The sequence below is a fragment of the Hymenobacter persicinus genome (assembly GCF_004167665.1).
Taxonomy (GTDB): domain Bacteria; phylum Bacteroidota; class Bacteroidia; order Cytophagales; family Hymenobacteraceae; genus Hymenobacter; species Hymenobacter persicinus.
Map to the genome: position 1 here is coordinate 1 of NZ_SEWE01000020.1, position 57204 is coordinate 57204.

Annotated in this window: 48 protein-coding genes, 1 other RNA gene and 1 pseudogene (1 of these 50 only partly in view); 29 read left to right on the forward strand and 21 right to left on the reverse strand. The window is 60.8% G+C overall.

Annotation, left to right across the window (positions count from 1 at the left end; genetic code table 11):
- Positions 1 to 350 (reverse strand): annotated as a pseudogene (locus tag EWM57_RS10950) (hypothetical protein); the annotation flags it as partial.
- Positions 351 to 509: 159 nt separating this feature from the next.
- On the opposite strand from EWM57_RS10950, the gene EWM57_RS10955 reads away from it, so the two are divergent.
- Entirely contained in the window at positions 510 to 1442 is a 933-nt protein-coding gene (locus tag EWM57_RS10955; RefSeq protein ID WP_129921189.1) for an alpha/beta fold hydrolase, read from the forward strand.
- Between the two features lie 80 nt (positions 1443 to 1522).
- On the opposite strand, the gene EWM57_RS10960 is transcribed toward EWM57_RS10955, so the two are convergent.
- On the reverse strand, positions 1523 to 2539 hold the full coding sequence (locus tag EWM57_RS10960) for an LLM class flavin-dependent oxidoreductase (protein ID WP_129921190.1): 1017 nt from the start codon (positions 2537 to 2539) through the stop codon (positions 1523 to 1525).
- Positions 2540 to 2781: 242 nt separating this feature from the next.
- Between EWM57_RS10960 and treF the strand changes: the two genes are divergently transcribed.
- On the forward strand, positions 2782 to 4353 hold the full coding sequence (gene treF / locus EWM57_RS10965; protein ID WP_129921191.1) for an alpha,alpha-trehalase TreF: 1572 nt from the start codon (positions 2782 to 2784) through the stop codon (positions 4351 to 4353).
- 23 nt (positions 4354 to 4376) lie between these two features.
- On the opposite strand, the gene EWM57_RS10970 is transcribed toward treF, so the two are convergent.
- On the reverse strand, positions 4377 to 5090 hold the full coding sequence (locus EWM57_RS10970; protein WP_129921192.1) for a DUF92 domain-containing protein: 714 nt from the start codon (positions 5088 to 5090) through the stop codon (positions 4377 to 4379).
- A 329-nt stretch (positions 5091 to 5419) separates the two neighbouring features.
- On the opposite strand from EWM57_RS10970, the gene EWM57_RS10975 reads away from it, so the two are divergent.
- The 3 genes from EWM57_RS10975 (at position 5420) to EWM57_RS10985 (ending at position 8877) form a co-directional block, all read left to right on the forward strand.
- A complete protein-coding gene (locus EWM57_RS10975; protein WP_129921193.1) occupies positions 5420 to 6634 on the forward strand; it encodes a site-specific integrase in 1215 nt (404 codons plus the stop codon).
- A gap of 189 nt (positions 6635 to 6823) precedes the next feature.
- Positions 6824 to 7189: a helix-turn-helix domain-containing protein gene (locus EWM57_RS10980; protein ID WP_165370485.1), complete on the forward strand. Its 366-nt coding sequence runs from the start codon at positions 6824 to 6826 to the stop codon at positions 7187 to 7189.
- Between the two features lie 125 nt (positions 7190 to 7314).
- On the forward strand, positions 7315 to 8877 hold the full coding sequence (locus tag EWM57_RS10985; protein WP_129921195.1) for a hypothetical protein: 1563 nt from the start codon (positions 7315 to 7317) through the stop codon (positions 8875 to 8877).
- Between the two features lie 525 nt (positions 8878 to 9402).
- Here the strand turns inward: EWM57_RS10985 and EWM57_RS10990 are convergent.
- The 6 genes from EWM57_RS10990 to EWM57_RS11015 all read right to left on the reverse strand — a co-directional run bounded on the left by EWM57_RS10990 (position 9403) and on the right by EWM57_RS11015 (position 17747).
- Entirely contained in the window at positions 9403 to 10677 is a 1275-nt protein-coding gene (locus EWM57_RS10990; RefSeq protein WP_129921196.1) for a sensor histidine kinase, read from the reverse strand.
- A 27-nt stretch (positions 10678 to 10704) separates the two neighbouring features.
- On the reverse strand, positions 10705 to 11382 hold the full coding sequence (locus EWM57_RS10995; protein WP_129921197.1) for a response regulator transcription factor: 678 nt from the start codon (positions 11380 to 11382) through the stop codon (positions 10705 to 10707).
- Between the two features lie 115 nt (positions 11383 to 11497).
- Positions 11498 to 11914, reverse strand: a complete 417-nt coding sequence (locus tag EWM57_RS11000) for an EamA family transporter (protein WP_129921198.1) — start codon at positions 11912 to 11914, stop codon at positions 11498 to 11500.
- 117 nt (positions 11915 to 12031) lie between these two features.
- Positions 12032 to 15130, reverse strand: a complete 3099-nt coding sequence (locus EWM57_RS11005; protein WP_129921199.1) for an efflux RND transporter permease subunit — start codon at positions 15128 to 15130, stop codon at positions 12032 to 12034.
- Between the two features lie 99 nt (positions 15131 to 15229).
- Positions 15230 to 16441: an efflux RND transporter periplasmic adaptor subunit gene (locus EWM57_RS11010; protein WP_129921200.1), complete on the reverse strand. Its 1212-nt coding sequence runs from the start codon at positions 16439 to 16441 to the stop codon at positions 15230 to 15232.
- 22 nt (positions 16442 to 16463) lie between these two features.
- Positions 16464 to 17747 (reverse strand): TolC family protein, encoded by a 1284-nt coding sequence (locus EWM57_RS11015; RefSeq protein ID WP_129921201.1) that lies wholly within the window; start codon positions 17745 to 17747, stop codon positions 16464 to 16466.
- A 538-nt stretch (positions 17748 to 18285) separates the two neighbouring features.
- Between EWM57_RS11015 and EWM57_RS11020 the strand changes: the two genes are divergently transcribed.
- The 6 genes from EWM57_RS11020 (at position 18286) to EWM57_RS11045 (ending at position 24994) form a co-directional block, all read left to right on the forward strand.
- Positions 18286 to 19107: an SdiA-regulated domain-containing protein gene (locus tag EWM57_RS11020; protein WP_129921202.1), complete on the forward strand. Its 822-nt coding sequence runs from the start codon at positions 18286 to 18288 to the stop codon at positions 19105 to 19107.
- A gap of 410 nt (positions 19108 to 19517) precedes the next feature.
- On the forward strand, positions 19518 to 19955 hold the full coding sequence (locus tag EWM57_RS11025) for a PepSY-like domain-containing protein (protein ID WP_129921203.1): 438 nt from the start codon (positions 19518 to 19520) through the stop codon (positions 19953 to 19955).
- An 83-nt stretch (positions 19956 to 20038) separates the two neighbouring features.
- On the forward strand, positions 20039 to 22468 hold the full coding sequence (locus EWM57_RS11030) for a TonB-dependent receptor domain-containing protein (RefSeq protein ID WP_129921204.1): 2430 nt from the start codon (positions 20039 to 20041) through the stop codon (positions 22466 to 22468).
- 134 nt (positions 22469 to 22602) lie between these two features.
- Positions 22603 to 23424 (forward strand): phosphatase PAP2 family protein, encoded by an 822-nt coding sequence (locus tag EWM57_RS11035; RefSeq protein ID WP_129921205.1) that lies wholly within the window; start codon positions 22603 to 22605, stop codon positions 23422 to 23424.
- Between the two features lie 37 nt (positions 23425 to 23461).
- Positions 23462 to 24229 (forward strand): COG4705 family protein, encoded by a 768-nt coding sequence (locus EWM57_RS11040; protein WP_129921206.1) that lies wholly within the window; start codon positions 23462 to 23464, stop codon positions 24227 to 24229.
- 51 nt (positions 24230 to 24280) lie between these two features.
- Positions 24281 to 24994: a phosphatase PAP2 family protein gene (locus EWM57_RS11045; protein ID WP_129921207.1), complete on the forward strand. Its 714-nt coding sequence runs from the start codon at positions 24281 to 24283 to the stop codon at positions 24992 to 24994.
- A 79-nt stretch (positions 24995 to 25073) separates the two neighbouring features.
- On the opposite strand, the gene EWM57_RS21925 is transcribed toward EWM57_RS11045, so the two are convergent.
- The gene (locus EWM57_RS21925; protein ID WP_165370486.1) at positions 25074 to 25325 is read right to left on the reverse strand and encodes a helix-turn-helix domain-containing protein; all 252 of its coding nucleotides are present in this window, start codon (positions 25323 to 25325) and stop codon (positions 25074 to 25076) included.
- Positions 25326 to 25421: 96 nt separating this feature from the next.
- On the opposite strand from EWM57_RS21925, the gene EWM57_RS11055 reads away from it, so the two are divergent.
- Both EWM57_RS11055 and EWM57_RS11060 read left to right on the forward strand, forming a co-directional pair.
- Complete coding sequence (locus EWM57_RS11055) at positions 25422 to 25847, forward strand: hypothetical protein (protein ID WP_129921208.1); 426 nt, start codon at positions 25422 to 25424, stop codon at positions 25845 to 25847.
- Between the two features lie 73 nt (positions 25848 to 25920).
- The gene (locus tag EWM57_RS11060; protein ID WP_129921209.1) at positions 25921 to 26193 is read left to right on the forward strand and encodes a hypothetical protein; all 273 of its coding nucleotides are present in this window, start codon (positions 25921 to 25923) and stop codon (positions 26191 to 26193) included.
- A 202-nt stretch (positions 26194 to 26395) separates the two neighbouring features.
- On the opposite strand, the gene EWM57_RS21930 is transcribed toward EWM57_RS11060, so the two are convergent.
- Positions 26396 to 26989 carry an ImmA/IrrE family metallo-endopeptidase gene (locus tag EWM57_RS21930; protein WP_129921210.1) on the reverse strand — a complete coding sequence of 198 codons (594 nt, stop codon included), beginning with the start codon at positions 26987 to 26989 and terminating at the stop codon, positions 26396 to 26398.
- Positions 26990 to 27004: 15 nt separating this feature from the next.
- On the reverse strand, positions 27005 to 27472 hold the full coding sequence (locus EWM57_RS11070; RefSeq protein ID WP_165370487.1) for a helix-turn-helix domain-containing protein: 468 nt from the start codon (positions 27470 to 27472) through the stop codon (positions 27005 to 27007).
- Positions 27473 to 27535: 63 nt separating this feature from the next.
- Between EWM57_RS11070 and EWM57_RS11075 the strand changes: the two genes are divergently transcribed.
- Complete coding sequence (locus tag EWM57_RS11075) at positions 27536 to 28627, forward strand: CBASS cGAMP-activated phospholipase (RefSeq protein WP_129921212.1); 1092 nt, start codon at positions 27536 to 27538, stop codon at positions 28625 to 28627.
- Positions 28628 to 28645: 18 nt separating this feature from the next.
- Complete coding sequence (locus EWM57_RS11080) at positions 28646 to 30088, forward strand: CBASS cGAMP synthase (protein WP_129921213.1); 1443 nt, start codon at positions 28646 to 28648, stop codon at positions 30086 to 30088.
- Positions 30089 to 30197: 109 nt separating this feature from the next.
- On the opposite strand, the gene ssrA is transcribed toward EWM57_RS11080, so the two are convergent.
- Positions 30198 to 30568, reverse strand: a transfer-messenger RNA (tmRNA) gene (gene ssrA, locus EWM57_RS11085).
- A 115-nt stretch (positions 30569 to 30683) separates the two neighbouring features.
- On the reverse strand, positions 30684 to 32864 hold the full coding sequence (locus EWM57_RS11090) for a prolyl oligopeptidase family serine peptidase (RefSeq protein ID WP_129921214.1): 2181 nt from the start codon (positions 32862 to 32864) through the stop codon (positions 30684 to 30686).
- A 210-nt stretch (positions 32865 to 33074) separates the two neighbouring features.
- Here EWM57_RS11090 and dnaX point away from each other — a divergent pair, with 210 nt between their 5' ends.
- The 5 genes from dnaX (at position 33075) to EWM57_RS11115 (ending at position 41259) form a co-directional block, all read left to right on the forward strand.
- Positions 33075 to 35192, forward strand: coding sequence for a DNA polymerase III subunit gamma/tau (dnaX, locus tag EWM57_RS11095; protein WP_129921215.1), 2118 nt, complete (start codon positions 33075 to 33077; stop codon positions 35190 to 35192).
- A 237-nt stretch (positions 35193 to 35429) separates the two neighbouring features.
- Positions 35430 to 38468 (forward strand): M16 family metallopeptidase, encoded by a 3039-nt coding sequence (locus tag EWM57_RS11100; RefSeq protein WP_242510046.1) that lies wholly within the window; start codon positions 35430 to 35432, stop codon positions 38466 to 38468.
- A gap of 131 nt (positions 38469 to 38599) precedes the next feature.
- On the forward strand, positions 38600 to 39865 hold the full coding sequence (gene icd / locus EWM57_RS11105) for an NADP-dependent isocitrate dehydrogenase (RefSeq protein WP_129921216.1): 1266 nt from the start codon (positions 38600 to 38602) through the stop codon (positions 39863 to 39865).
- Between the two features lie 159 nt (positions 39866 to 40024).
- Entirely contained in the window at positions 40025 to 40429 is a 405-nt protein-coding gene (locus tag EWM57_RS11110; protein ID WP_129921217.1) for a hypothetical protein, read from the forward strand.
- Between the two features lie 512 nt (positions 40430 to 40941).
- A complete protein-coding gene (locus EWM57_RS11115) occupies positions 40942 to 41259 on the forward strand; it encodes a hypothetical protein (RefSeq protein ID WP_129921218.1) in 318 nt (105 codons plus the stop codon).
- Positions 41260 to 41429: 170 nt separating this feature from the next.
- On the opposite strand, the gene EWM57_RS11120 is transcribed toward EWM57_RS11115, so the two are convergent.
- The gene (locus EWM57_RS11120) at positions 41430 to 42959 is read right to left on the reverse strand and encodes a T9SS type A sorting domain-containing protein (protein ID WP_165370488.1); all 1530 of its coding nucleotides are present in this window, start codon (positions 42957 to 42959) and stop codon (positions 41430 to 41432) included.
- 681 nt (positions 42960 to 43640) lie between these two features.
- Here EWM57_RS11120 and EWM57_RS11125 point away from each other — a divergent pair.
- Positions 43641 to 44006, forward strand: a complete 366-nt coding sequence (locus tag EWM57_RS11125; RefSeq protein WP_129921220.1) for a hypothetical protein — start codon at positions 43641 to 43643, stop codon at positions 44004 to 44006.
- A 372-nt stretch (positions 44007 to 44378) separates the two neighbouring features.
- Here the strand turns inward: EWM57_RS11125 and EWM57_RS11130 are convergent, their stop codons facing one another.
- Complete coding sequence (locus EWM57_RS11130; protein ID WP_129921221.1) at positions 44379 to 45095, reverse strand: DNA repair protein RecN; 717 nt, start codon at positions 45093 to 45095, stop codon at positions 44379 to 44381.
- Between the two features lie 326 nt (positions 45096 to 45421).
- Here EWM57_RS11130 and EWM57_RS11135 point away from each other — a divergent pair, with 326 nt between their 5' ends.
- Positions 45422 to 45970: a GNAT family N-acetyltransferase gene (locus EWM57_RS11135; protein WP_129921222.1), complete on the forward strand. Its 549-nt coding sequence runs from the start codon at positions 45422 to 45424 to the stop codon at positions 45968 to 45970.
- 49 nt (positions 45971 to 46019) lie between these two features.
- Here the strand turns inward: EWM57_RS11135 and EWM57_RS11140 are convergent, their stop codons facing one another.
- The gene (locus tag EWM57_RS11140) at positions 46020 to 46538 is read right to left on the reverse strand and encodes a DinB family protein (protein WP_129921223.1); all 519 of its coding nucleotides are present in this window, start codon (positions 46536 to 46538) and stop codon (positions 46020 to 46022) included.
- A gap of 85 nt (positions 46539 to 46623) precedes the next feature.
- Here EWM57_RS11140 and EWM57_RS11145 point away from each other — a divergent pair, with 85 nt between their 5' ends.
- The 4 genes from EWM57_RS11145 to EWM57_RS11160 all read left to right on the forward strand — a co-directional run bounded on the left by EWM57_RS11145 (position 46624) and on the right by EWM57_RS11160 (position 50940).
- Positions 46624 to 47859 (forward strand): pyridoxal phosphate-dependent aminotransferase, encoded by a 1236-nt coding sequence (locus tag EWM57_RS11145; RefSeq protein WP_207218301.1) that lies wholly within the window; start codon positions 46624 to 46626, stop codon positions 47857 to 47859.
- 84 nt (positions 47860 to 47943) lie between these two features.
- Entirely contained in the window at positions 47944 to 48603 is a 660-nt protein-coding gene (locus EWM57_RS11150) for a cytochrome b/b6 domain-containing protein (protein WP_129921224.1), read from the forward strand.
- Between the two features lie 66 nt (positions 48604 to 48669).
- Positions 48670 to 50217: a serine hydrolase domain-containing protein gene (locus tag EWM57_RS11155; protein WP_242510047.1), complete on the forward strand. Its 1548-nt coding sequence runs from the start codon at positions 48670 to 48672 to the stop codon at positions 50215 to 50217.
- Positions 50218 to 50445: 228 nt separating this feature from the next.
- Complete coding sequence (locus EWM57_RS11160) at positions 50446 to 50940, forward strand: hypothetical protein (protein WP_129921225.1); 495 nt, start codon at positions 50446 to 50448, stop codon at positions 50938 to 50940.
- A gap of 93 nt (positions 50941 to 51033) precedes the next feature.
- On the opposite strand, the gene EWM57_RS11165 is transcribed toward EWM57_RS11160, so the two are convergent.
- The 3 genes from EWM57_RS11165 to EWM57_RS11175 are packed head-to-tail and all read right to left on the reverse strand — an operon-like array spanning position 51034 to position 53375.
- Positions 51034 to 52077, reverse strand: coding sequence for an NAD(P)-dependent alcohol dehydrogenase (locus tag EWM57_RS11165; RefSeq protein ID WP_129921226.1), 1044 nt, complete (start codon positions 52075 to 52077; stop codon positions 51034 to 51036).
- 37 nt (positions 52078 to 52114) lie between these two features.
- The gene (locus EWM57_RS11170; protein WP_129921227.1) at positions 52115 to 52810 is read right to left on the reverse strand and encodes a DUF1990 domain-containing protein; all 696 of its coding nucleotides are present in this window, start codon (positions 52808 to 52810) and stop codon (positions 52115 to 52117) included.
- Positions 52800 to 53375: a DUF1990 family protein gene (locus EWM57_RS11175; protein WP_129921228.1), complete on the reverse strand. Its 576-nt coding sequence runs from the start codon at positions 53373 to 53375 to the stop codon at positions 52800 to 52802. Before EWM57_RS11175 ends, EWM57_RS11170 begins: the two co-directional genes overlap by 11 nt.
- Before the next feature lie 168 nt (positions 53376 to 53543).
- Between EWM57_RS11175 and nfi the strand changes: the two genes are divergently transcribed.
- Positions 53544 to 54224: a deoxyribonuclease V gene (nfi, locus tag EWM57_RS11180; protein ID WP_317128175.1), complete on the forward strand. Its 681-nt coding sequence runs from the start codon at positions 53544 to 53546 to the stop codon at positions 54222 to 54224.
- A gap of 74 nt (positions 54225 to 54298) precedes the next feature.
- On the opposite strand, the gene EWM57_RS11185 is transcribed toward nfi, so the two are convergent.
- Positions 54299 to 55186 carry a glutamate--tRNA ligase family protein gene (locus tag EWM57_RS11185; RefSeq protein ID WP_165370489.1) on the reverse strand — a complete coding sequence of 296 codons (888 nt, stop codon included), beginning with the start codon at positions 55184 to 55186 and terminating at the stop codon, positions 54299 to 54301.
- Positions 55187 to 55392: 206 nt separating this feature from the next.
- Between EWM57_RS11185 and EWM57_RS11190 the strand changes: the two genes are divergently transcribed.
- Positions 55393 to 56712, forward strand: a complete 1320-nt coding sequence (locus EWM57_RS11190) for a serine hydrolase (protein WP_165370490.1) — start codon at positions 55393 to 55395, stop codon at positions 56710 to 56712.
- Between the two features lie 81 nt (positions 56713 to 56793).
- Positions 56794 to 57204: the 5' portion of a hypothetical protein gene (locus EWM57_RS11195; protein ID WP_129921231.1), read on the forward strand. It continues 126 nt past the right edge of the window; only the first 411 of its 537 coding nucleotides appear in the window; the start codon lies at positions 56794 to 56796; the stop codon falls past the right edge of the window.

The window sequence follows — 57204 nt, forward strand, 5'->3', positions numbered from 1 at the left end:
CCCTCGAAGACGATAAACACCGGCCCCTGCCGCCAGCCGGCCGGCACCCGAAACCGGTGTTTGTAGAGCCCTTTCTCATCGGCGAAGCGGAAGTTCTTGCCGTAGGTTTTGTAGTCGCGGCCGTAGTTGTAGGAGCCAAAGCCCTGCTGCTCCCAGCACGAGGGCACCTGAATGGTGGTCCAGGTGCCGCTGCGGCGCCCGCCGGTGCAGAAAAAGTCCCAGGTGGCCGTGTGCCCGTTGTCGGTACCCGACAAATACTGCACCTGCCGGCCGGAAGCGGCCAACTGGGCGCGGGCGGGCAAACTCAGGCAGAGCAGGGCGAGCAGCCACAAGAAAGACGAAAGGCGCATACGGACGGGAGCTGAAGGAAGGGCTAAACATAGCCGCGGCCGACGGCATCAGCGCCCTGTACCATCCTGCTCGCCGCCGCGCGGCCCGGCCCAGTCCGCCTTTCCGGCCGGCGGAGCCGTATAGCAAGTTCTGTTTGCTCACTTACTTCTACGCCTCTTATGGATTTGCACTACGTTCGTCAGGGTAGCGGCCGGCCGCTGCTGCTGGTTCACGGCATCGGCGGCAGCTGGCGCTCCTGGAATACCATCATGGGTCCTCTGGCTGCGGAGCGCGAGGTCTTGGCCGTCGACCTGCCCGGGCACGGGGCCTCCCCCGCCCTGGCCGGCGAAAACTCCATCGGCACTTTCGCCGACGCGCTGACCGCCTTTCTGACCGAGCACGACTTGCTGGGCATCGACGCGGTGGGCTCCTCCATGGGGGCCCGGCTGGTGCTGGAGCTGGCCCGGCGCGGGGGCGTGCTCGGGGCCGTCGTATCCCTCGACCCCGGCGGCTTCTGGCAGGGCTGGCAGATTCCGGTGTTCTACCACTCCGTCGCCGTTTCGCAAAAGCTGGTGACGGCCCTGCAGCCGGTGATGCCCGCGCTGATGCACTCGGCGGTGGGCCGCACGGCGTTGCTGCCGCAGTTTTCGGCCCGGCCCTGGGCCCTGGATGCCCAGCAGTCCACCGACGAAATGTACACGTTGGCCCACACGCCCGTGTTCGGGGAAATGCTCGACCAGCTGGCCCACGGCGAAGTACAAAAGCCCGCGCCCCGAGGCAGCATCACCGAGCCGCTGCTCATTGGCTGGGGCCGCCAAGACCGGGTGTGCCTACCCAGCCAGTCCGAGCTGGCCCTGATCAAGTTTCCCGACGCCCGCCTGTACTGGTTTGAGCACTGCGGCCACTTCCCGCAGTGGGACCAGCCCGCCGAAACGGTCCGCCTGATTCTGGCCGTCACCGGCCGCCGCGCCTTTACCGACGCCGACCTTGCCCCGCGCAAAAAACCTGCTTCAACTGCGCCCACCGCTCCCCGAACCGCGGTAATCGGGGCCGGGCTGGCCTTGCTGGCGGGCGGCATCTGGCTGCTGGCCCACCGGAAAAAATCAGCGTAGCCTCAGGTGTCGAAAAGCCATAAAAAAGCCCCGCCGGGAGTCCGGCGGGGCTCTTTTATGGCAAACAAGGAATCGAACCGCTACGACACTGCCTGCCGGGTTTCGGCCAGGATTTCGTAGGAGCGCAGGCGGGCGTCGTGGTCGAAGATGTGGGCTACGGCCAGCAGCTCATCCACCTGGGTAGCGTCCACGAAGGCTTGTACCTCCCGGCGAATTTCGGCCGGTCCGCCGATAAACGAATACGTCATCATACCCCGGACGGCTTCTTCCTCAAACTCATTCCAGACCCCGCGCATGCTGTCGATGGGCGCCTGCAGGGGCCGGCTGATGCCCCCGCGCACGATGCCCAGCGCAAACTGGTAGAAAGAGGTGGCCAGGCGCTCGGCTTCGGCGGCCGTATCGGCGGCAATGACGTTGACGCAGGCCGCGGCGTAGGGCTCGGCCAGGTGCTCGGAGGGCGTAAAGTGGTGGCGGTAAGTGGCCAGGGCCGCCTGCAGCTGGTGGGGCGCGAAATGACTGGCGAAGGCAAAGCGCAGCCCCAGCATCCCGGCCAGCTGGGCACTGTAGGTGCTGGAACCCAGCAGCCAGATCGGAATGTCGAGGCCCTCGCCCGGAATGGCGCGCACCTTGCTCGTGCGGTTTTCCGCCGACAAATACGCCTGTAACTCCTGCACGTGGCGCGGAAAGTCGTTGACGGAACCTTGCAGGTCGCGGCGCAGGGCCTGGGCCGTGAGCTGGTCGGTCCCGGGCGCCCGGCCCAGGCCCAGGTCGATACGGCCCGGGTACAGGGATTCGAGGGTGCCGAACTGCTCGGCAATAATCAGCGGGGCGTGGTTGGGCAGCATAATGCCACCCGAGCCCACCCGGATAGTGGAGGTGCCGCCGGCAATGTGGCCGATGAGCACGGCGGTGGCGGAACTGGCAATGCTGGCCATGTTGTGGTGCTCGGCCAGCCAGTAGCGCACGTAGCCCCACTTTTCCACGTGACGGGCTAGGTCGAGGCTGTTGCGGAAGGTATCGGTCGGCGTGTGGCCTTCCCGGATGGCGGCCAGATCCAGCACGGACAGCGGCAGGTCGGCGAGTTTTTTTGCGGTCATACTTCTCTCAGGAAAACAAGGGCCGGTCGGACTTACTAAGCAGCCCGGGGCCGTGACTTCCCTAAACACGCGGCCCCGAACCAGGGTTTGCGCCGCGGCGGATTCTGCCGGCCCCCAGCTCAACCATGTTACCCCGGCGGGGCGCTGACCGGGCCAGCCTCAACCGCCAGGCTCAGCCTTCCGGCCGGATTTGGGGTATACTGCCCGTCGGCCCGGCCGTCAAACCACACACGAGTACTGCCATGAAAAAACTGCTGCTCTTTTTCTGTCTGCTGCGCCTACCGGCCCTGGCCCAGCTGCCCGCCTCGCCCCGGCAGCTCTACCCCGGTTTGTTTGAGGCCGTGCAGTTGGCCCGCGTGTATCCCGACAACAAAACCTTCGTCGATGCCGTGGCCCGGCAGCCGCCCGCCCAGGTTATGGCGGCCTACGCCCGGCAGAAAGACCAGCCCGGCTTCGAGCTGCGCGCGTTTGTGGATACCTACTTCACGGCGCCGGCCGCGGCCCAGGCCCACTACCAAAGCCGCGTGGCCGCCGGCCTGCGCCCCCACCTCGACACGCTCTGGACCGTGCTCCAGCGCCGCCCCGATTCGGCCGCGGCCGGGCCGGGCTCGTCGCTGCTCCCCCTGCCCTACCCGTACATTGTGCCGGGAGGGCGGTTTCGGGAGGTCTACTACTGGGATTCTTATTTCACTATACTGGGCCTGCAGCAAAGCCACCGCACGCCGGTCATCCGCCACATGGTCGACAACTTCGCCTACCTGCTCGACCACTACGGCTTTATTCCGAATGGCAACCGCACGTACTACCTAACCCGGTCCCAGCCCCCGTTTTTTGCGTTAATGGTGAGTCTGCTGGCCGAGGAGGAAGGCGCGCAAAGCCTGGTCCGCTACCAGCCCCAGCTTCTGCGCGAATACGCCTACTGGATGAGCGGGGCCGACTCGCTCCAACCCGGCACGGCCCGGCGCCGGGCCGTGCGCATGCCCGGTGGGGAAGTGCTCAACCGCTACTGGGACGGCAGCGCCGAGCCCCGGGAAGAGTCGTACGCCGAGGACGTGGCGGCGGCTCGGTTGAGCAAGCAGGCCCCGGCGGCTTTCTACCAAAACGTGCGCGCCGCGGCCGCCTCGGGCTGGGATTTCAGCACCCGCTGGTTTGGCCCCGACGGGCAGCTGGGCTCCATTCAAACCACCGACCTGGTGCCCGTGGATCTGAACTGCCTGCTGTACTACCTCGAAACTACCCTGGCCCGCACCTACGAACTCCAGGGCCACGCAACTCAGGCAGCCGCTTTCCAAGCTAAAGCCAAAAGCCGCCGCAACGCCGTGCTGCGCTACTGCTGGGATGCCCAAGCCGGCTGGTTTCAGGACTACAACCTGCCCCGCCACCAACGCTCCACCATCCAAACCCTGGCCGGCGTGTACCCGCTCGCCTTCGGCCTGGCCACTTCTGCCCAGGCCGATAAAGTAGCCGCCGGCCTGCAAAGCCGATTCTTGCGCCCCGGCGGTCTGCTCACCACGCTCAGCGCCAGCGGACAGCAGTGGGACGCGCCCAACGCCTGGGCCCCGCTGCAGTGGCTGGCCATCGACGGACTGGAGCGTTACCACCATCCAGCCCTGGCCCGCACTATTGCCACGCGCTGGGTGCGCCTGAATGCCGACGTGTTTGCCCAAACTGGGAAGCTGATGGAGAAGTACAATGTGGTAAACACCCAGCTCAAGGCCGGCGGCGGCGAGTACCCAACCCAGGATGGCTTCGGCTGGACCAACGGCGTGCTACTCACGCTGCTGAACCGCTACAAACTGGCCGAGTCCCGCTAACGCACCACGGTCCAAACCCCGCTTCAGGCGGCTAGCAGCGCCGCCGTCAGGGCCCCGGCCAGGGTGTTGAGCATATTGACGGCGTTGTTGCCCAGCAGGTGGCGGCGCTCCAGTGCGGCGCCGGCCACCGAGTCGGTCAGGTTGCCGACGGTGCCGGCCAGCAGCAGCTGCCCAAAGGCTGCGCCCCAGCCAAAAGCCGCGCAATATGCCCCGGCTACCAAAGCGCTGCCCGCCAGCCCCAGCAGCGTGCCCTCCAGACTTACCACGCCGTTTTCACCCCGCACGTCGGGCCGCCAGGTGAGGACATTGTAGTAGCGGCGGCCGTAGATGTTGCCCAGCTCCGAAGACAGCGTATCGGCCGTAGCGGCGGCAAAGCTGCCAGCCAGCAGCAGGTGCAGCAGTGGGGCCTGGGCCGGCCAGAGCCAGGCAGCGGCGCCCAGCAGCCCTGCCACACCCGCATTGGCCACTACCTGGCCCGCGGTGCGGCGGCCCTTGTTGGCCTCGGCCAGCCCGAGCCGGCGTTTGTCGGCCACTTTCCAGGCCGAGGCCGCTGAGCCGAGCCCGAAAAATAAAGCCAGCAGCCCCAGCCCGGCCCAGCCGCTGCCCATAAAAATCAGCAGGCCCAGCCCACCGCCCGTCCAGGCCGCAGCGGCCGTGAGCTTGCCGCTGCGCACGCTGTAAAGCATACCCAGGCCGAGCAGCAACACCACCAAAGTCAGGCGAAGAACAGGCGTCATGCGAGAAAGCAGAGAGTTTGGGTGGGGTAACCAGCGGGGACGCCCCACGGCCCCGGCCCCGCGCACAGCTGGCGGCTTGTGAGGCGGCTAAAATAAAAAAACCGCCTTCTCATAGCAGGAAAGGCGGTTTAAAGTGGAGCTGCAGGGAGTCGAACCTAGTATCTATATGCGATTGAATGCAGCAGTAAAATATGCCCAAGTAGGTTATTGAGGGGGCACGAATTATCAGGAAGTAACATTTAGTCGCAACTTGACGCAAGTTCTGTACCCCTATTTGTACCCCAGATCAAATATATTAGCTTTGCTTACCACATTGGTTACTGATCTATATGGCCAGCCTCAGCTTCCACCTAAAGCGCCCCCAGAGCGACAAGCCTACATCCATTTTTATCCTGTTCAATGCAAACGGGAAACGGACCAAGGTCTATACTGACCTTAAGATTCTACCAGCAAAGTGGGATACGGGGGAGCAACGTGCTAAGACTTACAGACAGGGCAATGCTAACCAAGTGCTCAACGACACCCTTGACCTGTTCCGCGAGCAGCTACTGGAGTTCTATGCCGATCAACGTGCGAAGGGCCTAGTTCCCGACGCTCAAGCCTTACGAGCCGCAATAGAACCTAAAGAGGTCAGCGCGGCTCCCGATAAAGCTGACGCTCTCCATGCCTTTGCTGACTGGATAGACTACTGCAGCCGTAGCAAGCGCCCGAACACTATCAAAGTTTACCGGACCGCGCTGCGCCACCTGCGCGAGTTCGGTCAGTACGCGAAGCACCCCATAGACTTTGACTACTTCACTTTAGGTTTTGCTGACAAGTTCACCTCGTATCTGATGGAGCAGCGGGAGTTAGCTGACTCGGCTATACACAAGAACCTAGCGACACTAAAGAATTTCTTGGGCTACGCCCAAGATCGTGGCTTGCACACCAATACGGCTTTTAAACGGTTCACCTGGCGCCGCCGTGAACCGTCTATTCTGACTCTTACGGCTCACGAGCTCCGTACTATTGCTGACCTGAACCTCCCTGATGGTTCTTACCTAGACAATGCCCGGGCCCTCTTCCTGCTCGGGTGCTACACGGGCCTACGTTATTCCGACATCAGCACCTTGCGGCCAGAGCACATCTTTGAAACCTCCTTGCGAATCACCACCCAGAAAACGGCTGAGGACCAAATCATCCCGTTACGGCCTGAGGCACGTCGCATTGTCGCTCGCGTTCAAGCTGGGCACGTTCGTCCAATCAGTAACCCGAAGCTTAACCAGTACGTGAAAGAATTGGCCCAGCTGGCCGGTATTGATCGGGAGGTGGAACGCGTTCGATACAGCGGCGGAAAACGCTTGGCAGAACGCGCCCCTAAGTACGCTTTCGTTACTACCCACACTGCACGGCGTACTTTCGTAACCCTCGCTCTGGAAGACGGCATCGAAATGAGCCGGGTGATGAAGGTGAGTGGCCACCGTACTTGGGCCGCCTTCAAGCGTTATGTAAACGTTACTGATGAGTCAGCCGCCGATGCATTCGCCGCAGCTTATGGACAGTGATATTTCTGTCTGTTATTCATTCCCTTAGCGGCGAAACCTATACTTCCAGGGTCATTTTTTTGGAAGTAATGTTCCTGCCCCTAATTTTGCAGAAGAGTACAGAAGGTACTCACACAAACTCGTTGCCCCGAGGGGCCAATGACTTCCCTACCCAACCTCCATCACGACGTCCTTACGACTCGTGACGGCATGTTTGCTCCCTCTCAGAGTGGCGCTAGCATGCTAACTGGCCTTATTCAGGCCTTCTCTCCTCTTATCGAGCAAATCGTAGAGGAAAAACTTGCCGTGCGGCTGGCCTTACTCGCCCAGCAATACACTGCTCCTCAGCCCTCTACTGAGTGGTTGACGGTTAAAGAGGCTGCCCTATTTTTTGATGTTTGCCGGCAAACCATCCACCGGTGGTCTAAGAAGGGCACTATCTCTCGTTTTAAACTAGATGAGAGAGGCACGACGTACTACAACAAGGCTGAGCTTAATGCTGCTTTTAAGAAGCAGCTACGTCCTGACGGTACGCGAAAGCACGCTCGTCGCCGGTTCCAGAAAAGCGCCGCCTAGGTCATCGCCGAAAGGGCCTTTTCTGAAAATAAATTTTCAGAAAAGGCCCTTTCGGCGAATTGCGCCGCAAAAAGCTAAATTCCACGTAGTTGCATGCTTCGGCCCTACTACTGTGGTTCTCAGCAATGCTGATAATACCCAGCAACTTGGATGTACATGCTCTCTTGGAGCAGTGTCATCCATATGAAATCAATGAGGTCGCCGTATTCAATATTGACCACCTCATCTACATTCTGGACTTTCTCACCGCTGCCCCTCTGCGAAACAAAAAATTTGCAGAAAGGATAGTCGATGGGTATGTGCCCGTGGTTGCTCACTCCCTCCAACGGGTAGTTCCACGCTATAATGTCTACTTGGCTTACCTCAAAAGAGCAGGCATAATTGAGGTATACAAGAATGGAACGTTCCGACCGGGCACTGTTAAGCAGCCAGGCAAAAGCAGGAAATATCGGTTCACGGAAGCATATCGCCAGCAGCCAATCCGATTCGTAGAGGTTACTACTAAAGCGTTTAAAAAGCGCATGAGCGCCTTACATAGTAAAGAGTGGTGTAGCCCTCGGCACCGTGATTACCAGCACTTGTTGAAGTACCTGGTGCCTGATGGTCTCTTACGAATAGACGCCGCCGCTCGGCAGTGGAATCAAGAACGTCTAGGCCTGATACAGCTGTACCCCGAATTGCGTAAAGTCAAAAAAAGCAGCAACTCGTCCTATCAACGCGTTGATGCCTACGTTGACCCAATTGAGCAATATAACCACGCGGAATACTGCATCGGACGCCTAGAGCATCAGGTGTGGGATGTAGTTATAGATGATAAAGTCAACCGGCTTCACACCCCGCTTACCAACATGCCCAGCGGCCTACGTCACTTCCTCACCTACGACGGGGAGGCACTGGTATCACTGGACATCGCCAACAGTCAACCCTATCTGGCCACCCTGCTCCTACGCCCGGAATTTTACAAAGAGTCAGGAGGAGTGCTCCCACGCCTTTTTTTTGATAAGGAAGGAACACAGATAAAACAGGAAAGGGAGAAACATCAAATGGATCAACCCTACATTATTCTACAAAATACAGGATTTAACCCTGATGCACAAGACATTAGAACCTTCAACACTCTCACCTCCGACGGGCTCTTGTACGAGTACTTGCAGGACAAGTTCAGAGCCCAGCTAGGGGAAGCCAACTGCGGAAGGGGGCAAGTAAAGGAAGCCATCTTTGAGGTCCTGTTTGCCAAGAACAGGTACACCTCTGAGCGGAAAAAGCTGTTCGAAAAGCTCTTCCCTTCGGTTTCCCAGATCTTTAGAATGCTCAAAGAGGAGGACCACACTATGTTGCCCCGCCTGCTCCAGATACTCGAATCTCATATTGTTTTGAGGAAGGTCTGCGGAGTTATTGCTAAAAAGTATCCCAAGGCACCGCTGCTTACTATCCACGACAGCATCGTTACTACCCTTCGTTATGAGGAGCGGGTAGAAACCATCATGAAGGAAGAGCTTGAGAGACTCGTTGGTTTGGCGCCAACGATTAAGCGGGAATGCTGGCAGGCGGCCAATGCAGAGACTATTTTAGAGAAGATGCGAAAGACAGTAGAGTTGCCAAACCCAGAGGTGAGTAAGCCGGAACTACGAACTGATTCTCTGAAAAAGCCGATCGTATTGACTTCCTGCGTCAGTGAAGTGGTATAAGTCGGAATGAGCGTTCTATTGCTTGGTAAAAGACTGACTCGTTTAAGTCAGTCTTTTACCTCGTTCTGGACCTGAAAACTGAGAAGAAAAGCCCATACAGTGAAGATTGTATTGACAATTACCGTAGCAAGCGGAAAGAGCTAATACGGGCTCCCAACGCATTTTCCGGGCATAAAATAGAGCCAAAGTGTTATCCTTTCATACTACTGAACCTTTGGACTGTAGCTGTTCCGACTAAGCGCGCAGCTCACTGTTTTTCCCACCGACAACCTCGGCGAGACCGAACCCATACGTAAGCCCCACCCTGCTTCTCCGAACAGCCTAAAGCAACTCAATGAGCTGCCGAGTAATGAAAAAAGACCTACCCGATCTGATAATTTCGTTTCCTTTTGCCTTCGCCCACCCCCTAGTATTCATCAGCTACTCCGCACCGGCAAATGCTTCTTAGTTCATAGGGTAAGCAGGAAACAAAGCCCTGAAGCGCCTTCTTGGGAGTACAGAAGAAGATGAAACAAGTGACATAGCTCACGCAAATTGGACGCGCAGGGTGTGGCGGCCATCGACTTCTGTAAATGCATACTGAATCTTGAAGCCGTAGTACCGGCAGATGTGCTGGGCAATGCTCAGCCCCAGGCCGGGGGAATCGGACGCCAGGTTGTGTTTCTGAAAACGCTCAAAAAACCGCGCTGGATCACCCGTGGGCGCTGGCCCAGTATTGCTGATGGCCAATGATTTTGCCTGCAGGAACACCTCGACTTGTCCGCCGGGGTAGTTGTGGCGGATGGCATTATGCAGCAGGTTCTGGAGCAGCGAATCGGCCAGACCGGGGTGCATCGTGCGCAGGGGCAGCGGCGGTTCGGTGTGCATCGTAAGCGTCACCTGACGAGCTGCCAACAGGGGTTCCAGCATGGCGGCCCGCTCGCGTAGCACTTCCTCCAGCTGCAAGGGTACGGCCTGGGTCGGCACAAACTGGTGGTTTTCCAGGCGCGTGAGAAGCGTCAGAGACTGATGCAGGCGCGAGAGACGCAGGGTGGCCCGCAACGTTTCGCCTACTAGGTTGGCCGTGCCTTCGTCTTGCATCAGCGTCGGTGCCTGCAGCAGCTGCTCCAGCTTGGCCTGAATGATGGCCAGGGGCGTTTGGGTTTCGTGAGCCGCGTTTTCGGTAAACTGCCGCAGGCTCTCGTAATCCAGTACCAGGCGCTCACTCAGGCTGTTGAGCGCCTGGTTCAGGGCCGCAAACTCTTCAATGGCGGGAGTGGGCAGGTTCAAGGGCTGATGGCGCTGCAGGTCGTAGGCCCTTAGCGCAGCTAGGGTGCGCTGAAACGGGGACCAGATGCGGCCGGCCAGCCAGCGGTTCAGGCCCACCACGCCCAGCAGCAGCAGCGCCAGCACGCCCACCATCACGCCCAGCACCACGGCCAGCACGTCCTCGGTTTCGACGAGTGACTTGCGCAGCGTCAGCCACTGAGGCGCACTGACCGCCCTTGCCGGTTGCAGCCGGAAGGTAAGCTGGCGGTAGGGCACCATTTCCCGCTCCACCGTATCCAACAGCAGCGTGTCAGAGAATCCTAGAGGCAGAGGCTGCTGGCTGTACTCCAGGTTGTCGGTGAATGCGGCCGCGGGCAGTGGTAGGCCACTAGCTACCAGGTTCTGGATGTGCAGCTGGCGATTGTACAGCAATTCTTCCACCTCGTTGCGCAACGCCCAGCCAAAGCCCACATACAGCAGGGCGCTGGCCAGGGCGAACAGGCCGGCCGTGAGCAGCAGGTAATAGCGGGTAGTAGCGGTCAGCAGCTTCATAGAAGTAGGGAAGAAAAGCAGACTAGCCTACTCTTTCAACAGCTTGTAGCCTACACCGTAGAGCGTCTGGATGTACTCGTCGGCACCTTTTTCCTGCAGCTTGCGGCGCAGGTTTTTCATGTGGGTGTAGATGAAGTCGAAGGAGTCGGCAGTATCCACTGCGTCGCCGCAGAGGTGCTCCGCTACGGCTTCCTTAGTCAGTACCCGGCCGGGATTAGCCAGGAAGTACAGAAGCAGATCGTACTCCTTGCGGGTCAGGTTCAGGGGCTCCCCACGCACGTGGGCTTCACTTAGATCGGGCCACACCAGCAGGTCGCGGAACACAATGTGATGGTGGCCGTTGAACTGCCGGCGACGCAGCAACGCCCGCAGGCGGGCATTCAGCTCGGACAGATGGAAGGGCTTGGTCAGGTAATCGTCGGCACCCAGGTCCAGCCCCTGCACCCGGTCGTCGAGGCCGTCGCGGGCGGTGAGGATGAGCACGCCGGCTGCGGAGCCGTCGGACTTGAGCGTGCGCACTAGATCCAGCCCATCTCCGTCGGGAAGGGTCAGATCAATCAGTACGCAGTCATACTGGTAGAGCTTGATTTTTTCGTAAGCCTGCTCGAAGCTGACAGCTACTTCCACCAGGTAGCCGTTTTCGCGCAGGGCCTCTACCAGCGTCTGGCGCAGGGCCTCCTCATCTTCTACCAGTAACAGTTTCATACGGGCACATTCAGGATAGAAGATCAAAAATGCTACTAGATTCTGTGGGATTTCTGAATGGCAGCTTAATGCTTGGGCCCAAACCAGCGGTCGGGACTGCGGTGCTTTTCCTGATTCACTTCCAGATGAGTACCAGTGTGCCGGCGACTATAAGGCTTGCGCCCACGCCGGTCTGCCAAGTGAGCCGCTCACCCAGAAATGCTACGGATAAGCCAATGGCCAGCGCCACGCTGAGCTTATCGACCGGGGCCACCTGCGAAACCGTGCCCATCTGCAGGGCTTTGAAGTAGCAGAGCCACGACAAGCCCGTCGCCAGCCCCGACAAGCCCAAAAACAGCAGGTTGGTGCGCGTAAGGGCCGTTATTCCGCTGAGCCCGCCGCGGACGTAGACAATGGCCCAGGCCAGCACCAGAATTACCACGGTGCGGATGGCCGTTGCCAGGTTAGAGTCGACGCCGCGGATACCGACTTTGGCCAGCACGGCCGTCAAGGCCGCAAACAACGCGGAGAGCAAGGCATATAACCACCACATGACCGAAGACAAGTAGATGAGCAAGGTAAAACCGACTGGGCGATTTCTGCCTATTGGTTCGCCAGAAAGCGCGTTTGCCGTTAGTTGCTGCGGGCAGAAGGGTGCCGGCAGCCTCTGCTACGAAACGGTGGGTTCGGCCGTTGCTGACTCCGCGCCCTGTTTGCGCCCGAAGGCCCAGTACAGCGCCGGCATGCCCAGTAAATTGAGCACCGTCGAGGTAATGACGCCGCCCAGAATGACCACTGACATCGGGTGCTCAATCTCGGAGCCCGGCTCGTTACCGGCCACGATGATGGGCAGCAGGGCTAGCACCGAGGTCAGGGCCGTCATGATGATGGGCGACACCCGCTCCAGAGAGCCGCGGATGATGAGGTCCTTGCCGAAGGGCATGCCTTCCTCCACCTCCAGGTGGCGGTAGTGGCTCACGAGCATGATGCTGTTGCGGGCCGCCACGCCCAGCACTGTGATAAAGCCCACGATGGAGCCCAAGGACAGTACGCCGCCCGTTAGAAACGCCGCCAGCAGGCAGCCCGACACGGCAAAAAACAGGCTCAGCAGCCCCAACGTGGCCAGACGTAGCGTGCCGAAGTCGGTGTAGAGCACCAGGAAGATGCCGATAAGCGAGAGACCGACCAGCAGTAGCATTCGATTTTGCGAGGCCTGGCGCTCGGCGTACTCACCCAGGATTTCGGGGTGGTAGCCGGGTTCGAAGACCACGCCGTCGACTTGGGCTTGCACGTCGCGGGCCACGGAGCCTAGGTCTCGGCCCCGCACGTTCAGCGTCACATCGATGCGGCGGGAGGATGCTTCACGGGTGATTTCGTTGGGCGTGGGTACGATGAGCACATCGGCCACCTCGCGCAAAGGTACCGAGCCGCCGCCGGGCAGGCCGATGAGCAGGTCGCGCACGGCCCCGAAGTCGGCGCGCACGGCGGGCTGCCCCCACACGGCCACGTCGAAGATCTTCTGCTCCTGGTAGATTTCGCCCACCTTGCGGCCCTTCACCAGGGTGCTGATGGCTTGGAGCACGGTGCCGGGGTTCAGGCCGAAGCGGGCCGCGGCTTCGGGCTTGATCTTCACCTGAATCTGGGGCACCAGCGTCTGCTGCTGTACTTTCAGATCTACCACACCGTCCACGCCTTCAAGCTTACCTCCTACTTCCTTGGCCTTAGTGTAAAGTTGGTCGAGGTCGGGACCGAAGATGCGCACCACGATAGTGGCCGAGGTGCCGGTCAGCACCTCCTTGATTCGCTCCCGCAGGTAAGTTAGCAAGTCGCGGTAGAGGCCGGGGTAGCCGTCTACCACGGTCTGGATTTTGGCCACGGTCTGCTCGTAGTTCACTTTGGGGTCGACGGAAATCCAGAGCTCGGTGAAGTTGGGGCCAACCACCTCATCGGCTACCTCGGCCCGGCCGATGTGGGCCCCGAAGTTGCGGACCCCGGGAATGGCACGCAGCTCCTTGCTGGCCCGCACCGTGATGCGCGACATGGCCTGCAGCGAGGTGCCGGGCTTCTCCACCCAGTGCATCAGAAAGTCGTACTCTTTGAAGTTGGGCAGAAACTCCTGGCCGAAAAACGGCAGCGTGAGCATCGAGAACACCGCGGCGGCTGTCAATGACCAAGCCACGCGCTTGGGCCGGGCCAGCAAACCGGGTAGCATCCGAGCATAGTGGCGCTTCAGCCAGGCCACCACCGGCGAGTCCTTGGATTCCTTGGCTGCCGCCTTGGGCAGCAGGATCAAGGCTAAGGCCGGCGTGAGCGTCAGGGCCACGAACAGGGAGGCCAGAATGGCCAGCACGTAGGAAAATGCCAACGGCTGGAAAAACGCCCCCGACAGGCCCGGCAGCAAGAAGATGGGCAGCAGCACCAGCGCCACGATAACCGAGCCGTAAATCACGGCCGAGCGGACTTCCATGCTGGCCTCATAGACCACCGCAAACGCCGATTTAGGCGAGCCGGCCTCGTGGTTGAGCCGCAGCCGGCGCATGATGTTCTCCACGTCGATAATGGCATCGTCGACCACTTCCCCCAGAGCAATGATAAGGCCGGCCAGCACCATTGTATCAATGGTTTTGCCGGAGTAGCGCAGGGCTAGCGCCGCCGCAATCAGCGACGTGGGCAGGGCCAGGGCGCTGATCAGGGCCGTGCGCCACTCGTAGAGGAAGAACAGCAGTACCAGCACCACCAACACGCAGCCGATGAGCAACGACTTATTCAGGTTGCTGAGCGACATCTCGATAAAGGTGGCGGGGCGGAAGATGGTCGAGTCGATTTCCAGCCCTTTCAGCCCCGGCCGCATGGCATTCAGCGCCGCTTCCACCTGCCGGGTCACGTCCAGGGTATTCGCGCCGGGCTGCTTTTCCACGATGAGCAGCAGTCCCGGACCGTCGTTAATCACCGCGTCGCCGATGGGGGCCGGGAAGCCCTCGACTACCTGCGCTACCTCGCCCAGCTTCAAACTCACGCCATTGCGGAAGGTGACGGGCATCTGGGCTAGGTCGGCGGCCGACTGGATGGCCGAGCTTTGCGACACGGCCAGCCGTTGATTAGGCGAGTCGATAAAGCCCCCGCCGGCCAGCGTCGTGGCGTCGGCAGCGGCCTTTTCCACCTCGGCCAGCGTCAGGCCCAGGTTGCGCAGCTGCTCGGGGTTGACTAACACCTGCAATTGCCGGTCGCGCTGGCCCCAGATAGCCACGTTGGCCACGCCGGGCACGGCCATCAGGCGGGGGCGGATGCTCCAGCGGGCCAGCGTCGTCATTTCCACCTGCGTGAGGCTATCCGAGGAAACACCGATTTTCAACACCCGGCTCGTCGACGACAGCGGGGAGAGCATCACCGGGGGCCGGGCCACGCCGGGCAGGGTGGGCGCCACCCGCGCCAGCCGCTCCTGCACGGCCTGGCGGGCGTTGTTGATGTCGATGCCCTGGGGAAAGTAGAGCACCACCGACGAGAGCCCCAACACCGACTTGGACCGGATTTTCTTCACGTCGGGCGTGCCGTTCAGCGCATTTTCCAGGGGTACGCTCACCAAGGCTTCCACCTCGGCTGTACTCAGGCCGGGGGCTTCCGTTTGCACTTCTACGTAGGGCGGGGCAAACTCGGGAAACACGTCCAGCGGGGTATTGCGCACTACCTGCAGGCCCGCAACCAGCAGTACCCCAAACAGCACCACGACCACCAGCCGCAGCCGCAGGGCCGATTCTATAATCCACTTCATAAGGTCAAGAGTGAATGGTGGAATGAATCAATGGGCGAATAAATAGATAGCTCCACTGGAGCATTCACTCATTCAACCATTTATTCATTCCCCCATTGATTAGTGGCTGCCGCCAAATTCAGTTCCGAATAACTCCGCCGCGCCGTCGGTGACGACTTCGGCCCCGGCCTTTACGCCCCGGGAAATGACCACCTGGTCGCCCACTGTGCGCTGCACTTCCACCCGGTGCCGGGTGTACTGCTGGGGCGCAGTGTGCACGTACACCCATTGGCCGCCCGAGGCGTCGTAGAGCAGGGCGGCGGCCGGAATAGTCAGGGCCCGTGTGGTGGCGGACGTTGCGCCTGGGCCGCCTGCGGCGGAGTCGCCGCTACCCAGGGCCACATCGACGGCGACCCGCTCCCCGGGGCGGAAGGCTTCGTCAGCGTTATCAATTTCATAGAAAACGTCGGCTGTGGCCGTGCCGGCGGTACCGCCAATCGTAGGGGCGTCCACCGGCTTGGCTGGCCGGGCCGCACCGCCGTTCAGCGGCCGCACCGTCACGGTCTGGCCGGGGCTGAGGCGGCGCAAGTCCCCCACGAACAAGGGCACGCGCACCCACACCTTATTCAGGGCGGCTAGCTCCAGCAGCACGGTATTGGTCGTCACCACGGAACCTGGGGCCACGGTCACGCGCTGTACCACGCCGCTCAGAGGCGCTTTGATGGGCAAGGCCTGGCCGCCGCCCGTGTTGCCGCTCATAGCTCCCTGCCGGGCGCGGGCGTCGGCTAGGGCGCGCTGGGCCAGGGCCACGTCGGCGCGGGCATCGTCGCGGGCCCGCACGCTGCCGGCGCGGTCGGCCAGCAGGTCTTCGGCCCGGGCCAAGCGGGCCTGGGCCACCTGCAATTGGGTGCGGGCCTGGGCCGTGCCCTGGTCAAGGGTCAGCAGGTCGCGCTCCGGCGGCAGGGGGACCAGACTATAGAGCGTCTGGCCCTGGCGCACCCGCTGGCCGGCGGTGATTCCCGCACCGCCGCGCAGCGTGCCCTGCACGGGCGCCACGATGGTCACGGCCTGGCCCGGCACGGCCTGAATCTCACCGCCCACCTCGCGGGTGGCCTGCACGTTATCGGCTTTGATGACGGCCGTGCGGATGCCCAGGCGCTTCTCGGCCTCCGCCGTAATGGCCACGGTGGTCAGTTGCGATTCCTTGACCGGGTTTTTCACCTCCGAGGGGCTGACGGCCTTGGGTTTTTCCGCTTTGCCGCAGGCCACGCAGCTGAGCAGGCTGAGCAGCGCGAAGCGGCGGGAAACAACGAATACGTTCGATGCGGACATAATCTATTGGTCTGAAAAAGAGTTAGAAACGGGCCCCGCCTACGCTGTAGCGGAGCCGGGCCAGGGCCCGGCGCTGGTCGGCACGGGCGTCGGCGGCACGCTGGCGGGCGTCGAGCAGCTGGCGGGTGGTTTCGGCCACCTGCACGTAGGGGAAGTCCCCGTTGATAAAGGCTTTGGTGGAGCGGCGCAACGCATCCTGCAGGCTGGGCAGGTAGCTTCGCTCCCACAGCGCCACGCTCTGGGTGGCCTGCTCGTATTGGACGTAGGCCTCACGCACATCGAGGCCCACGGTCTGCCGTAAAGCCAGGTACTGCCAGGAGGCCTGCTCAAGCTCGGCCTTCACCCGGGATATGCGGCCCTGGTTGCGGTTGAAGATGGGCAACCCGATGGCCGCGCCAGGACCGAGGTGAACCGGGTTCGGGTCATTCAGGCGGGCATTCAGCGACAACACGAAGGAGAATACCCGGCTCCGCTCCCACTTTAGCCGTTTGCCGATGGCCTCGATGCCCGTGCGCGCCGCCCACAGGTCGGGCCGGGCCGCGTAGGCCGAGTCCAGCAAGGCGGGCAGTGGTGGCACGGCAGCAGCAGCGGCCGGAGTTACCACAAAGCGTACAGAGTCCACATTCATAGAGTCCAGGCCCAGCGGGGTCAGCAGGCGCAGCCGGGCCACCCGAGCATCGCGGCGGGCGCGGTAGTAGTCGTCCACGGCCCGCAAGGAATCGGCACTGGGCGCTACGGTTTCCAATTCGCTGGCCTCGCCCACCCGGTAGCGGGAGCGGACGATGCGCGCTACCTCGGCCCGCATGGCAATGGCTTCGCGGGCAATACGCAGGCGCTCATCGGCCAGGGTCACGTCGGTGTAGGACACCTGCGCGTCGCGGCCCACGAGCAGGCCGCGGCTGACCAAGTTTTCGGCTACGCGCTGGGTTTCGAGCTGGGCGGCGCCCACGCGGCCCGGGCGCTGCCAGAGCAGGTCGGAGGCGAAATTCAGGGCTAATGAGAAGGGCGCGCTGCCGTAGGAGGTAATACCCGACAGCACCGGGTTGGCCAGCAGGCCCGCGTCCTGTAAATCAGCCTGGGCTAGGGCCAGCGTGCTCAGGTCGGCCTGAAAGGCGGGGTTGCGGGTGAGGGCCAGCCCCACTGTTTCTTCCTCGCTGAGGCCATCCTGCAGGTTGGGCAGCGGGGGCGCGGGGGCGTTGGCGGCGCGGACCGGCCCCAGTTCAAAGCCGCCCCGAGCCTGGAGCTTGCGGGCTACCTGCTCACGGGTGTAGGCCGACTTGGTGCTGACGCAGCCGGCTAGCAGCAAGGATAAAGTAAGTAGCCAGACCAGAATTGGGTGCAGAAAGCTGCGACCAGGAGGGCGGGGTTGCACAAGGTGGTTGTCAGTCACAGAAACAGGAATTGAGAGAAGGTGAAAGCATTCTAAAAAGCGTCAAAGCAAGCCACATTAAAATATGATTAAAAATAAATTAAAACGCTTTAACTAGTCTTTAACGCGCTAATAATTATGACTAATCATATTTATGAAGATTGAATGAAGTTAGATTGAGCAAGGATAGAATCGGTTTCTGAAGCAAATCTGTCTGCCCGATCAAAAGGTGCAGTTCCCGTCGTAGCAAGAGCTGAGGGCCAAGCCGCGTATAGCGAGCGAGGAATGAGTTGCCGGGCAGGCTGAACCAGAGGCCCGCCACCCGGTGCAGATTTAATACAGAATCAAGTCGGTGCTTTACCAAAAAGCCAGCCGGTACCCATAGTACTGCATCATTCCTGCTAAGCTCAAGTAGGTTGGATACCTGCTACCGCCACCTGCGCCTGCTTCAACTACTTCATTCTGCCCTCAGCTCATGCACAACCTCCTATTTTTAGTGCTTTTCGCAGCCGTTGAAGCCTACTTTCCGGCTCCTGTTGTCTCCACTACCAGCTACGACCTGACCCGGCCGACTGCCACGTTCCGGATGCCCACGGCGCTGCGGGAACTCTCCGGCATTGCCATGCTGCCCAACCAGCGCGTGGCGTGCATTGAGGATCAAACAGGGACCATTTACATCTACAGCCTGCTTTCCCAGCGTATCGAGCAGACCATTGCCTTCGGCCCCGCCGGGGACTATGAGGATATAGTGCAGGTGGGCAAGGACTGGTTTATTCTGCGCAGCGACGGGACCCTGTTCCGACGCTCGGGCACGAAGACAACCACCTATGCTACGGGGCTAAGCACGGCCAACAACCCGGAGGGGCTTGCCTATGATGCGGCCACGAAATCCTTGCTGGTTGCCTGTAAAGGAGCCGCCGGGGTGGGTGGCCCCGACCAGATGCGTGCCGTGTACCGGCTTGATCCTAGCACGTTTCACCAAAGCGTGAAGCCCGTTTATCTATTGAGTGTGGCGCAGGTGCAGGCCACAAATGCTGCCATTAACCGCTTTGCCCCCTCCGCAATTGCCATTCAGCCCCAGACGGGCCACCTATTTATTGCCGCTGCCAGTGGCAATGCCCTGCTGGAGCTCGATGCCCAGGGGCATATACTACATGCCGACAAACTGCCCCGAAATCTGTTTCCGCAACCCGAAGGGCTCTCCTTTGCCTCTAATGGGGACCTCTACATCAGTAGTGAAGCCGGAGATGCCAAAACGGCCTTGATACAGCGCTTCAAGATTCGTACAACCCTATAGTGTCTGGGTGCTACGGCGTACAGTCGTCCTGAAGCGGTGACGAACAGGCGAACAATCCCTCGTTTACTTATGGCTAAAACCCAGCCTTTCTTTCAGCATACGGCCCACGTAACCGGCCTGCGCGCCCCCTTGCCGGAACCCGTACGCTTGCCGTTCCACGACAATGACGAGTGCCCGATTGGGCAGCAGGTCAAAAAGAAGGGAGAATGGCAGTATTATGAGCCGGTGCGAATTGAAGAAACTCGGCCCCGCTGCCCGCGGTGCAGGGACTTGGATTCGGCAACTCAACCGCCAACAAATAACAGCTCAGTTCTGCCTAGACGCATATAACTAGAAAGAAGGAAGTGTCAGATTGCCGACAGAATGAGCCGCTAGTATTGCGTCATCATCCACTTTCTTTCCAAAAAGTCATGAAAAAGCTCCTGCTATTTGCCGCATTACTACCGCTGGCAAGCCTGGCCGCCCAGGCCCAGAAAATAACCGCCAAGCAAGTTCCGGCCGCCACCGTGGCGACTTTCAAAAAAGCGTACCCCACCGTCAAGGCGGTGGCCTGGGAAAAGGAAGAGGCTAACTATGAGGCCGGCTTCACCCAGGGCAAAAGCGAAATGTCGGTAGTGATTACGCCCACCGGGACGCTGCTGGAAACGGAGATGGAAATGCCCGTCACGCAACTGCCAGCCGCCGTGCGCACCAAGCTGGCCACCGACTACAAAGGCTATAAAGTCCTGGAGGCCGCCAAAATCGTGACGGCTGCCACCGGCGCCACCACCTACGAGGCGGAAGTAAGCCAGGCCGGCAAGAAGCGGGACGTCCTCTTTCACGCCGATGGCACCGAAGTAAAGAAATAAGGGCGCCTACGCGCGTCAGCAGTGACAATTTGGTTAGAAGGCCGGCCCGGAGCGCGGGCCGGCCTTCTACCTTGCCAGCCAGTATGAAAGATAGAGTACGCATCCTGCGGCCAGCCTTGTTGCTGGCCTTTTTAGTGGGCTTTTGCCCCCTGCTGCTTCAGGCCCAGACCGGCGCGGTGCGCGGTGCGCTCCTGGATGCGGCGACGGGCCAGCCGTTGCCCTTCACCAATGTAGTGCTGCTGCGCGCCCCCGATTCGAGCTTTGTGGCCGGGGCGCAGACGGCGGAAAGCGGCGCGTTTGCGCTGGAAAAGCTGGCCCTGGGCACGTACTTTCTGCGGGCCACCGCCGTGGGCTACCGCACCGGCCGCCGCACCATTACCCTCACCACGGCCACGCCTTCCCTGACGCTGGGCACCTTGCGCCTGCGCAGTACGGCTACCCAGCTGCGCGACGTAGTGGTGACGGCGGAGCGGCCAGTGGTGAGCGACAACCTCGACAAGAAGGTTATCGACGTGAGCAAGGACCTGACCGTAACCGGCGGCACGGCCATCGACGTGCTGCAAAACGTGCCTTCGGTAAGCGTGGATCAGAACGGGGCCGTGAGCTTGCGCGGTTCCAGCGGCGTGACGGTATTCATCGACGGCAAGCCCACCACCACTACGCTCGACCAGATTCCGGCCAGCACCATCCAGAGTGTGGAGGTGATTACCAACCCTTCCTCGCGCTACGACGCGGCCGGGGCGGGCGGCATTCTCAACATCGTGCTTAAGAAAGAGCGGCGCGACGGCCTCAACGGCCAGGCCAGCGCGACGGCGGGCACCGGCGGCAAGTACAACACCTCGCTGAGCCTGAACCTGCGCCGGGGCAAGCTCAATGCGTTTGCCTCCTACGACTTCCGCCAGGACCGGCGCCGCATTACCGGCCGGCTCGACCAGACCACCACGGCGCGCGACACCACCCTGCAACTGCACCAAGACCGCACCGGCGTTAACACCCAGAGTTCCCACGCCCTGCGCCTGGGCCTGGACTACGCGCTGACGCCCGAGCAGACGCTCACGCTGGCCGTGCAGCCCCGCCTCAACCCGCTCGAAAGCCAGGAAACGCTGGATTCGCGCCAAGTGAATGTCACGGATGGCAACCGGCCGGTACTGGCCGGCACCAGCCACCGCGTCAACACCAGCACGGGCCGCTTCCGCTCAGCCGATGTGGCCCTGGATTACCGCCGCACCTGGGCCGGGCAGGAAGGGCGGGAGCTAACCGCCAACGCTGTCTATACGCCCCTGCTGGCCGATAACACGGTGAGGTCCCTCATCAGCTATCCGACGGACAACACGGCCGTCACCCAGCAGCAGCGCACCGTCAACCACACGACTCAGGCCTCCGCCCAGGTCGACTACAGCCACCCGCTGGGCGAGAAAAGCCACGTGGAGGCCGGCCTGCGCAGCACCCTGCGCCGCTACGACCTGGACTACCGGTTTAGCCACTCTCCGGCGCTTTCCTTTGATCCGTCGAACCGGTTTCTCTACAACCAGTACGTGCAGGCCGGCTATGCTCTCTACGTCAATGCGCGGGGCCGCTTCAGCTACCAGGTGGGGCTGCGGGCTGAGCAAACTAACTTGGACGGCAACCAGCTGGCTTCCCGCGAGCAATTCGCCCAGCACTACTTCAACCTGTTTCCCAGCGCCGTGCTGGCCTATGAGCTGCCCCACGACCAGCGCCTGCAGCTCAGCTATAGCAAGCGCATCGAGCGGCCCGATGCCGGTGAGCTGAACCCCTTCACCGACCGCTCCGATCAGCTCAACCTGGTGACGGGCAATCCGCAACTGCGGCCCGAATACGTGCACGCCGTAGAGTTGGGCACACAGAAGACCTTCGCCGGCGGGCGCAGCGTGAGTGCCACGGCCTTCTACCGGCTTGAAACCAACACCGCCCAGGGCTTTCGCCGGGTGCTCACTGACCCGCTTACGGGCAACATCGTGACCAGCACCACCCGCCAGAATCTGGGCCAGGAAACCTCTTATGGGCTGGAGCTGGTGGGCGCTACGCCCCTGACCAGCTTCTGGAAACTCAACGGCACGGCCTCCACTTTCCGGCGCATTATTAAGGGTGCCTCGGCCGACGGGACGCCCATCAATACGGCCAGCCAGGTGTACTCAACCCGGCTCAACAATACCTTCTCGCTCAGCAAGCAACTGGATCTGCAGCTGGCCCTGAACTACCGCTCCCCCATCAACACTTCCCAGGGCCAGCGGCGGCAAAACTTCAACATCGACTTCGGGGCCCGGCACAACGTGCTCGGCGATCGGGGCACCGTCACCCTGCGCGTGGCCGACGTGTTCAATACCCTGCGCTACGACTTCACCGCCACCGGCCCCGGCCTGGTCACGGACAGCCGCTTTAAGCGGGAGTCGCGCATCGCCTTTCTGGGTTTTGCCTACCGTTTCGGGCACAGCCAGACCACCAAGCCGGCCCGCAAAAGTGAGCCGGCCGACGACGGGGGCGGGTTTGAGTAGCGCCGACCAGGATAGTGAAAGGGAGAAAAGCGCAGAAGGCAGATTTGCGTCAGATTCGGCCGCTAGGTTTGGGCGTTGCCCAACTGGCGCCGTTCAGCGGCCTGGGCAGATGGTTTCACGCTCTTTCTTACCCCATGCGCCTGCTTCGCTCCACCCACACGTTCCTTGCCATACTTCTGCTGGGCTTTGCCTCGCCAACTTTCGCCCAAGTTCCGCAGAACCCAACCCCCGCGGCCGCCGATACGACGCACAAGTTTGAGAACCCCGCCGGCGTATCCCCAGTCCGGCCCGGCACCCCGTTCTTTCAGAAAAAGCTGGTGAAGGCCAGCATCGTGCCGGCCCTGCTGATTGGCTACGGGGCCTATACCTTTAACGGGGGCGGCTTTTATACTAACCAGCAGGCCAACCGCGACATTCACAAGCTCTTTCCCACCTACCGTTCTCACCTCGACAACATCCTGATTTTTGCCCCTTACGCCGAGCTCGGCTTGGTGGCGCTGGCGGGCGTAGAATCGAAGAACGACCGACTGAATACGCTGCTCGTCATTGGCAAATCGGAGGTGATTATGCTGGCGTCCGTTTTTGCCGTGAAAAGCCTGAGCCACGAAACCCGCCCCGACGGCTCGGACAATCTCTCGTTTCCGTCCGGGCATACGGCCCAGGCCTTTCTGGCCGCTAGCATCGTGCACAACGAATTTCGGGATAAAAGCCAGTGGTACGGCATCGGGGCCTATACCCTGGCCACCAGCGTGGCCGCCCTGCGCATGATTAACACCAAGCACTGGCAGTCCGACGTAGTAGCCGGCGCGGGCTTCGGGATTCTGTCCGCTCACCTGGGCTACCTGACCCACCGCAACCGCTGGGGCCGTAAGCCGCAGCTGACCGGCCTGCACATGGCGCCTACCTATTTCGGCGGGGGCACGCCGGGCGTATCGCTCAGCTGGCGGGCCCACTAAGTTCCAACTGCTGGTTGTCCATTTTATCTCAGCTGACATGAAGAAGATACCGGAAGTAACGCTGCTGTTCTGGGTGATGAAAATCTGCGCCACTACGCTGGGTGAAACCGCCGGCGACCAACTGGCCCAGACCATGAAAGTCGGGTACGCCGTCAGCTCCCTGATCCTGATTGGTTTCTTTATCGTGGTGCTCATTGGGCAGCTGGCGGCCAAGCGTTACATCCCGGCCCTGTACTGGGCCGTGATTCTGGCCACCAGCACGGCCGGCACCACGATGTCCGACTACATGGACCGCACCCTAGGCCTGGGCTATGCTACCGGCTCGGCTATCCTGATTGCGATTCTACTGGCCGTGCTGGGGCTGTGGTGGGTGAGCGAGAAGTCCTTGTCGGTCACGGAAGTGCAAAGCCGCAAGGCTGAACTGTTCTACTGGACGGCCATCCTGTTTTCCAATACCCTGGGTACCGCGCTGGGCGACTACCTGGCCGACGATTCCGGCCTGGGCTTCGGGGGCGGCGCCCTGCTCATTGGCAGCCTGCTGGCTGTGGTGGTGCTGGCCTATTACTTCACGAGCATTTCGCGGGTGCTGCTGTTCTGGGTGGCCTTCGTGCTGACGCGCCCGTTCGGAGCCACCTTCGGCGACCTACTCACCAAGTCGCCCGAGAAACACGGGCTGGGCTTTGGCACCAGCGGCTCCTCCCTGATTTTGCTGGGGATTCTGGTAGCACTGGTCGTGTATGACACCGTCAAGCAGCGGAGCGCGGGTTGGCTGGAAAGTAACAGCGGGGCCGGCAGCCGGCCCTAGCTTCTGCCCTGTCCACCTGTTCCATTGCTCGCCCTTGTTACCGCAGTTAGCATGACCCTCTCTTCCCTGCTGGGCTACGCACGGCTACTCTGGCAAAAGCACCGCAGACTGTTGCTAACCCTGTGCCTAGGGTTTATCGGCCCGTGGTTCGTATTTATCAAGGTTGGGCAGGAAGTCTGGGAAGACAAAGGGTTTCCCGGCGACCAGCTGATTTTGCGGCTGCTCCACCGCTTCGGCAGCCCCGGTCAGGATGCACTGGCGGTGTGGCTGGCCCAGGCCGGCGGCACACGCTGGACACCGTTGGTAGAAGCGGTGGTGCTGGCCGGTCTGTTGCTGGCCCGGCAACGGCGGGCGGCACTGTTTTTCCTGCTCTCAGTAGGTGGGGCCGGGGCATTAAATTTATTTGCCAAGTTACTACTGGCCCGCGCCCGCCCGGACTTTTGGGTATCCATTGCCCCAGAAACTTCTTACAGCTTTCCCAGTGGGCACGCCATGGGCGCGGCGGCCCTAGCCCTGACGCTGGGTATCTTACTCTGGCCCACCCGGGGCCGCTGGGTAGCCGTGCTGCTAGGGACTGCTTGGGCGCTGCTCATGGGCTGGTCGCGCATGTACCTGGGCGTACATTTTCCTTCCGACGTGCTGGCCGGCTGGGTCGGTTCCGTCGGCTGGGTTTGGGGCGTACACCTGCTGTTTTCCCGCTTTGCCCTGGCCCTGCGCGGCCTATGGGGCGATACCCGCTCCTACTGGCTAAATCGTCCTAGATAATTACTTGGCGTCCCCCGTCGTTCTATCAGCTACCCCCTACTCAAATGCTCTTCGGGACGGATTAGAGTTAGGCCGTAAATCAGCTCTTATTAAGCTTATCTACTGCCTCAATTCCAGGACAGTTCATTAGCTCCTGTAGAGGAATCTCAAATGCCCGAGTGAGGGAAATCAATATGTCAAGGGTCACCGAGAACTTGGCCAATTCGAGGCGTTGGATAGTGAGCTTTGAAACATCCGCCATATCAGCTAGGGCCTGCTGGCTAAGCTGTCGTTGCTCCCGTAGCCGGCGCACGTGTAGCCCAAAAACTATAAGACCGGCCGGATTTTTCACCAGCGCAAGGTCTACTGGGCTTCAAGGCGTTTAGATACACATGTGTATCCAAAACAAGGAAATATCAGTAGCTTTGAGTCTAACTTGTTTAGCTATATGGTAAAAATGGCCTCAGAACTGTCGCGGCATGAGCTTGATGACCTTTGCACGCAATATCAGAAGCAGCTAGAAGGCCCAATGCGGCAACAGCAGATTGCCATAAATTGTGCTAGCGACTACTTCAGCAGCATTCCTGAATCTGAACGGTCTCCCGAACTGTCTGCCTTACAAGAAATCTTCTCGGAAGCAGCAGGAGACCCGCAGTGGAAAGACCTGCTCGAAGATCTAACAATCATGAGAGAGGATTTTTCGACACCAGAGCTGCGAGACGAGTTCTGGTTCGGCTTTCAGCATATAATCTATATGCGGGCGTGCCTAATGAACCTGTACTACCCCCTAGCGCAGAAAATGGCGGCGCAGTATGGGTTCAAACTGCCTGATGAGGCGAACACCATCCCTCGCCCAAGCACAGCCGCTGCCTGACACCTTGGCCTCAATACCCTTGTTAAGACAGATTAGGGTGCCTATGTAGGTCTATAGAAGCCTGTACTATTCCATGAAAGTATTACGCACAGCTTTTTTTGCAGCATTGCCCTACTTGGTAGGGTTGCTCTTCTTTCTTATTGAATGGGGTATTGGTGCGGTTATACTGACCTACCTCCTACAGTGGCTCGGTTGTGGAGTTACCACGCAGCGCGTTGTAGCAACTATTTGGTTGTTATTGGCCTCCTTTAGGGCGGCAGCACGCCACAGCCGCAGCAAACGCAATAAGATGTTGCAGATGTATATAGATGGCGAAATCGACACTCATCCTGACGACGTGAAATAGAATGGAGATCCGTAAGGGCCAAGTAAAAAACAGACCCACCCGGTCTGACAATTGCGTTTCCATTTGCCTTAACTCCCCCCCTATTTTCATCAGCTACCCCGCGCCGGTGAGTAGCTCTTGGATACATATACTATTTCAACATATTCACTAACAGTCAGCAGGTAATTCCCCTGGTAACTATGCACCAATTGTCTATCATAGGCTAAGGTCGCAGGTAAGCCAATTGACGTTTTACACCTGTTCTATTAATGCGGAGCTGTACCATTTGAGCACTAGCTTGATAATGCTCCATAATTGTGGCATTGTCCCATCCCTTACTTAGTGCGAAAAGCAACGCAGCTCGGGGTAACAAGAGCGTCCACCCGAGGCAGTCAGCTTCTGACTCCTGCTCCTCCGGGTAAAGCCGCATGTAATCGGGCAGCCCATTGCCTGTATCGATGGCAGACAATTCATGTCCACAAAGAATGTGTGCCACTTCGTGCATCACATTGCTTTGTTGCCGTGCAGGTGAATGTACCCCGTTGTGAATGATAAGGTGGGTTGACTGTTGAGACGGGTGATACGGCATAGTAAGCGCCGACCAGTGCTTTCCGCTCGGATGACAGAGTGTTGTTAAGCTCTTCGATGAAAGCCCAACCAACTGCTGAGCCACGACGACCTTAATGCGCAGGTGCTCACAAAGCCGGAAAGCACATAAGGGCTCGTACGGCCGTAGACCCAGCTCTTGGCGCAAAGACTCAGCTTTTCGCTCTGCTTTTGCGGCGAAACCGTGGGGGAGTTTGGACTTCGCTGCCATTAGGACGCTATTTAATTAGTGCCCAATAGCTTCTTGACTCACTTGACGATAGGCAAGTTGAATCATTTCTATCAGCGCTTGTGCCGTCGCCTTGGGCAAAACGCGGTCGGCTCGCAGGTGAGCCACTATTTTATCGCTTTCGGAGGCCGTAGCGCCTTCGTCGGTAGTAGTGAATGTATCGGTGGGGACGTTTAACCATTTGCAGAGCTGCAAGAAGGTATTCACGTCTGGAACGGAGCCTTGCTCAATTCGAGAGAGAGTAGAGGCGCTGACTTCGCCTATCTCCTGGGCTACTGCTCGTAACCCCCGATTCGCTCGCTTGGATTTCACCATCGCGGCAAGTTTGTCAGTGTCAAGTTGTACGCTCATGATGGGCTGGTGGCATTGTTGCGCAAAGTAAACATTTGTTTCACCGGTGGAACAATTATTGGAGTCGTTTCGTTCGTGAAACAGTCGTATTGCAAAGTAGACAAGCTTATCCATTATACGCATGCCACAATGCAATGACGGCCTTTCCCTGTACAAAAGAAACCCAGATACTCTGAAATGACTCCTACTACTCCTTCGCTTGAGAAACCATTTCGCATTCTATCCCTTGATGGTGGGGGGATTCGCGGCCTTTATACCGCTCGATTCTTAGCCGACCTGGAAGCGCAGCTGCAACGAGACGGCCATGAACAAACTTCTCTTTATCAACACTTCGACTTAATCTGTGGTACCTCAACCGGCGGCATTATCGCTTTGGCGCTGGCATTAGGCATGCCGGCTCGGGAACTCGTTCACCTGTATTCCCACCACGCCAAGGACATTTTCGGCGCAGGCCGTAACCTCGTTTCTTGGCTGGGTACGGCCCGGTACTCCAATAAGAATCTGGAGGCGCTGTTGAAAGAAAAGTTTGCCCCCTACTCTGCAGACGGAAATACCCGGCTGGGACACGCCCGCACACGGGTGTGCATTCCAGTGTTCAACGCCGTGTCGGGCAAGGTGAGCGTTTACAAAACCTGCCACCACAAAGATTTCATTCGGGACTATCAGATGCCGGCCTATCAAGTTGGCATGTCCACGGCTGCGGCCCCTACCTATTTTGACCCCTATAGCCCGCGTTACCTAGCGGACGTAACGGAAGAGGAGGTTATCATTAGCCACAACGTAGACGGCGGCATTTTCGCCAACAACCCCGCCCTTATTGGCCTGAATGAGGCCCACGGCTGCTTGGCTGTGCCGTGGGCCAATGTTAGACTGCTCTCCATTGGCACCGGCCGGCAGGCCTTCACTGAGCGCCCTGAGCAACGGCGGTGGGGCCTGTTTTACTGGGCCAACAAAATGCGCATCCTAGACATGATACTTCATGCCCAAGCCGACCACACCGATAGCATCTGTCAAATGCTCAGTCGGGGAGCTGGCCGAGAGACCCCGCAAGCTTTTTTGTACGAGCGGGTTCAGTTCGACTTTCTCAATAAACAGGAATACGTCGATCTAGATACCACTTCCCCAGCAAAGCTCACAGTTTTGCAGGAGCGGGCTAGCAACCAGTTCCGCGAACGTGGCCGACACATCATTGATAATTTCTGTACTGAGCCGACGGCTGCATTTGCTCCCTGCCGCTCACTGAGCAAGCCCGCGCTGGTAGCTGCTTAACAATTAATTCCTTTTTTTATGGCCAACTGCAACAAGTTGTTTCTGGACTTTAACCAGAACCTGAACGTGCTTACCACGAAAAAAGCCAAGCTCAGCATTTCCAAAAAGGAGCTTCGCCGCAAAATCACCGACCACTTTAAAGAACACCACCCCGACTACAAGCCGAAGTTCTTCACTCAGGGCTCGCAGAAGCTGGGAACGGTGATTCGCATCCATGACGACACCTGTGATCTGGACGATGGCGTGTACTTTTTGTGCAAGCCCGACGTGACGGCTACCACCTTGCAGCGTTGGGTATACGAGGCCGTTAAAGACCACACCAGTGAGCCAGCACAGTGGCGTAAGAAATGTATTCGAGTAACCTATAAGGCCGATTATCACATTGACTTGCCCGTTTATTACATGCTGGAAGACGAAGACCATCCTCACCTGGCAGTGAAGAACGAAGGTTGGGAAGACAGCGACCCAAAGGAGTTTATCACGTGGTTTCGCAAGCAGCGCGATGCCAAGGGCCAACTGGTACGGTTGGTGAAGTACCTGAAATCTTGGTGCGACTGGTGTGCACACAAGATGCCCAGTGGGTTGTGCATGACGGTGCTGGCGGAACGCAACTTCGTGGCCAATGACCGAGACGACTGCGCCCTGCGCGCCCTCCTCAAAGCCATTCGGAGCGACCTAAAACGGGAATGGAAGTGCACGATGCCTACCACGCCCCAAGATGACTTGCTGAGCAAATACTCTGACGAGCTGAAGCGGAATTTCTTCGATGCGCTGGACGAGTTTATCGAGGATGCTAATGAGGCGGTAGACGATGAAAAAAACCAGTTGAGCGCCAGCAAACTTTGGCGGCACCACCTAGGCTCACGCTTCCCTGACGGGCTCGACGAGGACGTGGATGCCAAAGAAGCCAAGCTGCGCGCCTCGGCCGTGCTCATCAACAGCGGGCGCGCAGCCACAACAGCCGCTGTCGGTATCACGACCCACCGCTATGGTGTGCCTAACCAAGCACACCGCTTCGATGGAGGGCGTCGTTTTCATCCACTAGCGCGACAGGGCAAAGACTGGTTTGCCGTTTTTCATCGGGAAAAGCAGCTGGTTGAAAGGCACTATCCGACTTTTCGGTGCCAGCTTAAGCGCAATGCGTTGAGCTGTCGCGGGCAGGTTTCCTCACCTGGTGGCGAAGGCACTTACCATATCAAGATTGATTACGCTCCGGGCCGGCCCCCAAAAGTGTTCGTGCTCAATCAAGGTGTTGAGTACCGGCACCATGCCCTTACGCACTTCTATCCGGCCGATAACAGCCTATGCCTTTACTATCCCGGTGACCTGACCTGGTCTGACAAACATCATCTGTATGATAAGACTATTCCGTGGCTTGCCGAGTGGCTGGTTTTCTACGAGCTGTATCAGATTACCGGTCGCTGGGAAGGCCCAGCCGTGGACCATGGCCAGCACAGTTAGAAACCGGCCATCGTAAATAGCTGCTCGCTATTGTTCCTTTATAGATTGTACCCCAGAACGTACCCCAGAAACCAAAAAACCCGCTTTACAGTACTGTAAAGCGGGTTTAAAGTGGAGCTGCAGGGAGTCGAACCCTGGTCCAGACAAGGAAACCGTCGAGCTTTCTACGTGCGTATCTACGCTTGAATTTTCGTGGTACTCCGGGCGCGCATCAGGCCCGTAGAGTCCCCTTAGATGCAGTTGGGTTTCGCCAGAAGGTCACACCTCCCTCCTGACTATCTTCTACTTACGACGCCCCGTGCTCACCCGTGTAAAAGAAAACGGATGCGGGACGATGACAATGCTTAGTACCTAGACTAGGCAGCCATGGCGTAGCTATACTCGCCAGTTATTGTTCGAATGATTTGATCACAGGAGATTCATTCAACTCCTGGCACGCTTACTCGCGACCTGCGCAAGCTGTCAATTCCGGTCAGCCCCAAATGGTAAAGAACGATGCCCGCCACGGTAGCAGCGGGGTGCGAATGTACGCACATCGGGGAGAAAACGTTGGGACCCGCCCAAATTGTTCCGGCGGGCCCCACCGTTTCTTACCTCATTTTACGGCCACTTTTGCCGGCTGAAAGGCGGACGCCCCGGTCTGCCAGAGCCCAAAAGCCAGCAGGTCGGCCATGACCTCAAACTGCTTCTGCTTGGAGTCGCCGATGCCGTGGCCGGCTTCGGAGTCGGTGAAAAACAGCACGGGCTTGTCCGAAACGGTGCTGGCCTGCAGGCGGGCGGCAAACTTGGCCGGCTGCCAGGCAATAACACGCGGGTCGTTGAAGCCAGCCGTGATGAGGGCCGCCGGGTACTTCGTATTGGGCTGCAAGTGCAGGTAGGCATCCATTTCGAGCAGGGCCTTGCACTCGTCTTCCTTTTGCACGGTGCCAAACTCCGGCACGTTCACGGGGCCGTTGGGCGAGTTTTCCATGCGCACCGCGTTCAGGCAGCCTACTTCGGGCATGGCCGCGGCAAACAGGTCGGGGCGCTCCGTCATGGCCCGGCCGATAAGGATACCGCCGGCGCTGCCCCCGTTAATGGCAATTTTACCCAGGCCGGTGTAGCGGTTTTTCACTAGGTAGTCGGCGCAGGCAATGAGGTCTTTCCAGGTGTTGGGCTTGGTCGTTTTCTGCCCGGCTTTGTGCCAGGCTTCGCCCAGCTCCCCGCCCCCGCGCACGTGGGGCACGGCCAATATGCCGCCCTGCTGGGTCCAGAGCAGGTAAGGCGGGTAAAAGAACGGGCCGGTGCTCTTGGCGTAGGCTCCGTAACCGACCATCAGCACTGGCGCCGAGCCGCTGCGGGGCGTGCCTTTTTTGTAGACCAACGACAGGGGCACCCGCACGCCGTCGTGCGAGGGCACCATGAGCTCTTCTACTACCAAGTCGGCAAACTCGGGGTAGGCCGCTTCCGACGACAATGACTCGGGCACGAAGCGGTGGCCGGCGGAGGTGTAGCGGTAGCGCGTACGGTCGGTGGTCCAGCCCACGGCCGTCACCCACAGGTCCGGCGACTGAGCATTCTTGGTTTCCAGCGTGAGGTTGCCGGCCGCCGTGGGCAGCTTGATTTCCTGCGCGGCCTTCGTGCCCCGGGGCACGAAGTAGAGCTTGGCGGCCACGCCGTTGCGCATCCGCACGAAGTACAGCCCTTCACTGGTGGCCTTGAGCTGCTCGTCCTCAATCGACTCGTCGGCACTTTCCGGCACCAGCACCTCGGCCGTAGCCACGCTCGGCCGGGCCACGGGCATCCGCATAATTTTCTGCCGGGGCGTGTTTTTGGACGTGGTGAAGTAGATGTACCGGGCGTCGCTGGCAATGTTGGTGGCCTCGTCGGCGGGCTTAAACAGGGGCTGCCAGGGCACGTTGGGCTTATCCAGGGCCGCCGCCGGGGCGTAGTAAGCGTACAGGTACCGGTCGACGGTGTAGAGCATGCCGATGGCCAGCTTGGAGTCCCGGTCGACGAAGGCGAAGGGGTAGTCGGCGGGCCCGATGCCCAGTTTGGGATAGAGGGCGGCGGAGAAAACCGGCTGGTCCTGGCTCTGGGCGGTGCCCACGCGGTGCAGGCGGCACTGCATGTTCTGGCGGGCGGCCATGTCTTTCAGGTCGCCGTTGTTATAGGGCGTGTAGGTCAGGGTCTGGTTGTCGGGCAGCCAGTCGCCGCCGCCGCGGGTGAGCAGCAGCTGCTCCGGATACAGCTTTTTGGCGGGCACGTCCAGGATGAGCATGCGGCCCAGCTCGGCACCTTTCTCCGTGATACCAAACGACACCTTGGAGCCATCCGGGCTGGGCGCAAAGCCGCTGATAGTGTACACCTTGCCGGCCTCATAGGACTCAGGGTCGAAGAGCAGCCGCTCGGTGCCCTGAAACCCGTCGCGGCAGTAGAGCTTGGGCTGTTGGTCCTGGGGGCGGGTTTTGAGGTAGAAGTAACGGTTGTTGTCGGCAATGATCAGGCTGGCGACGCGGGCCGCCTTACGCCCGTCAATTTCTACCATTTTATCGATGAGCCCCTGCCGGCCGGGAATACCGTTGAGCGTCTGGCGGGCGTAGTCACTCTGGGCCTTCATCCAGGCGGCCACGGCCGGGTCGGTGAGGTTTTCGAGGTTGCGGTAAGGATCCGTTACCGGCACGCCGAAGTAAGTGTCGGTGGCGGGCCCCGAGGGTGCGGCGGCGGGCCCCGACTGCGCCTGGGCAACGGAGCCGGCCAGCAGACCAGCGGCAAGTAGTAGAAAACGTGGTTTCATAACGAAAGCAGTGAGGTGGAACGCGGAAAGCCGCCACCGAACCCGGCAGCAGAGCGGGTCGAAATAGATAATTTTTTATATAAAATAACACTATAGTCACATCATCATGTTAGGCGCCGGGTCAGCGGCGGCGGTACGGACATTGGGCGGTCAGTCGGACCAGCAGGGCGGAATCGGGCCGAGCTTTGCGTATCTTTGTGGCTAGCTCGTATGGAAAATTTCGTCGTTTCGGCCCGCAAATACCGTCCTGCCACGTTTCGGAGCGTGGTAGGCCAGCAGCACGTTACTACCACGCTGCAGAACGCCATTGTCAGCAAGCACCTGGCCCAGGCCTTCCTGTTTTGCGGCCCCCGGGGCGTGGGCAAAACCACCTGCGCCCGGATTCTGGCCAAGACCATCAACTGCGAGTTTGTGGAGGAGCACGTGCGCCAGGGCCGCTCCGTATCGGAGCTGCTGCAAACCCGGCCCGACATCGTGCCCGCCGCCCTGCAGCAGGCCGCCGACCCCGACAACACGCCGTTTGAGCTCGAAGCCTGCGGCCAGTGCAGCTCCTGCCGGGCTTTCCAGGAAAATGCCTCGTTCAACGTGCACGAGCTCGACGCGGCCTCCAACAACTCCGTCGAAGACATTCGCAGCCTCGTGGAGCAGGTGCGCTACGCTCCCCAGCAGGGCCGCTTCAAGGTCTATATCATCGACGAGGTGCACATGCTCTCGAATGCGGCCTTCAACGCCTTTCTCAAGACGCTGGAGGAGCCGCCGTCCTACGCCATTTTCATTCTGGCTACCACCGAGCGGCACAAGATTATTCCGACCATCCTCTCCCGCTGCCAGATCTTCGACTTCAACCGGATCCGGGTCGACGACATCCGCGGGCACCTGCGCTACGTGGCCACCCAGGAGAAAATCGGGGCCGAGGACGACGCCCTGCACCTGCTGGCCCAGAAAGCCGACGGCGGCCTGCGCGACGCGCTGAGCATGTTCGACCAGATGGTGACCTTCGCCGGCCACAACCTGACCTACAAGGACGTGGTCCAGAACCTGCACATTCTGGACTACGAGTACTATTTCCGCCTCATCGACGCCCTGCTGACCGAGAATCTGAGCGGCACGCTGCTGCTGCTCGACGAGGTGATGCAGAACGGCTTCGACCTGCACAACTTCGTGGTGGGTGCCGCCGAGCACCTGCGCGGGCTGCTGGTGTGCAAAGACCCGATTACTGTGCAGCTGCTGGAAGTCTCGGACGGCATCCGGGCCCGCTACGTGCAGCAGGCCCAGGCCGCGTCGCTGGCTTTTCTGCTCTCGGCCCTGAACCTGGTCAGCCAGTGCGACCGGGAATTCAAACAAGCCAAAAACCAGCGCCTGCACGTCGAGCTTACCCTCATGAAGCTGGCCTACCTAAACGGGGCCGTGCAGTTTGCCCGCGACCTGAGCGGTTCCGCCTCGGCCCCCAACGGCGAGGCGAAAAAAAAAACTAGTATAGCCCCGCCGGCCGCAGCTGCCGTACCGGCCAGCGCCCCGGCCCCAACCGCGCCGATGCCGGCTCCTGTTGCCGCCAGCCGCCCAACCAGTTCCCCGGCCCCCAGCCAACCATTGGCCCACGCCCCTGCCGACCCGGAGCCCATTGTGCCCATCGACAGCGGCGTGGAAGAGCTGCACGACACGCCCAGCATCGAGGATGAGGCCGCCACGGAGGTGCCCGCCACCCGCCAGCTGCGCGACACGGTGCCCCACGTTGAAATCGGGCGACCCAGCATTGCCGGCCACGAGCCGGGCCAGCCGGCCGTGACGGCGGCGCCCCTGCCCCCGCCCCGCCCCGGGCAGGCGGCTCCCAAGCCCATCAGCCTCGGCACCAAACTGCCGGGCCTGGGCTCCTTGAAGGAAATGCAGGCCCAGCGCGAGCAGCAGGCCGCCGCCAGCAAGGCCCCCGTGGAAGCCGAGTACAGCGGGCCCACCACCGGCCTGCCAACCATCGACGAGGCCGTGCTGCAGCGCGTCTGGGCCGAGCTGACGCAGGAGCGCAAAGACCACAGCCTGAGCGAATACACCATCCTCAACCGCCCGATTCAGGCCAACGACCAGCACGTGATTGTGCTGCGCGTCGACAACCCGATTCAGGAAGACCAGTTCAACGAGTTTCGGGCCGGCTTCCTGGGCGAGCTGCGCCGCCGCACTGGCTACCCCCGCCTCAACGTGCAGACCGAAATAGTGGAGCGCGTGGATACTGGCCGCAAGCTTTACACCTCTTCCGACAAGCTGGAATACTTGGTCGAGAAGTTTCCGATGCTGGCCCAGATGAAGCAGCGCCTGGGGCTGGACGCAGATTTCTAAGCCCCGAATTTTAGCTTCCGCGCCCGGCGCTACGGTTCAGCTTACGCAGCCCTCCGCTCCGGATTCCGTCCTTGAAAAGCCCTCCAAACGGGGGGCTTTTTGCGTTCCTATAAAGAAAATTTTCCACTTCGCGCCCGCCGGGGGCCTTTGCCGGGGCGTTGGCGTTTTTAATTGCCATAGTAGCCGCCTATCTTTGGTTCCTTATTGCCCTGCCCTGAATACCGCCCGGAACATCCTGTGAAAAAATCATTTCTGCTTTTATTTCCGGCGTTGGCAGCGTTGAGCCTTACCCAGTGTCAGACCAGCAAACCCGCGGTTTCGAGCACGGCTCCGGCTTCCACTACCCCGGCGGCCTCCCCCGCCCAGCCCAAGGAATACAAGTACGAAACGGTCGCCGGCGACCCGCTCAAGGCCCGCATCTACACCCTCGACAACGGCCTGACGGTTTACCTCTCCGACTACAAGGACGCCCCCCGGATTCAGACCTACCTGGCCGTGCGCGCCGGCTCCAAAAACGACCCGGCTTCGGCCACTGGCCTGGCCCACTACCTCGAGCACATGGTGTTCAAGGGCACTTCCCGCCTGGGCACCCAGAACTGGGCCGCCGAAAAGCCCGAGCTCGACAAGATTGAGGCTCTCTACGAGGTCTACCGCACCCAGACCGACGCGGCGGCGCGCAAGAAGCTCTACCACCAGATTGACTCCGTGTCGGGGGTGGCGGCCAAGTATGCCGTGGCCAACGAGTACGACAAGGTGATGGGCGCCATCGGGGCCAAGGGCTCCAACGCCTACACCTCCGTCGAGCAGACCGTGTACCAGGAAGACATTCCCTCGAATCAGCTCGAAAAGTGGGCGGCCATTCAGAGTGAGCGGCTCGGGGAGCTGGTGCCACGCCTGTTTCACACCGAGCTGGAGGCCGTGTACGAGGAGAAGAACCGCGGCCTCGACAATGACTTCAGCAAGGAGTACGAGGCTTTGAACCGCAGCCTCTACCCTACCCACCCCTACGGCACCCAGACTACCATCGGCACGATTCAGCACCTGCAGAATCCGTCGATAACCGAGATTAAGAAGTATTTCGGCCAGTACTACGGGCCCAACAACGTGGCTTTGTGCCTGTCCGGCGACCTAGACTACGACCAGACCATCCGCGTCATTGACCAGTACTTCGGCAAGCTGCAAAGCCGGCCGGTGCCCGCCTTCACGCCCGCCCAGGAAGCGCCCCTTACCGCGCCCGTGGTGCAGGAAGTGGTGGGCCCCGACGCGGAAAACGTGATGGTCGGCTTCCGCTTCCCCGGTACCACCACCCACGAGGCCCTGCTGGTGCGCATGATTGACAAGGTCCTGACCAACGGCCAGGCCGGACTCATCGACCTGAACCTGAACCAGCAGCAGAAGGTGCTGCAGGCCACCAGCTTCGCCGACGTCAACAACGACTACACTTCCCACGTGCTCTACGGCACGCCCCGGCAGGGCCAGAGCCTGGCCGCCGTGCGGGATTTGCTGCTGGCTCAGCTCGAGGAAATCAAGCAAGGGAACTTCCCCGACTGGCTGATTCCGGCCATCATCAATAACGAGCAGCTCCAGCGCACCAAGAGCTACGAAAGCAACGAGGCCCGCGCCGGCGCCTTCGTGGCCGCCTTCGTGGCCCGCGAGAACTGGCAGGACTTCCTGGCCCAGTACGAGGAGTTCGGCAAAATCACCAAGGCTGAGGTCGTGGCTTTTGCCAAGCAGAACTACGGCCCGAACTACGCCCTGATCTACAAGCGCACCGGTAAGGATTTGACCACGGCCAAGGTGGTGAAGCCCGCCATTACGCCGGTGCCCGTCAACCGCGACGCGGCTTCGGCTTTCTACCAGGAAGTCACGGCCCAGAAGGCGCCCGAGCTCCGGCCGGTGTTCCTCGACTACAAAAAGGACATTCAGGAGCTCAAACTGGCTTCCGGCGTGCCGGTGTACTACACCCGCAACACCGAAAACCAGCTCTTCAACCTGTACTACGTGCTCGACCTGGGCACCAACAACGACCCGCGCCTGGGCCTGGCCGCCGACTACCTGCAGTACCTGGGCACCGACAAATACACCGCCGCCCAGCTTCAGCAGGAGTTCTACAAGCTGGGCTGCTCGTTCGGCGTGAGCAGCGGCCCCGACCGGGTGTTCGTCAGCCTCAGTGGCCTCGACCGGAACCTGGAGCCGGCCCTGCAGCTGTTCGAAAGCCTGCTCGCCAACCCCAAGCCGGATGCCGCGGCCCTAAAGAACATGGTGGCCGGCACGCTCAAGGCCCGCAAGGATGCCAAGCTCAACAAGCAGGTGATTCTGCAGCAGGCGTTGGTCAACTACGCCAAGTACGGCCCCAAGAACCCCTTCACCAGCCAGCTCAGCGAGAAGCAGCTTAAAGCTCTCAAGCCCCAGGACCTCACGGCCCTGACCAAGAAGCTCACCAGCTACCAGCACCGGGTGCTGTACTACGGACCGCGCAAAACGGCGGGGCCAGCGGCCGAGGTAACGAGCAAGCACTACGATGGCACGGGCACCGAGGAAATGCAGGCTCAGGGGCTGACGGACGTACTGAACCAACTGCACAAGACGCCCGCCCCTCTCCTGCCCGTACCGGCCAACAAGGACTTCGCCGAGCTGCCCATCAACTCCCGCCAGGTGTACTGGGTCGACTACAACATGGTGCAGGCCGAAATCCTGTTTCTGACCAAGGGCGACGTGTACGACAAGGCCCTGGTGCCCACTACCAGCCTCTACAACGAGTACTTCGGCGGCAGCATGGGCAGCATTGTGTTTCAGGAATTGCGCGAATCCAAGGCCCTGGCCTACGCCGTGTCGTCGAGCTACGCCAACGCCAGCAAGCTGGGCCGCTCCAACTACATCCTCTCCTACATCGGCGCGCAGTCCGACAAGGTGCCCGAGGCCATGGCCGGCATGGAAGCCCTGCTCACCGACATGCCCGTGGCCGAAGCCAACCTGCAGATTGCCAAGGACGCCATCCGCAATAGCATCGCCACCGAGCGCATCACCAAGGCCGACATCCTGTTCAGCTACGAGCGCGCCAAGCGCCTGGGCCTCGACTACGACCTGCGCCGCGACGTGTACGAGCAAGCCCCGAACCTGACTTTCGCCCAGCTCCAGCAGTTTCAGCAAGCCAAAATCAAGGGCCAGAACCAGACCATCCTGGTCATTGGCTCCAAAGACCGCCTCAACTTCAAGGAGCTGGCCAAGTACGGGCAGCTCCACCAACTCACGCTGAAAGAGATTTTCGGCTACTGACGATTCGTTTTTGGTTTTTAGTTATTGGTTTTTGGCGATTCGCCCCGAAGCCAACGACCACGAACCAAAAACCAATAACTAAAAACCAAACACTAAATAACCGCCACCTTACCCCTGGCACCTTTTTAACAATGGCAGAACATAAAATCACCATCAAAAACGGCAAGCTTAACGTGCCGAATACGCCTACCATTCCGTTCATTGAAGGTGATGGCACCGGTCCCGACATCTGGGCCGCGTCCGTGCGCGTCATTGATGCCGCCGTGGCCAAGGCCTACAGCGGGGAGCGGAAGCTGGTGTGGAAAGAGGTGATGGCCGGGGAGAAATCCTACAAGCAATCCGGCAACTGGCTGCCCAACGATACCCTCGAAGCCTTCCGTGAGTACCTGGTCGGCATCAAAGGCCCCCTGACCACGCCCGTGGGCGGCGGCATCCGGAGCCTGAACGTAGCCCTGCGCCAGGAGCTGGACCTCTACGCCTGCGTGCGCCCCGTGCGCTGGTTTGAGGGCGTGCCTTCCCCCGTGAAGCACCCCGAGCTGACCGACATGGTTATCTTCCGCGAAAACACCGAGGACATCTACGCCGGCATCGAGTACATGAACGGCACGCCCCAGGCCCAGAAGATGCTCGAATTTTTGCAGGATGAGATGGGCGTGAAGAAGATCCGCTTCCCCGAAACGTCGTCGTTTGGCATCAAGCCCGTTTCGAAAGAAGGCACCGAGCGCCTGGTGCGCGCCGCCATTCTCTACGCGCTGGAGCACAAGAAGCCGTCGGTGACCATCGTGCACAAGGGCAACATCATGAAGTTCACCGAGGGTGCCTTCAAAACCTGGGGCTACGAGCTGGCCGAGAAGGAATTCGGCGACAAGGTCTACACCTGGGCCCAGTACGACCGCACCCTGGCCAAGCAGGGCCAGGAAGTGGCCGACGCCCAGCAGAAAGCGGCCCTCGACGGCGGCAAGCTCCTCGTCAAAGACAGCATCGCCGACGCCTTTTTGCAGCAGATTCTGCTCCGCCCCGCCGAGTACTCGGTCGTAGCCACCCTGAACCTGAACGGCGACTATATTTCCGACGCCCTGGCCGCCATCGTGGGCGGTATCGGCATTGCGCCGGGCGCCAACATCAACTACCTCACCGGCCACGCCATCTTTGAGGCCACCCACGGCACGGCGCCTAAGTACGCCAATCAGGACAAGGTGAACCCCGGCTCCGTGATTCTGTCGGGCGCCATGATGCTCGAGCACCTGGGCTGGCAGGAAGCCGCCGACCTGATCTACAAAGGCCTCGAAGCCGCCATTGCCGCCAAGCGCGTCACCTACGACTTCGAACGCCTGATGGACGGCGCCACCCTGCTCAAGACGAGCGAGTTCGGGGATGAGGTTATTGCCCGGATGTAGCAGCTTGGCTTTTGCCAATTAGACAACGAAAACCCCGCGTTGGCTGTAAGGCCGGCGCGGGGTTTTCACATCAATACCACCGTTTTTGCAAACGGCAGTTTCCTTAGGTTTGCCTGGCCAATGTTCAGGGATTAGCTTGGTCCGGACAAATGGCTTAATATGGAAACGTCGAAGTCGCCGTTGTTGGCGTTTTTTGAGAAAAGCCCGTTGGCATTCACGATGGGGACCCTGCTGCTGCTCGTGGTGTGCTACGTCCGGGTGATTTCGCCACACTCGCTGGTAGAGGCCTATTACGAAAGCCAAGTACATGCCCGCATTAATCGGGTCGGGGTTGAGCATGGTGAAATAATTGTGTCGCCGAGGGGCAACAGCGTACTGAACTCCAGCGTGTTATACGCTCCCTCCCCATGCAAGGCGTATGTGCGGACGAACGACAGCGTGGTAAAGGAGGCCGGAAGCCGCTACCTGACCGTTTTTCGCGACAGCGGCCGCTGGCAAGTGACCACGACGTGGGATTATGAAGCTGCGACAAATCCAGTGGAGCGAAGGCATTGGCCCAAGTAAGATCAATAGTACCCTCGTTTAGATATTTGGACCCTTTTCTTGAACCTTTGGAGATCCTAGCTTCATCCGACCGCATTAGCACTCGAAGCAAGGCACCATGATCCGATAGCAATGAACGCCAAATCCATTTTTTTACTCCTACTCCGAGGCTACACGGGATTCTACTTTACCCTCTCCTTACTGTTAGGAATTCTATCACTTGTTGGGGTTGTTCCTGCTACGCTGAACGACAAATCCTATTATGGCATTCAAGGATTAGGGATTTACGTCTTGTTTTCGCCCTTTGTCATCTTGATCCTGATTTTCTCCACTTGGATCTTTATCGCCCCAGGGCTTGCCCTTTACAATCTCGTCTGGGCACGAATAAAAGGCCATAAATAGACCTTGACTTTCCGAGAAGCTGCGGCTCTATATAAGATGCTTTACCTGGCTTTGGTAACTCCTCGTTTCGCTATTCGGACCGTTCTGCTGAACCAGACGAGGTACCTTCACCCGGCTCTTTCGCCATCCGCATGAACCTACTAGACCTCACCATCCAATTAGCTAACCCGCATTCCCGGGATGCTTTTTTCCTTGACCACAGAGTGGACACCACCTCGGAGCATTTGTCTATCTATATGCACGGTGCGCCGGGTTTAGAGACGGCCATTGCGCTATTGGGCGTGGAAGAAACGGACGAGGTGCTGGATTACTACAAAGACGGGGCACACTGGGTTAATTTCCTGCCCTTGTACATGGTCGAGGAGATAGTCGAGGGTGGCGTGGCCGCCCATAAGAGCCCTGTTGAAATCGCCACCCGGGTGCTGGAATATGCTCGCAACGATGCCTAAGACGCACAACACTCAAAAAGCAAGCGGACGAGGAACTAGCAGTTGGAAAGAATAATCCTCGTTTGGATTTCGGACTATCAAAGTGAGCAAAAGAAAAGTTGACGCTAGCTTATTGAGAAACAGCGTATGCAGCTAGAGATAGTTGCCCATGCGGTCTTGATATGACCAGCTTATTGCTTGATGATCCGCAGTTGCTGGTGCACTTTCTGGCTCGTTTCTACCAGGTATATTCCCGTTGGCAGGTCGCCCATCAGAATCTGCGCACCTTGGCCTTGTAGCTTCACACGGCCCAGCAAATCGCGCACGGTGTAGGTAGTAGAGGAGGGCAGGTGCAGTACATCCATTACAGGATTGGGGTACGCCTGCGCCGGCTCTACTCCAGGGGCCTGTATGGCAAGCGGCTGGCAACTCTGTAAGATAGCAGCTGGCGTGCAGCCAGCCGCGTTATTGTCAATAAAAGCCGAGCCATTCCGGCGCAGGTAACTGCAGATCCACGGCTGCGCGCAAGCGGCCAACAGAGGGTTATTCTGGATATACAATGACGTGAGCGGGGCGTAAAAGCCAAAAGCAAAGCCTCGCTCAATACCCCGCAGCCGGGGGTTGTTTCTAATATAAATGATGGTTGGGGAACTGGCTCCTCTAAAGCCGGCAATGCTGTCCAGTTGGGTATTGTTCTGAACGCTGATATAGTTGGTAAAAGCAGCGCTTCGGAACCCGGAAATCACCGTTAGACCTGGATTGGTGTCGATGTTGACTACCTCGGAGGTGCTATTGTTAAACCCAGTGACGTTCAGCAGTACGGGATTGTTGTTGACATTGAGCTGCTGAACCCGTAGACCACTAAAACCAGGAATGTCTTGCAATAGGGAGTTTCTAGCCACGATGCAGGTATTAGCCTGCAAGCCTCCATTGAAGCCGGCAAGGGTGGTCAGTCGGTTGCAGTCCTGAACAATCATGGAGGTGACGTTCCGCAAGTTGTTAAAGGCCGCAAGTCGTTGCAAGGTATTATTGAACGTGATGCTGAAGTAATCTACTGAGCTGAGCGAGCCGAACCCTATAATCTCTTCCAGGGCGGGGTTATTGCTGATGCTGAACTGGGAAGGCTCCCGGCTGTTTGGGCCCACCAACGTCGACAGGTTCGCAAAGCCGTTAATCGAGCGAAGGGCTGCGCATTGCGAAATAAAGAACAAACTGGTTGACTGCAGTGCATTAAACCCATTAATACCACCTAGCAAGGGGTTGCGGGTGATAGTGACCGTCCGAGCGGATCGGAGCAGGGGGAAGCCGGCAATAGCAGTTAAGCGGGGACAGTCGAGAATAGCCAGGTCTCCTCCAACGGACTCCAGGCTTTGGAATGAATTTATGCCCAGGTTAGGATTAGTGGTGGCAGAACTAATACTAAAGTTGCCGCCGATAGTCCGGATATTGGCCAAGCCCTGAAGGCTGGTAAGGTCACTTACGGAGACGTACACCCCGCCGAGGACGGCAGTGATACCCGACAAAGGCGTTAAATCAACGATTTTGTCGGGGTCGGTAGAAGCGTTACTGCCACCATATATGGTAAGGCTCAAGGCGGTTGTGCAGCCGGAAGCGGCTACGTTGTTCACTTGCGTTTGCGACGTCAAGTTAAACGCGCACGGTTGCGCAGCCGCGAACCGGCTAACAGCGCATAGTAAAAAGATGAGTAGGAGTTGTTTCATAGAGAAGGGAGAAAGCACAGTAGGAGTGTATGCCAGCCTTATGGACATTTCTTTGCGCCGCAAAAAGCAATAGCGTGTTGCTCAAAGCGAGTGATTCACACAAAACTAAAAGCATATCCTCGCTAGTACAATACCTACCTGTAGGAACATGCTCTCCTTCACCATATTGGGGGTTGTACATGGGCTCGTTTAGATATTCGGACCGTTTTGCTGAACGCGGGGACTTAGAGATAATCCAGCGTGTCCGGAGTCATGCGATGGGTAGTAAAGTCAGCCCAGTCGGCAAAAAAGGTGGTGTGGGGATACTGTGCATCCCCAGGCCCGCCCCAGGTAAGGTGTACCACGGCCAGCCCACCATCTTCCAGTGCTACCAGCACATCATCCGTGCCCACATGTTTGCCCAAGAGAGTGCACTTGCACCCGTACAAAGGGTGCCCAGGCGCTAGTTCGCGCGCCATTTGAAGCTGAAAGGTGGCCTGCGTGCTTTCCGGCAAAGCAGCCCACGGTTCTTGCCAGGTATAGAAGAGTGACATTGGTACGATGTGATAGAGGCCACAAGTTAGTGCTCATAGCTTAGGGTAAATCATAGGCTCGTTTTTCTAGTCGGACCGTTTGGTTGAACGCAGGAGCTATGTTCCGTACTTGCACCCGGTGCCACCGTCTGCTTCTTCTGTTATTCCCATGCCCCAAGACCTCGCCTATTCGTTTGACGACGAAATTGCTTCCAAGTTTTACTACGACTTGGACGGCAAACGCCTAGAAATTCATTTCACCGGCTGTTGGGACGTGGCCGCTGAGCACCACCATGACGGCCCCTGCCATTTACTCATTCACCAGTGGACCGATGCCCGCTGCCAAGACGTGCGACACGAGGAGGGCAACGTCAAGCCCCACCGGTTTGAGCCCTTGGAAAACGGCATGGGCATCGTCAGCCTGCTGCTCTCCCTCAACTGGACCACCGAGGGATTAGAATTGATGGTCAACACAATCGACGACCGCTATCTGCTGCTCCGATTTGCCAACCCGTCTGTGGAAGTGGTTCTGTAGCTAAGCAACTACAGAAACGCTCCTTTTCCTGAACAGCTCGTGGTGGATGGCTGTAAGCCTTCTACGGTCCAGATTGAGTTCAAAAAACTGGTTCAGTTAACTAAGTACAAGAAACGCACTCTGGACATGAGTTTCGTGAACTCTCCAGACGTAGGGGTTGCCCTACCTTGCCGGTACCTCTCTGACTCATCTGTTGAGCAAATGAAGCGCTGTTTTCTGCCTCGGCTCAATCTCTAGTCTGGTTGCCTGGTACCATTGCCCCGTTCCGTGGGCCTTGGCAGCTATAAACTCCCCTGCTCGGCTCTGTCAACTCCAAAACGCAAACAGGGCACCCGTCACCGGGTGCCCTGTTTCCTTACCAGTCCTGCCCGGCTACCCCTTCTTCTCCGCCGGCTTCCCCTCCCGCTCCTGCCGCACGCGCTTGAGGACCTGGCTTAGGGTGTAGTCGGCTTTCTTGGCTTTGTCGGAGCGGGCGTAGAGGGCCTTGCCATCGGTGAGCAGGTGGGTGATGGGCTTGTAGAGGGCGTTGAGCGTGGCCGTGTTGTCCTGGGTATGGCCTTTCTGGTTGCTCAGCTGGGTGCCCCGCCCGGTGGTTTCGGCCACCAGCGCCTCGTCGAGGGTTTGGAGCTGGGCGGTGTCAGCCGCCTTGTGGCCTTTTTTGCCCAGGGCCGCTGCATTGGCGGCCACATTCTGCAACAGCGTTTTCAGGGCGGCTTCCAGGGCCGGGTGGTCGTCCTCGTTGCGGGCCTGCCGGGCGGCCACCACGCCGAAGCGCTTGGCCGGCACCGTCAGCCCCTCGGCCCGGCGTACGCGGGCCTCCAGGAAATCCAGCTGCTGGGGCAGTTGCTCGTACAGCTCCCGGAGGCGCTGGGTAAAGGCGGCGGCCTTGGCAATCTGTACCGAGGTTTCCTCCAGCGCGTCGGCGGCGGCATAGCGCTGGTCGTAGTCCGTCAGAAAGGCGGCGGTGTAGTCGTCGGGCAGCAGGGCCCGGAAGTCGGCCTGGTCGCGCACGTAGCTGGCGCGCAGCAACCGGGCCAGGGGCACCAGCTCATCAATCCGGCAGGAAAAATCACGCGTAACGGTTTTCATAAATAGCATAGGTAAGAAGTTGAACAATAGGGGTAATATAGAAAAATAGCCGGGCACCCTCAACCCCACCGTCCGCAACGATTTCCGGAGCGTCCGCAGGAGCTTCCGGGCCGTCCGCAAGAGCTTCCGGAGTGTCCGCAAGGACTTCCGGAGCGTCCGCAGAAGGTTCCGTACTGTCCGCAAGAGCTTCCGGGGCATCCGCAAGGGGTTCCGGGCTGTCCTCAGGAGGCTCCGGAACGTCCGCAAGCCCTTTCCGGCCCGGCGCGCCCGGCATAGTAGAAGCAGAATATTACCTTCGCCCGTCCGCCGCCTTCTATCCCGTACGCATGCCCACTCCCACGCCCCACCACCCCGTCCCGGTCCTCGAAACCGCCCACCTGTGGCTGCGCGGCTACTCCCCCGCCGATTTGCCCGCCTTCGTGGCCATGTTTCAGCAGCCCGAGTTTTACCGCTACCTCACCGGCAAACCCATGAGCGAAGAAGACGTCTGGAGCACGCTCATGCGCAGCGCCGGCCACTGGACGCTGCGGGGCTTCGGCTTCTGGGCCGTGGAGGAAAAGGCCACCGGCCGCTTTATCGGCTCCATCGGCTTCGTGGACCGCAAGCGCACCTTGGAGCCCGCCATCGGCGAAGCCCCCGAAATCGGCTGGGTGCTGGACTCGGCCGTGCACGGCAAGGGCTACGCCACCGAGGCCGTGCGGGCCGTGCTGGCCTGGGGGGATGCCCACTTTCAGGGTGCCCGCACCGTCTGCCTGATGGACCCGGCCAACGAAGCCTCCCGCCGCGTGGCCGAGAAGTTTGGCTACCGCGAATACGCCCGCACCACCTACCACGGCGAGCCGGCCGTGCTGCTGGAGCGCCCCGCCCAACGCTAAAGCTTTCGGCGGCAGCCTTGCCAGGCAGCACCCCGCCGGGCCGCGGGGCTCACGTGCCCAGGCCCGCCTTCAGCACCCGCACCGTGACGAGCAGCTGGCCCAAATGGCGCATGGTGTGCTCGGCGGCGTGCACCAGCAGGCCCAGCACCGTGGAAGGCAGCTGGGCCCGGCCTACCCCGCGCCCGTCGGTGAGCGTGCTGGCCGGGGTGGCGCGCAGTTGGGCCAGCGCCGCCTCGACCTGCCGGCTGAACTGCTCAACCAGCGCGGCCGCAGTACCGGGGCCCTGCCCTTCCGCCGCCAGATACGCCAGCTGGGTCGGGCTCAGGGCTTCGGCGCGGGCGTAGGTCAGCAGGCGGTCCAGCACGCCGGTCAGGTGCTGGAGGTGGAAGCCCGGGGAAGCCAGCCCGGCCGGCTTTTCCCAGAGCAGGTCGTCGGGGAAGTCAGCTAGCAGGGCCTGGAGCTCTTCGCGGGCCTGGAGCAGGGCGTGGGCCACGGGTTGGAGCAGCACGGGCACATCGGGCAGCGAACCGCGCAGCCACACTTCGGGCAGGTGGGGAGAGGAAGTCATGCCGGGCAAACCGCGCCGGGCTGCCGGTTGTTGGAAACTTTCGGCCGGAGGCCGCTCATGGCGAAATCAGTTTACCCCGCCCGAGTTGGAGGGCTTTGCCGCGGCCGTGGTCTATATTGCCGCCATGTTGGAAGTATCGCAGCGCGGGCAGGCCATGCCCTGGTCGCCTTTTCGCAAGCTCACCCCCTACGCCGATGCTGCCAAGCGCCAGGGCGTCGTGGTGCACCACCTCAACATCGGCCAGCCCGACATCGAAACCCCGCCCGCGGTGCTGGCGGCCGTGCAGCAGGCCGATATCCGGGTGCTGGAGTACAGTCCCAGCGGGGGCCACGACTCCTACCGCCGCAAGCTGGCCGGCTACTACCAGGGCGTGGGCCTCGACGTGACGGCCGACGACATTCTCATCACGGCCGGGGGCAGTGAGGCCATTCTGTTTGCCTTTTTGGCCTGCCTCAATCCCGGCGACGAGGTCATCATTCCCGAGCCCTTCTACGGGGCCTACCCCTCGTTTGCGGTGGCCGCCGGCGTCCGGATCGTGCCCGTGCCGGCTTACCTGGAGCAGGACTACGCCCTGCCCCCCATTGCCGAAATGGAGCGCGTGATTACGCCCCGCACCCGGGCCGTGCTGATCTGCAACCCCAACAACCCCACCGGCTACGTCTACAGCCGGGCCGAGCTGGAGCAGGTGCGCGAGCTGTGCTTGCGCCACCACCTGTTTCTGCTTTCCGACGAGGCCTACCGCGAGTTCAGCTACGACGCGCCCGCCCTCAGCGCCCTGCACCTGCCCGGCCTCGACCAACACGTGGTGTTGCTCGACACCATCTCGAAGCGCTACAGCGCCTGCGGGGCCCGGCTCGGGGCATTGGTGACCAAGAACAAGGCCCTGGCCGAAGCCGCCCTCAAGTTTGCCCAGATGCGGGTGAGTCCGCCCGCGCTGGCCCAGCTGCTGGGCGAGGCCGCCACCGAGCTGCCTGCCACCTACTTCGACACCACCAAGGCCGAGTACCAACGCCGCCGCGACCTGCTCGTGGCCCGGCTGCGGGCCATGCAGGGCGTGCGGTGCCCGGTGCCGAGCGGGGCATTTTACGTGATGGCCGAGCTGCCCGTCGAGGATACGGCGGCCTTCGCGCAGTGGCTGCTGGAGGAGTTTCGCCACGAGGGCCAGACCCTGATGATTTCGCCGGCGACCGGCTTTTACGCCACCCCGGGCCGGGGCCGCCGCGAAGCCCGCCTGGCTTACGTGCGCCACGCCGACGTGCTCCACCGGGCCATGGACTGCCTGGCGCTGGCCCTGGAGCAGTATCCGGGTCGGCGCGAGTAGGCGGCAAGGGCGGTGGGCTGCGGATAAATTCCGTTCTTATGGCTCAAATCCTGGTTTTATCCGCCCCTCCACCACACGTTTTTGATGCAAGCACATTCCACTCCCGTCGCCGAGGCCCCCGTGGGCAAGAAGAACTCCCTGGCTCTGCGCCTCTGGCACTGGGGCAGCGCGGCCGTTATTTCGGGCCTGCTGACCACCATTCTGTTTCTGAAAGTCATTCTCAAGACCAAGTCCCTGGGGCCCGAGTTTCAGGGTCTGTTGCAGAAAGACGGTCTGGTCCTGAGTCAGCAGCAGGCCCGTGGGCTCACCCACGCCATTGCGGAGCGCATCTGGGACTGGCACATCTACCTGGGCCTGACGCTGACGTTTCTGCTGCTGTTTCGCATCGTGCTGGAGTTTTTCCAGCGGGGCCGGCAGCGGTTTTCGGTGAAGCTGAGCACGGCGCGCCAGTATTTCCGCCAGCAGGGCGCCGACTTGCAGGATGCCCGCCACTCCCTGGCCGTGAAGTACTCCTACCTGGTGTTCTATCTGATGCTGGTCGTGATGGTCGTCACGGGCCTGATGCTGACCTACGCCGACGACGTGGAGGCCCTGCACAAGCTGGAGCACACCGTGAAGGAAGTACACAACGTGAACATGTACCTGATTCTGACCTTTATCGTGCTCCACATCGGGGGCGTGGTGTGGTCGGAGCAAACCAAGGGCAAGGGCATCGTGTCGGACATGATTAACGGCGGCCAATAGCCCGGGTCCCGCCACTTGCCGGTATCTTTACCCTTCGTTATCTCCCACCTTTCCACTGGTTAGTACATGCGTACTTTTTTACTGAAAATGGGCCTGGGGCTCGGCGGCTTGCTGCTGGGCGGGGCCCACTCCGCGGCGGCGCAGACGGCGGCGCCGGCCAACCGCTTCGTCACCGACAGCCTGGACCGCTACGTGCAGCGGGGCCTGAAACAGTGGGAACTGCCGGGCCTGGCCATCGTGGTGGTGAAGGACGGCAAGGTGGTCGTCAGCAAGGGCTACGGCGTGCGGGCCGTGGGCAAACCCGAGCCCGTGGACGCCAACACGCTGTTCATGATTGCCTCCAACACCAAGCTCTTCACCGGCACGGCCCTGGCCAACCTCGACGAGCAGAAAAAGATTGCCCTCGACGACCGGGTCACGAAGTATTTGCCCGGCTACCAGCTCTACGACTCGGCCGCCTCCCGCCTGGTCACGGTGCGCGACCTGATGGGCCACCACTTCGGCTTCAAGACTTTCCAGGGCGACTTCACGTTCTTCAACTCCAACCTCAGCCGCGAGGACATCATCTACCGCATGCGGCTGATGAAGCCCGGCGGGCAGTTTCGGCGCGAGTACGGCTACTGCAACTCCGGCTTCGTGGCCGCGGGCCAGGTGATTCCGGCCGCTACCGGCGGCACCACCTGGGAGGAATACGTGCGCCAGAACATCCTGCGGCCCCTGGGCATGACCAGCACCTCGATGAACTCCCAGGGCTTTGAGCAGCAGCCCAACCACGCCCTGGCCTACTCCAACACCTTCGGCCCCCTGGCCCAGGTGCCCATTGACAACTGGGACAACATGGGCCCCTGCGCCAGCATGACGTCCAACGTGACGGACCTGGGCAAGTGGCTGCAGATGCAGCTCGACTCGGGCCGCTACCAGGGCCAGCGCGTGCTACCCTGGAACGTGCTGCGCAAAACCCGGGACGCCAACACCCTGCTCAGCACCCGCAAGTCGCCGGCGCTGCCTACCCACTTCACCACCTACGGCCTGGGTGTGCTCAGCACCGACTACAACGGCAAGCAGGTGTTCTGGCACACCGGCGGGGCCTCGGGCCAGGTCAGCAACGTGTGCTTCGTGCCGGAAGCCGGCCTGGGCATTGCCATCCTGACCAACAACGACAACCAAAGCTTCTTCGAGGCCCTGCGCTACCAGATTCTGGACAGCTACCTGGGCGTGCCCTACACCGACCGGAGCGCGTTTTTTCTGAAGCGCGCCAAGGCTGCCCGCCTCGCCGACGACCCCACCAAGAAGCTCGACGCCCGGGTGGCCAAGAAAGCCAAGCTGCCGATGAAGCTCGAGGCCTACGCCGGCAGCTTCGAAAATGCGCTGTTTGGCTCGGTTATCATTGCGCCCAAAAACAAGCAGCAGCTGCTCGTGCGCTTTCCCACCCACCCCGGCCTCACCGCCACGCTCGACTACATGGATGGCAACGAGTTTCGCTGCACCTACTCCAACCTCGTGTTTGGGGTACAGCCAGCCATTTTCAAAGTCGAAGGCGGTAAGGTAACGGGCGTGCAGCTGCAGGCCAACGACTACGTAGAAGAAGACCCCTACCTGTTCACGAAGCGCTAGGCCAGGAAGCCAGCACCTACTCAATGCCGCCCGGGAGTTGTTCCGGGCGGCTTTTTTAGTGGGCGGCGGGCCCGGAATAGCTCCGGCCGAAAGCCGCGTTTCTGCCGGCCGGGTGTTATCTTGAACTGCGGAAAGCTCCGGCAAATCAGCAGTTGCGGCCCGCCGGAGTTTCCGGCCTGATTTTTAACAGCTCGGCCCTGTCTTTCCGCCTTCCAACGTTACTGCACCATGCTTGCACGTTTTCTTGTTCCCGGCCTGCTGCTGACGGGCCTGCTGGGCTTCACCGCCTTCCGGCCCGCCCCCGTTACGCCGCCCGCCACCATTTCCCTGCGCATCAACGGCCTGCCCATTGCCACCGACACGCTCGGCTCCCGGCTGTTTGTGGGTGCCAACCACACGCTGCGCCTGAACGTGATTCGGGCCAATGACCCCGATGGCGAAGGACTGACCATTCTCATCGACCGATTTCCGCTCACGCCCGGCACCTACGCCTTCCAGGAAATTCTGAGCGGGCACAACCGCGACGCTTCCTACCGCTACAACGAGGTGGCCGCCTATTCCAAATCCTGCCCCGACAACCCCGGTATGGTCAAAATCACGGCCGTCGATACCGTGCACCATGTGCTGACGGGCACCTACCATTGCCAGGTCTGCGAGTCGGGCAAAGGGGCGCGGCGCTTCACGATGACCGGCTCGTTCAACTTTCCCTACGAGGAGGAATAGCGGCAAATGCGCCCCCCGAGAACAAAAAACGGCCCTCCCGAATCAGATTCGGGAGGGCCGTTTAGATTGGGGGCCAGAAGCTGAAACCGGAGCTTACAGCGTAGCCATGTCAATCACGAAGCGGTAGTGCACGTCGCCTTTCAGCATCCGCTCATAGGCCTCGTTGATTTGACTCATGGGAATAACTTCCACGTCGGACATGATATTGTGCTCGGCGCAGAAATCCAGCATTTCCTGGGTTTCGGCAATGCCGCCAATCAGCGAACCGGCCACGCGGCGGCGCTTGGCAATCAGGTTGAAGGCGTGCAGCTGGGGCGCTTCCGGGGGCACGCCCAGCAGAATCATGGTCCCGTCGCGGCGCAGCAGGTTCACGTACTGGCTCAGATCCAGCGGGGCCGACACGGTGTTGATGATGAAGTCGAAGTAGTTGGTGACGCTCTTGAGCTGGTCGGCGTCCTTGGTTACCACAAACTTGTGGGCGCCCAGCTCTTTGGCGTCGGCCTCCTTGTTGGGCGAGGTGCTCAGCACAGTTACTTCGGCACCCATGGCGGCAGCCAGCTTCACGGCCATGTGGCCCAGCCCGCCCAGGCCCATTACGCCCACGCGGTGGCCGGCGCCCACGTTCCACTGCCGCAGGGGCGAATAGGTGGTGATGCCGGCGCAGAGCAGGGGCGCCACGCGCTCCAGGGCCAGCTTCTCGGATACCTTGAGCACGAAATGCTCATTGACCACAATCTGGTTGGCGTAGCCGCCCTGGGTGGTTTTGCCGGTTTCCTTCTCGATACCGTTGTAAGTACCCGTGAAGCCGACTTCGCAGTATTGCTCGAGGTCTTCCTGGCAGCTGGGGCAGGTGCGGCAGGAGTCCACCATGCAGCCCACGCCGGCCAGGTCGCCGGCCTGGAAGCTCTTCACATGGTCGCCGACGGCCACCACCCGGCCCACAATTTCGTGGCCCGGCACGAGCGGGAACATCGAGCCGCCCCACTCGTCGCGCACCTGGTGCAGGTCGGAGTGGCAGACGCCGCAGAACAGGATTTCAATTTGCACGTCGTGGGGGCCCACGTCGCGGCGCTCAAAGGAGTAAGGTTCGAGGGGTACGTTCACGGCCGGGGCCGCGTAGCCTTTTGCTGCAATCATCTAAGGTAGTCTTGAGGAAAAAAATCAGAGTGAACCATTACAACCCCGCGCCAGCGGGAAGGTTTGCTGCGGTGGGCCGGCTGGCCGTCGTCTGGCGCCGGGCCGCATCGACCTGGGCCCGCATGCGCTCCAAGGACTGGTGGGCGAAGCGGCGCTGCAGCATGCGGCCGAACAGCTTGAAGCCGAACCAGTAGAAGGGGTTGCGGATGCGTCCCGGCTGGGAAAAGGCGTGAATGTGGAACGTGACCCGGCCGGTGCCCAGATTTTTGTGCACCGTGAACTCAATCTGCCCCCGCTCGAAGTGGCCTTCCAGGGTACGGTAGTTGTAGCCCCAGACCTGCTCCTGCCCGCCGTCGGGCAGCTTACGCGCTTCGTCGGTGACGCCGCCGATGCGCACGCCAAACCAGAAGGTGAAGAACAGAAACTGGGCCCGCAGCACCATGGTGCGGTCTTCCAGCGGGGCGTCGGGCACGAAGATGCCGGTAATCAGGTCGGAGGGTGGAAAGGTGTAGGCGCGCAAAATTTGTTGAGCGGCCTGCCAGGAGCCGCCGGGCGCGGGCGGTCCGGGAGCCTCGGCGGGCAGCTCGGTTTCGTAGTCGTCGATGCGCCAGCCGTTTTCGGCGGTGTACTCGCTGGTGCGCTCCAGGTCGAAGTTGACCTTGGCCTTGCTGAACGCTTCGAGCCGGGCTTTCTGCACCTCCCAGAGCGGAAGCGCGGGGGAGTTAGTGGCCATGCTGCTCGCGGTTGGGGTTTTCCTCGTCGTGCTTGATAGTTTCCACGCTCACCGGGCCCAGGGCTTGGCCCCCGCTTTCCTCGGCTACCTTGGTGCAAAAGGCTTCCCAGGTTTTCTGCTGCACATTTTTGCCGATGCCCAGCGTGTCGTAGGTGAAGGCCACGAGCCCGTCGCGGGAGCGGGCCCAAGAGTGGATTTCGAAGCGCAGCTCTCCTTTAGCCCCGTGTGGCAGCTCCCGAATGGAAAAGCGAATCCGGCCCGCCTCGGGGTGGTTTTCGAGCGTGACGAACTCGAAAAAATCGTCGCCGACTTCGGTCACGCGCACCGTGCCGTTCCAGGGGCCCAGAATCTTGATGCCGAACTCGTCGTCTTTGGCCAGGCCGCCGGTGCGGCCCTTGGTTTTCTCGAACTCGGCCAGCAGGTCGGGTGAGTAGTGCTCGACGCGGCACTTGATATCGTCCATCAGCTGCCGGGCCGTGAGGTGGGGCTCAGCAATGTCGATGCAGTAAATCCGCTCAAACAGCGGGCCGGCGCCGGTGTGGGCGGGTTGTTCGGGTTTGCTCATAGCGTGGGGGGCGGAAGAATGGAGGCTGGGAGCTTTCCCTAACGCAGCCGCCCGCCGCGGGGTTAGCGCAAGGCCGACTCGGGGCGCTCCGGCACGGGTACGGGGCCGGGTCTCGCCGCGGGCCGCCGTTTTTCGTATGGGCTACGGTTCCACCCTTGCCCATTGCGTATGTACCGCCCCTACCACCCGCCCGCCGACCCGCTGCTCGTGCGCGAGCTAACCCAGGTGCAGCAGGAGCTGCGCGCCCACGTGCGCCTGCAGCCCCTGGGCTACGAGCCCACCCTCATTGCCGGCTGCGACTCCTCCTTCCCCACCCCCGAAACTATTCTGTCGGTGTTCGTGCTGCTCCAGTTTCCGAGCCTGGAACTGGTGGAGAAAGTCTACCACGTGGGGCCGGTGGAGGTGCCCTACATTCCGGGCCTGCTCTCGTTTCGGGAGGCGCCCAACGTGCTGCGGGCCTACGACAAGCTGCAGCAGAAACCCGACATCATCATGGTCGACGGCCACGGCATTGCCCACCCGCGGCGCATGGGCATTGCCGCCCACCTGGGCGTGCTGCTCGACAGTCCCACCTTCGGCGTGGCCAAGCAAAAGCTCACCGGGACGTACCAGGAGCCGGCCATTACCAAGGGCAGCATCAGCCCGCTCACCGACAAAAGCGGGGAGCTGCTGGGCGAAGTCATCCGCAGCAAGGACAAGGTGAATCCGCTGTTCGTGAGTCCCGGCCACCGCTGCGACCAGACCACGGCCACCCGCCTCACCCTGGCTTGCCTGCGCGGCTACAAGCTGCCCGAGCCCACCCGTCTGGCCGACCACTGGGCCGAGGAATTCAAGAAGGAGCTGCGCTAGGGCACAGTAGCGCGAACTTTGTAGTTCGCGTGAATGAACGACTCGTTAGCCCGATGGTCGTTCTGGTACGCGAACTACAAAGTTCGCGCTACGGCCAGCGCCGCCTGTAGCACACCTAATGATTCGCCGGCTGCTAGGGGCAGTCCGAGCAGCCGAGCCACCGCCGCGTACACGGGCCGGGGTGTGGCCGTCTCGCCCACAATACCAGTAGCCAAGGGCCGCTGCTGCGACTTGGAAAGCTTTAGCCCCTCAGCGTCGGTGAGCAGACCGTGGTGGTAGAAGCGGATGCGGACGGCGCTGAACGGTGCCGTGGTGGGCAGCTGCCGGGCCAGCCAGAGCTGGGCGGCGGTGCTGGCCTGCAAATCGAGGCCGCGCACGATGAGCGTGGTACCCAACCGCAGGTCGTCGACCACGGAAGCCACCTGGTAGGCCGCAACGCCATCTTTTTTGCGCACCACGAAGTCGGGCATGAGCTGGTCGAGGCGGACGGCAGTTTCGCCCTGCCAGGCGTCCGGGAAGCGGATGGCAGTAGGCACCGGAACTTGGGCGCGCCAGGCGGCGCCGGGCGTATTGAAGGGCACAACAGGCGCGGCCACGGCCGAATCGGTGCGGGAGCGGGAGCTGGCGTAGAGCAGGTTGGGCACTCGGGTCAGCTTTTGTAAAACGGCCTCGTACTCGGGCAGGCGGTGGAGCTGGGAATAGTTGCGCTCGAAGTCGTCGGGGCCGCTGGGGCCGTGGTCGTAGTCGAGGCCGAGCCAGTCGATGGTGCGGAAGATGTTCTCCAGGTACTGGGGGCGCAGACGGGCGCGGTCAAGGTCGTCGATACGCAGGTGCAGCGTGCCCTGGGCGCGGCGGGTGAGCAGCCAGGTCAAGACGAAGTTGACGGCGTTGCCCAGGTGCAGAAAGCCGCTGGGCGTGGGCGCGAGGCGGGAAACGACGGGAGCAGGCGAGGTAGACAGCACGACGGCGCAAGGTACGACGGCCACGCCAACTGCGTGGGCCCACTGGGGACAGTTGGGTCGTCGCAATAAGTTGTAGCCGCTCCTTACGTGGTGGCAGACTTCCTCAAAGCAGATAAAGACGTTCCGAAAAGAAAGGCGGGCCCGTAAGTTAAACCTGGACTGTAGCGCGCCATCCAAGCCCGCACCCTGCCTTACTTTACGGCCCCATGAAACACGTACTACTTCTGCTTTTGCTGCTTCTTGCGCTGCCGGCGCCGCCCGCCCGGGCCCAGCAGCTCTACTTTCCGCCCGTCGGGGCCGGCACCTGGGCTAGCACTTCGCCCCAGAGCCTGGGCTGGTGCCAGCCCCAGCTCGACTCGCTCTACAGCTTTCTGGGCCGCAAAAATACCAAGTCGTTTGTGGTGCTTAAAGACGGCCGCATCGTGTTGGAGCGCTACTACGGCACCTTCACCCAGGACTCCATCTGGTACTGGGCCTCGGCGGGCAAGTCGCTCACGGCCACGCTGGTGGGCCTGGCCCGGCAGGACGGGCTGCTGAGCCTGACCGATACCACTTCCCGCACCCTGGGCCGGGGCTGGACCTCGGCCCCCGCGGCCAAGGAGCGGCTCATTACGCTGCGTCACCAGCTGACCATGACCACCGGTCTCGACGACACCCCGCCCCCGCCCTGCGACAACGAAAGCACCGCGGCCGGCTGCCTGCTTTACCGCGCCGACGCCGGCACCCGCTGGGCCTACCACACCGGCGCCTACCGCCTGCTGCAAAACGTGCTGGCCAACGCCAGCGGCCTGACCATCAATCAGTACACCAACCAGCGCCTGGCCTCGCGCATCGGCATGAGCGGGGCATGGGCAAACGACGTGTACTACAGCCGGGCCCGCGACATGGCCCGCTTCGGGCTCCTGATTCTGGCCCGGGGCACCTGGAACGGCACGGCCATCCTGCGCGACACGGCCTATTTCCGCCAGATGACCACGCCCTCCCAGACCCTGAATCGCAGCTACGGCTACCTGTGGTGGCTCAACGGGCAAAGCTCCTACCGGGTGCCCACGTCCCAGGTCACCTTTCCCGGTCCCCTGATGCCCACGGCCCCCAACGACCTGATTGCCGCCCTGGGCAAGAACGACCAGAAAATCTACGTCGTGCCCAGCCTGGGGCTGGTGGTGGTGCGCCAGGGCAAGTCGGCCGGCAACCTGCAGCTGGCCCTGTCCTCGTTCGATACCGAGTTGTGGCGCTACCTGATGGCGGCCATGCAGTGCCGGCCCCTGGCCGTGGCGGGCGCCGCGGCCCAGGTAGCCGCCCGGCTGTACCCGAACCCGGCTACTGAGCAGATTACCGCTTCGGCCGTGTCCGGAACGAAACGGCTGCGCCTGCTCGACGCCACCGGTCGGGTGGTGCGCGAGGCCGTCGCGGCAACCGGGGAAACCGTGGTGCCGGTGGTCGGGCTGCCCGGCGGTCTGTACCTGGTGCAGTGGCTGAATTCGGAAGGCCGGGTGCTGGCGGGCCGGCGGCTGCAAAAGCAGTAGCTCAATCAGGCGGGCAATTCGCCGAAGGCAGTACATTTAACTCCGGCGGGCTGCTCTACCCGCTCTATTATCCTATTGGCTATGCGTATTGCTCCGCTGTTAACTACTGGCCTCCTGTTGCTGCTGCTTCTGGTTTCGGCCTGCAATTGCAACAACAAGATCTGCGACTGTTTCAGCGAGGGCGAAGACCTGGTGCAGTTCACCTTCGACACTGACAGCCTACAAACGGGCTTCCGCAAGGCGGAAATCAACTCGGCCTACGTGGTGCGCTACCGGGCTCCGGGCTTCGCCACGCCTCTGGATACCGTCCGCCAGCGCTCCGGCCCCGACCGGATGCCCCAGTTCTACCAGTTCGGCTACGCGGCCTTGACGCTCAACGCCCTTTTTGCGCCCCGCCCCGACCAACCCGGCGCCCCGTTCACGGCCTACAGCTACCGCATCGTGGTGCCGGCCGCCAACAGGCGCTACGACGTGACGGAGCTGGAGCTGGCC

Excerpts from the sequence above, each read along its gene's own strand:
- EWM57_RS10955 (WP_129921189.1), top strand. The coding sequence starts at position 510 with ATGGATTTGCACTACGTTCGTCAGGGTAGCGGCCGGCCGCTGCTGCTG.
- EWM57_RS10960 (WP_129921190.1), bottom strand. The coding sequence starts at position 2,539 with ATGACCGCAAAAAAACTCGCCGACCTGCCGCTGTCCGTGCTGGATCTG.
- treF (WP_129921191.1), top strand. The coding sequence starts at position 2,782 with ATGAAAAAACTGCTGCTCTTTTTCTGTCTGCTGCGCCTACCGGCCCTG.
- EWM57_RS10970 (WP_129921192.1), bottom strand. The coding sequence starts at position 5,090 with ATGACGCCTGTTCTTCGCCTGACTTTGGTGGTGTTGCTGCTCGGCCTG.
- EWM57_RS10975 (WP_129921193.1), top strand. The coding sequence starts at position 5,420 with ATGGCCAGCCTCAGCTTCCACCTAAAGCGCCCCCAGAGCGACAAGCCT.
- EWM57_RS10980 (WP_165370485.1), top strand. The coding sequence starts at position 6,824 with ATGTTTGCTCCCTCTCAGAGTGGCGCTAGCATGCTAACTGGCCTTATT.
- EWM57_RS10985 (WP_129921195.1), top strand. The coding sequence starts at position 7,315 with ATGCTGATAATACCCAGCAACTTGGATGTACATGCTCTCTTGGAGCAG.
- EWM57_RS10990 (WP_129921196.1), bottom strand. The coding sequence starts at position 10,677 with ATGAAGCTGCTGACCGCTACTACCCGCTATTACCTGCTGCTCACGGCC.
- EWM57_RS10995 (WP_129921197.1), bottom strand. The coding sequence starts at position 11,382 with ATGAAACTGTTACTGGTAGAAGATGAGGAGGCCCTGCGCCAGACGCTG.
- EWM57_RS11000 (WP_129921198.1), bottom strand. The coding sequence starts at position 11,914 with ATGTGGTGGTTATATGCCTTGCTCTCCGCGTTGTTTGCGGCCTTGACG.
- EWM57_RS11005 (WP_129921199.1), bottom strand. The coding sequence starts at position 15,130 with ATGAAGTGGATTATAGAATCGGCCCTGCGGCTGCGGCTGGTGGTCGTG.
- EWM57_RS11010 (WP_129921200.1), bottom strand. The coding sequence starts at position 16,441 with ATGTCCGCATCGAACGTATTCGTTGTTTCCCGCCGCTTCGCGCTGCTC.
- EWM57_RS11020 (WP_129921202.1), top strand. The coding sequence starts at position 18,286 with ATGCACAACCTCCTATTTTTAGTGCTTTTCGCAGCCGTTGAAGCCTAC.
- EWM57_RS11025 (WP_129921203.1), top strand. The coding sequence starts at position 19,518 with ATGAAAAAGCTCCTGCTATTTGCCGCATTACTACCGCTGGCAAGCCTG.
- EWM57_RS11030 (WP_129921204.1), top strand. The coding sequence starts at position 20,039 with ATGAAAGATAGAGTACGCATCCTGCGGCCAGCCTTGTTGCTGGCCTTT.
- EWM57_RS11035 (WP_129921205.1), top strand. The coding sequence starts at position 22,603 with ATGCGCCTGCTTCGCTCCACCCACACGTTCCTTGCCATACTTCTGCTG.
- EWM57_RS11040 (WP_129921206.1), top strand. The coding sequence starts at position 23,462 with ATGAAGAAGATACCGGAAGTAACGCTGCTGTTCTGGGTGATGAAAATC.
- EWM57_RS11045 (WP_129921207.1), top strand. The coding sequence starts at position 24,281 with ATGACCCTCTCTTCCCTGCTGGGCTACGCACGGCTACTCTGGCAAAAG.
- EWM57_RS11055 (WP_129921208.1), top strand. The coding sequence starts at position 25,422 with ATGGTAAAAATGGCCTCAGAACTGTCGCGGCATGAGCTTGATGACCTT.
- EWM57_RS11060 (WP_129921209.1), top strand. The coding sequence starts at position 25,921 with ATGAAAGTATTACGCACAGCTTTTTTTGCAGCATTGCCCTACTTGGTA.
- EWM57_RS21930 (WP_129921210.1), bottom strand. The coding sequence starts at position 26,989 with ATGGCAGCGAAGTCCAAACTCCCCCACGGTTTCGCCGCAAAAGCAGAG.
- EWM57_RS11070 (WP_165370487.1), bottom strand. The coding sequence starts at position 27,472 with ATGGATAAGCTTGTCTACTTTGCAATACGACTGTTTCACGAACGAAAC.
- EWM57_RS11075 (WP_129921212.1), top strand. The coding sequence starts at position 27,536 with ATGACTCCTACTACTCCTTCGCTTGAGAAACCATTTCGCATTCTATCC.
- EWM57_RS11080 (WP_129921213.1), top strand. The coding sequence starts at position 28,646 with ATGGCCAACTGCAACAAGTTGTTTCTGGACTTTAACCAGAACCTGAAC.
- EWM57_RS11090 (WP_129921214.1), bottom strand. The coding sequence starts at position 32,864 with ATGAAACCACGTTTTCTACTACTTGCCGCTGGTCTGCTGGCCGGCTCC.
- dnaX (WP_129921215.1), top strand. The coding sequence starts at position 33,075 with ATGGAAAATTTCGTCGTTTCGGCCCGCAAATACCGTCCTGCCACGTTT.
- icd (WP_129921216.1), top strand. The coding sequence starts at position 38,600 with ATGGCAGAACATAAAATCACCATCAAAAACGGCAAGCTTAACGTGCCG.
- EWM57_RS11110 (WP_129921217.1), top strand. The coding sequence starts at position 40,025 with ATGGAAACGTCGAAGTCGCCGTTGTTGGCGTTTTTTGAGAAAAGCCCG.
- EWM57_RS11115 (WP_129921218.1), top strand. The coding sequence starts at position 40,942 with ATGAACCTACTAGACCTCACCATCCAATTAGCTAACCCGCATTCCCGG.
- EWM57_RS11120 (WP_165370488.1), bottom strand. The coding sequence starts at position 42,959 with ATGAAACAACTCCTACTCATCTTTTTACTATGCGCTGTTAGCCGGTTC.
- EWM57_RS11125 (WP_129921220.1), top strand. The coding sequence starts at position 43,641 with ATGCCCCAAGACCTCGCCTATTCGTTTGACGACGAAATTGCTTCCAAG.
- EWM57_RS11130 (WP_129921221.1), bottom strand. The coding sequence starts at position 45,095 with ATGAAAACCGTTACGCGTGATTTTTCCTGCCGGATTGATGAGCTGGTG.
- EWM57_RS11135 (WP_129921222.1), top strand. The coding sequence starts at position 45,422 with ATGCCCACTCCCACGCCCCACCACCCCGTCCCGGTCCTCGAAACCGCC.
- EWM57_RS11140 (WP_129921223.1), bottom strand. The coding sequence starts at position 46,538 with ATGACTTCCTCTCCCCACCTGCCCGAAGTGTGGCTGCGCGGTTCGCTG.
- EWM57_RS11150 (WP_129921224.1), top strand. The coding sequence starts at position 47,944 with ATGCAAGCACATTCCACTCCCGTCGCCGAGGCCCCCGTGGGCAAGAAG.
- EWM57_RS11155 (WP_242510047.1), top strand. The coding sequence starts at position 48,670 with ATGCGTACTTTTTTACTGAAAATGGGCCTGGGGCTCGGCGGCTTGCTG.
- EWM57_RS11160 (WP_129921225.1), top strand. The coding sequence starts at position 50,446 with ATGCTTGCACGTTTTCTTGTTCCCGGCCTGCTGCTGACGGGCCTGCTG.
- EWM57_RS11165 (WP_129921226.1), bottom strand. The coding sequence starts at position 52,077 with ATGATTGCAGCAAAAGGCTACGCGGCCCCGGCCGTGAACGTACCCCTC.
- EWM57_RS11170 (WP_129921227.1), bottom strand. The coding sequence starts at position 52,810 with ATGGCCACTAACTCCCCCGCGCTTCCGCTCTGGGAGGTGCAGAAAGCC.
- EWM57_RS11175 (WP_129921228.1), bottom strand. The coding sequence starts at position 53,375 with ATGAGCAAACCCGAACAACCCGCCCACACCGGCGCCGGCCCGCTGTTT.
- nfi (WP_317128175.1), top strand. The coding sequence starts at position 53,544 with ATGTACCGCCCCTACCACCCGCCCGCCGACCCGCTGCTCGTGCGCGAG.
- EWM57_RS11190 (WP_165370490.1), top strand. The coding sequence starts at position 55,393 with ATGAAACACGTACTACTTCTGCTTTTGCTGCTTCTTGCGCTGCCGGCG.